Annotated in this window: 45 protein-coding genes (1 of these 45 cut by a window edge); 16 read left to right on the top strand and 29 right to left on the bottom strand. The window is 55.7% G+C overall.

Annotation, left to right across the window (positions count from 1 at the left end):
• Window positions 1-600: 600 nt before the first annotated feature.
• Genes eno through INT33_RS00870 form a run of 3 tightly spaced genes read right to left on the bottom strand, consistent with a single transcriptional unit; the run spans window position 601 to window position 4478 of the window.
• Window positions 601-1890, bottom strand: a complete 1290-nt coding sequence (gene eno / locus INT33_RS00880) for a phosphopyruvate hydratase (RefSeq protein ID WP_192537401.1) — start codon at window positions 1888-1890, stop codon at window positions 601-603.
• A gap of 56 nt (window positions 1891-1946) precedes the next feature.
• Window positions 1947-2810 (bottom strand): 3-deoxy-8-phosphooctulonate synthase, encoded by an 864-nt coding sequence (gene kdsA, locus INT33_RS00875; RefSeq protein ID WP_192537402.1) that lies wholly within the window; start codon window positions 2808-2810, stop codon window positions 1947-1949.
• Window positions 2811-2822: 12 nt separating this feature from the next.
• A complete protein-coding gene (locus tag INT33_RS00870; RefSeq protein ID WP_192537403.1) occupies window positions 2823-4478 on the bottom strand; it encodes a CTP synthase in 1656 nt (551 codons plus the stop codon).
• Window positions 4479-4797: 319 nt separating this feature from the next.
• On the opposite strand from INT33_RS00870, the gene INT33_RS00865 reads away from it, so the two are divergent.
• From INT33_RS00865 to INT33_RS00855, 3 genes are read left to right on the top strand one after another with little or no spacing between them, the layout of a single operon-like run.
• A complete protein-coding gene (locus tag INT33_RS00865; protein WP_225736081.1) occupies window positions 4798-6822 on the top strand; it encodes a TonB-dependent receptor in 2025 nt (674 codons plus the stop codon).
• 17 nt (window positions 6823-6839) lie between these two features.
• Window positions 6840-8372 carry an MFS transporter gene (locus INT33_RS00860; protein ID WP_087107930.1) on the top strand — a complete coding sequence of 511 codons (1533 nt, stop codon included), beginning with the start codon at window positions 6840-6842 and terminating at the stop codon, window positions 8370-8372.
• Window positions 8373-8395: 23 nt separating this feature from the next.
• Window positions 8396-9415 carry an HlyD family secretion protein gene (locus INT33_RS00855; RefSeq protein ID WP_225736082.1) on the top strand — a complete coding sequence of 340 codons (1020 nt, stop codon included), beginning with the start codon at window positions 8396-8398 and terminating at the stop codon, window positions 9413-9415.
• Between the two features lie 72 nt (window positions 9416-9487).
• Here INT33_RS00855 and INT33_RS00850 read toward each other — a convergent pair whose 3' ends face one another.
• The 3 genes from INT33_RS00850 to INT33_RS00840 form a co-directional block, all read right to left on the bottom strand.
• Window positions 9488-10729, bottom strand: a complete 1242-nt coding sequence (locus tag INT33_RS00850; protein ID WP_087107926.1) for an MFS transporter — start codon at window positions 10727-10729, stop codon at window positions 9488-9490.
• A gap of 68 nt (window positions 10730-10797) precedes the next feature.
• On the bottom strand, window positions 10798-12543 hold the full coding sequence (locus INT33_RS00845) for an ABC transporter ATP-binding protein (RefSeq protein ID WP_192537404.1): 1746 nt from the start codon (window positions 12541-12543) through the stop codon (window positions 10798-10800).
• Entirely contained in the window at window positions 12540-14288 is a 1749-nt protein-coding gene (locus tag INT33_RS00840; protein WP_192537405.1) for an ABC transporter ATP-binding protein, read from the bottom strand. Before INT33_RS00840 ends, INT33_RS00845 begins: the two co-directional genes overlap by 4 nt.
• A gap of 405 nt (window positions 14289-14693) precedes the next feature.
• Here INT33_RS00840 and INT33_RS00835 point away from each other — a divergent pair, with 405 nt between their 5' ends.
• The gene (locus INT33_RS00835; protein ID WP_192537406.1) at window positions 14694-15629 is read left to right on the top strand and encodes a helix-turn-helix transcriptional regulator; all 936 of its coding nucleotides are present in this window, start codon (window positions 14694-14696) and stop codon (window positions 15627-15629) included.
• Window positions 15630-15727: 98 nt separating this feature from the next.
• On the opposite strand, the gene INT33_RS00830 is transcribed toward INT33_RS00835, so the two are convergent.
• The 9 genes from INT33_RS00830 to pilM form a co-directional block, all read right to left on the bottom strand.
• A complete protein-coding gene (locus INT33_RS00830) occupies window positions 15728-17146 on the bottom strand; it encodes an FAD-dependent oxidoreductase (protein WP_192537407.1) in 1419 nt (472 codons plus the stop codon).
• 33 nt (window positions 17147-17179) lie between these two features.
• Entirely contained in the window at window positions 17180-21622 is a 4443-nt protein-coding gene (gene gltB / locus INT33_RS00825; protein WP_192537408.1) for a glutamate synthase large subunit, read from the bottom strand.
• 455 nt (window positions 21623-22077) lie between these two features.
• Window positions 22078-23184 carry a 3-dehydroquinate synthase gene (gene aroB / locus INT33_RS00820; RefSeq protein ID WP_192537409.1) on the bottom strand — a complete coding sequence of 369 codons (1107 nt, stop codon included), beginning with the start codon at window positions 23182-23184 and terminating at the stop codon, window positions 22078-22080.
• The gene (aroK, locus tag INT33_RS00815; protein ID WP_192537410.1) at window positions 23181-23747 is read right to left on the bottom strand and encodes a shikimate kinase AroK; all 567 of its coding nucleotides are present in this window, start codon (window positions 23745-23747) and stop codon (window positions 23181-23183) included. Before aroK ends, aroB begins: the two co-directional genes overlap by 4 nt.
• Window positions 23747-25432: a type IV pilus secretin PilQ gene (locus tag INT33_RS00810; protein ID WP_193090936.1), complete on the bottom strand. Its 1686-nt coding sequence runs from the start codon at window positions 25430-25432 to the stop codon at window positions 23747-23749. The genes aroK and INT33_RS00810 overlap by 1 nt, the downstream gene beginning before the upstream one ends.
• Window positions 25433-25451: 19 nt before the next feature.
• Window positions 25452-25967, bottom strand: coding sequence for a pilus assembly protein PilP (locus INT33_RS00805; protein WP_193090935.1), 516 nt, complete (start codon window positions 25965-25967; stop codon window positions 25452-25454).
• The gene (locus tag INT33_RS00800; RefSeq protein ID WP_193090934.1) at window positions 25964-26644 is read right to left on the bottom strand and encodes a type IV pilus inner membrane component PilO; all 681 of its coding nucleotides are present in this window, start codon (window positions 26642-26644) and stop codon (window positions 25964-25966) included. Before INT33_RS00800 ends, INT33_RS00805 begins: the two co-directional genes overlap by 4 nt.
• Entirely contained in the window at window positions 26641-27210 is a 570-nt protein-coding gene (locus INT33_RS00795) for a PilN domain-containing protein (protein WP_193090933.1), read from the bottom strand. Before INT33_RS00795 ends, INT33_RS00800 begins: the two co-directional genes overlap by 4 nt.
• Window positions 27207-28190 carry a type IV pilus assembly protein PilM gene (pilM, locus tag INT33_RS00790; RefSeq protein ID WP_193090932.1) on the bottom strand — a complete coding sequence of 328 codons (984 nt, stop codon included), beginning with the start codon at window positions 28188-28190 and terminating at the stop codon, window positions 27207-27209. The genes INT33_RS00795 and pilM overlap by 4 nt, the downstream gene beginning before the upstream one ends.
• Window positions 28191-28383: 193 nt before the next feature.
• Here pilM and INT33_RS00785 point away from each other — a divergent pair, with 193 nt between their 5' ends.
• A complete protein-coding gene (locus INT33_RS00785; protein ID WP_192537416.1) occupies window positions 28384-30912 on the top strand; it encodes a penicillin-binding protein 1A in 2529 nt (842 codons plus the stop codon).
• 110 nt (window positions 30913-31022) lie between these two features.
• Here the strand turns inward: INT33_RS00785 and INT33_RS00780 are convergent, their stop codons facing one another.
• From INT33_RS00780 to lhgO, 4 genes are all read right to left on the bottom strand, one after another.
• On the bottom strand, window positions 31023-33035 hold the full coding sequence (locus INT33_RS00780; RefSeq protein WP_193090931.1) for a TRAP transporter permease: 2013 nt from the start codon (window positions 33033-33035) through the stop codon (window positions 31023-31025).
• 140 nt (window positions 33036-33175) lie between these two features.
• Entirely contained in the window at window positions 33176-33700 is a 525-nt protein-coding gene (locus INT33_RS00775; protein ID WP_193090930.1) for a DUF1850 domain-containing protein, read from the bottom strand.
• Window positions 33701-33768: 68 nt separating this feature from the next.
• Window positions 33769-34728 carry a TAXI family TRAP transporter solute-binding subunit gene (locus tag INT33_RS00770; protein WP_193090929.1) on the bottom strand — a complete coding sequence of 320 codons (960 nt, stop codon included), beginning with the start codon at window positions 34726-34728 and terminating at the stop codon, window positions 33769-33771.
• Window positions 34729-34848: 120 nt separating this feature from the next.
• Window positions 34849-36045, bottom strand: a complete 1197-nt coding sequence (gene lhgO, locus INT33_RS00765) for an L-2-hydroxyglutarate oxidase (protein WP_192537420.1) — start codon at window positions 36043-36045, stop codon at window positions 34849-34851.
• 150 nt (window positions 36046-36195) lie between these two features.
• Here lhgO and csiR point away from each other — a divergent pair, with 150 nt between their 5' ends.
• The 6 genes from csiR to gabT all read left to right on the top strand — a co-directional run bounded on the left by csiR (window position 36196) and on the right by gabT (window position 42797).
• Entirely contained in the window at window positions 36196-36885 is a 690-nt protein-coding gene (gene csiR, locus INT33_RS00760) for a DNA-binding transcriptional regulator CsiR (RefSeq protein WP_192537432.1), read from the top strand.
• A 193-nt stretch (window positions 36886-37078) separates the two neighbouring features.
• The gene (locus INT33_RS00755) at window positions 37079-38257 is read left to right on the top strand and encodes an acyl-CoA dehydrogenase (RefSeq protein ID WP_193090928.1); all 1179 of its coding nucleotides are present in this window, start codon (window positions 37079-37081) and stop codon (window positions 38255-38257) included.
• 32 nt (window positions 38258-38289) lie between these two features.
• The gene (locus tag INT33_RS00750) at window positions 38290-39504 is read left to right on the top strand and encodes a CaiB/BaiF CoA transferase family protein (protein ID WP_193090927.1); all 1215 of its coding nucleotides are present in this window, start codon (window positions 38290-38292) and stop codon (window positions 39502-39504) included.
• A gap of 214 nt (window positions 39505-39718) precedes the next feature.
• A complete protein-coding gene (locus tag INT33_RS00745) occupies window positions 39719-40528 on the top strand; it encodes an EAL domain-containing protein (protein ID WP_193090926.1) in 810 nt (269 codons plus the stop codon).
• Window positions 40521-41447 (top strand): sensor domain-containing diguanylate cyclase, encoded by a 927-nt coding sequence (locus INT33_RS00740; protein WP_193090925.1) that lies wholly within the window; start codon window positions 40521-40523, stop codon window positions 41445-41447. Before INT33_RS00745 ends, INT33_RS00740 begins: the two co-directional genes overlap by 8 nt.
• A 75-nt stretch (window positions 41448-41522) precedes the next feature.
• Window positions 41523-42797: a 4-aminobutyrate--2-oxoglutarate transaminase gene (gene gabT / locus INT33_RS00735; RefSeq protein ID WP_193090924.1), complete on the top strand. Its 1275-nt coding sequence runs from the start codon at window positions 41523-41525 to the stop codon at window positions 42795-42797.
• A gap of 77 nt (window positions 42798-42874) precedes the next feature.
• On the opposite strand, the gene INT33_RS00730 is transcribed toward gabT, so the two are convergent.
• The 7 genes from INT33_RS00730 to INT33_RS00700 all read right to left on the bottom strand — a co-directional run bounded on the left by INT33_RS00730 (window position 42875) and on the right by INT33_RS00700 (window position 49880).
• Window positions 42875-44179 carry a TRAP transporter large permease gene (locus tag INT33_RS00730; protein WP_193090923.1) on the bottom strand — a complete coding sequence of 435 codons (1305 nt, stop codon included), beginning with the start codon at window positions 44177-44179 and terminating at the stop codon, window positions 42875-42877.
• A 22-nt stretch (window positions 44180-44201) separates the two neighbouring features.
• Complete coding sequence (locus tag INT33_RS00725) at window positions 44202-44714, bottom strand: TRAP transporter small permease (protein WP_193090922.1); 513 nt, start codon at window positions 44712-44714, stop codon at window positions 44202-44204.
• A complete protein-coding gene (locus tag INT33_RS00720) occupies window positions 44711-45727 on the bottom strand; it encodes a TRAP transporter substrate-binding protein (protein ID WP_192537428.1) in 1017 nt (338 codons plus the stop codon). The genes INT33_RS00725 and INT33_RS00720 overlap by 4 nt, the downstream gene beginning before the upstream one ends.
• A 294-nt stretch (window positions 45728-46021) precedes the next feature.
• Window positions 46022-46270, bottom strand: coding sequence for a YkoF family thiamine/hydroxymethylpyrimidine-binding protein (locus INT33_RS00715; RefSeq protein ID WP_192539586.1), 249 nt, complete (start codon window positions 46268-46270; stop codon window positions 46022-46024).
• Window positions 46271-46279: 9 nt separating this feature from the next.
• A complete protein-coding gene (locus INT33_RS00710) occupies window positions 46280-47110 on the bottom strand; it encodes an alpha/beta fold hydrolase (protein ID WP_193090921.1) in 831 nt (276 codons plus the stop codon).
• A gap of 172 nt (window positions 47111-47282) precedes the next feature.
• Complete coding sequence (gene dinB, locus INT33_RS00705; RefSeq protein ID WP_193090920.1) at window positions 47283-48329, bottom strand: DNA polymerase IV; 1047 nt, start codon at window positions 48327-48329, stop codon at window positions 47283-47285.
• An 87-nt stretch (window positions 48330-48416) separates the two neighbouring features.
• Window positions 48417-49880, bottom strand: coding sequence for a protein adenylyltransferase SelO (locus tag INT33_RS00700; RefSeq protein ID WP_193090919.1), 1464 nt, complete (start codon window positions 49878-49880; stop codon window positions 48417-48419).
• 70 nt (window positions 49881-49950) lie between these two features.
• Between INT33_RS00700 and INT33_RS00695 the strand changes: the two genes are divergently transcribed.
• The gene (locus INT33_RS00695; RefSeq protein WP_193090918.1) at window positions 49951-50562 is read left to right on the top strand and encodes a DNA-3-methyladenine glycosylase; all 612 of its coding nucleotides are present in this window, start codon (window positions 49951-49953) and stop codon (window positions 50560-50562) included.
• Here the strand turns inward: INT33_RS00695 and INT33_RS00690 are convergent.
• The gene (locus INT33_RS00690; protein ID WP_193090917.1) at window positions 50484-51398 is read right to left on the bottom strand and encodes an NAD-dependent protein deacetylase; all 915 of its coding nucleotides are present in this window, start codon (window positions 51396-51398) and stop codon (window positions 50484-50486) included. The two genes, INT33_RS00695 and INT33_RS00690, sit on opposite strands and share 79 nt — an antisense overlap.
• A gap of 135 nt (window positions 51399-51533) precedes the next feature.
• On the opposite strand from INT33_RS00690, the gene INT33_RS00685 reads away from it, so the two are divergent.
• Window positions 51534-52706 carry a UbiH/UbiF/VisC/COQ6 family ubiquinone biosynthesis hydroxylase gene (locus tag INT33_RS00685; protein ID WP_193090916.1) on the top strand — a complete coding sequence of 391 codons (1173 nt, stop codon included), beginning with the start codon at window positions 51534-51536 and terminating at the stop codon, window positions 52704-52706.
• A gap of 72 nt (window positions 52707-52778) precedes the next feature.
• Here the strand turns inward: INT33_RS00685 and INT33_RS00680 are convergent, their stop codons facing one another.
• Complete coding sequence (locus INT33_RS00680) at window positions 52779-53726, bottom strand: alpha/beta fold hydrolase (RefSeq protein WP_226940020.1); 948 nt, start codon at window positions 53724-53726, stop codon at window positions 52779-52781.
• Window positions 53727-53818: 92 nt separating this feature from the next.
• Here INT33_RS00680 and INT33_RS00675 point away from each other — a divergent pair, with 92 nt between their 5' ends.
• Window positions 53819-54391, top strand: a complete 573-nt coding sequence (locus tag INT33_RS00675) for a CGNR zinc finger domain-containing protein (RefSeq protein WP_193090915.1) — start codon at window positions 53819-53821, stop codon at window positions 54389-54391.
• A 127-nt stretch (window positions 54392-54518) separates the two neighbouring features.
• The gene (locus INT33_RS00670) at window positions 54519-54953 is read left to right on the top strand and encodes a hypothetical protein (protein WP_193090914.1); all 435 of its coding nucleotides are present in this window, start codon (window positions 54519-54521) and stop codon (window positions 54951-54953) included.
• Window positions 54954-55033: 80 nt separating this feature from the next.
• Here the strand turns inward: INT33_RS00670 and INT33_RS00665 are convergent, their stop codons facing one another.
• Window positions 55034-55996 carry a ribonuclease Z gene (locus INT33_RS00665; protein ID WP_193090913.1) on the bottom strand — a complete coding sequence of 321 codons (963 nt, stop codon included), beginning with the start codon at window positions 55994-55996 and terminating at the stop codon, window positions 55034-55036.
• A gap of 340 nt (window positions 55997-56336) precedes the next feature.
• Between INT33_RS00665 and INT33_RS00660 the strand changes: the two genes are divergently transcribed.
• Window positions 56337-57671 carry the 5' portion of a methyl-accepting chemotaxis protein gene (locus INT33_RS00660; RefSeq protein ID WP_193090912.1) on the top strand. Its footprint extends 615 nt past the window's final position, so the window shows 1335 of its 1950 coding nt (coding positions 1-1335); its start codon is at window positions 56337-56339; its stop codon lies beyond the right edge, outside the window.

Raw genomic sequence — 57671 nt, 5'->3', positions numbered from 1 at the left:
ACGATGTGCCGTAAGATAAGTAAAACAGAAATATAGCCTGCTAACTCTTGCGCGCCATAGTAATTAATAGCGGCACACAATAAAAATGTATTTTACTTATAACCTTGGAAGCATTTTCATCACTGGGTCGTCGGCAGAATGTCTTATTGAGAAAAGACCCATTGAAGCAAGGACCATTGAGATACTTTTTTCAGACAAAAAAAAGGCGGCCCATAGGCCGCCCGCTCCAAGCACTTCCTCTGACCACTCCCTGTGTCAAACTCCTCAGGTAACTTCCTTGCTAGGCCTCACATCAATGTGGCACCGCGCGTACCTGTTTACATCTCTTACATTGCATTCTGTCTAAAGCATCCTTGCCTCCCCTGTCCTGAATGCATTGTGGCAGATAACGAATGCTTCTCAAGACGGGCAAAATAGAAGAGGGCAAGCCTTATCGGCTCACCCTTTTTTTCAAACCAATTTAAAATCAATCACATGAATTTTAATTAAGGCAAAATTACGGATTTTCTTACCCTAAAACGAGCGATTTTCGTCGGCATTTGTAAGAGATCTCTTACAAAATCTTGAGACATATCTTACAAACCAACCCCTTAAAAAGCCTTACTGACCTTTAATAGCGCTGATGCCTGGGTAGTTAACATCACCTAGCTCAGCCTCAATCACCAGTAAGCGGTTATATTTAGCTACCCGGTCAGAACGGCATAGCGAACCGGTTTTAATCTGGCCAGCACAGGTACCCACCGCCAAATCAGCAATGGTGGTATCTTCGGTTTCGCCGGAGCGGTGCGAGATAACCGCGGTAAAGCCTGCATCCTGCGCCATCTTGATGGCGTCCAGCGTTTCAGACAGCGAGCCGATCTGGTTGAACTTGATCAGAATCGAGTTACCGATCTGCTCATCGATACCGCGCTTGAGGATTTTGGTGTTGGTCACGAACAGGTCATCGCCTACCAGCTGCACCTTGTCACCCAGCTTATCGGTCAGCGCTTTCCAGCCGTCCCAATCCGACTCATCCATACCGTCTTCGATGGAAACGATCGGGTAGTCGGCGCAAAGGCCCGCCAGATAGTCGGTAAAGCCTTGCGCATCGTAGCTTTTACCTTCGCCGGAAAGGTTGTACTGGCCGTCCTTGTAGAACTCAGACGAAGCACAATCGAGCGCGAGCGTAACGTCTTTACCCAGGGTATAGCCCGCATCTGCAACGGCCTGCTTGATAACCGCCAGGGCATCGGCATTAGAGGCCAAGTCAGGCGCAAAACCACCCTCGTCGCCAACCGACGTGGAAAGGCCTTTCGCCAGAAGTACTTTCTTCAACGCATGGAAAATTTCTGCGCCCATGCGTAGCCCTTCGCGAAAATTAGGCGCGCCCACCGGCTGCACCATAAATTCCTGGATATCGACGTTGTTATCCGCATGCTCGCCGCCATTGATGATGTTCATCATCGGTACCGGCATGCTGTATTGACCCGGCTGGCCGTAAAGCTCGGCAATGTGCGCATAAAGCGGCACGCCCTTGGCATTGGCCGCCGCTTTGGCAGCAGCCAGCGATACCGCCAGAATCGCATTCGCGCCCAGGGTCGCTTTATTGTCAGTGCCATCCAGCGCCAGCATGGCATCGTCCAGACCGCGCTGATCGCGCGCATCCATTCCCAGCAACGCATCACGGATTTTGCCATTGACCGCATCGACAGCTTTCAGTACACCTTTGCCGAGATAGCGCGCTTTATCACCGTCGCGCAGTTCAAGCGCTTCACGCGAACCGGTGGAAGCACCGCTGGGCGCGCAGGCTTCGCCTACCGCGCCACTCTCAAGACGCACGCGCGCCTGTACTGTCGGATTACCGCGTGAATCAAGTACTTCCAGTGCACTGATATCTACAATTTTGGTCATGACAGTGTCCTTGGTTGTGGGTCTAATAAAGGATTACGTACCGCGTTGGCTACCGCTTAGCGAATGGTCAACGGCGCAAAGTTTTTGACTAGTGAATCCAATTGCGAAAGCTGGGTTAAAAATGGCTCAAGCTGATCAAGCGGCAAGGCACAGGGGCCATCACACTTGGCATTATCAGGGTCTGGATGCGCCTCCAAAAATAGCCCGGCAAGCCCTACCGCAACGCCGGAACGGGCAAGCTCGGCTACCTGGGCACGCCGCCCATCGGCACTGTCGGCGCGTCCACCCGGGCGCTGAAGCGCATGGGTGACATCAAAAAACACCGGATAGCCGGTCTGTTTCATGTCCCCGAACCCAAGCATATCGACAATCAGGTTGTTGTAACCAAAGCTTGAGCCGCGCTCGCAGAGCATCAGGCGATCATTACCGGCTTCCTGAAACTTGCTGAGAATATGGCGCATCTCATGAGGTGCTAAAAACTGGGGCTTTTTGATATTGATCGCGGCACCGGTTTTGGCCATCGCCACCACCAGATCCGTCTGGCGCGCCAGGAAAGCGGGCAACTGGATGATATCCGCGACGTCTGCCGCCTGGGCCGCCTGCCAGGGCTCGTGAACATCGGTGATGATCGGCACGCCATAACGCGACTTGATATCAGCGAGAATCTGCAAGCCTTTTTCAATACCCGGACCACGGTACGAGTGAATCGAGCTGCGGTTGGCCTTGTCAAAGCTCGCCTTGAATACATACGGCATACCGAGCTTTTGCGTCACGCTGACGTAGGCTTGGGCTACCTCGTCGGCAAGCTCTGCCGACTCTAGCACGTTCATGCCGCCAAGCAGCATTAAGGGCAAAGAATTGCCGGCGGTTAGGCCGGCAATGTTGATGTGACGCTCTTGAAAAGGTGCTTGAGAAGACATTGGCTTCCCCCCTTATTCCTGAGGTGTCGCGTGAGATCGGGTACGCGCCGTTTTGTGCTCCAGCGCTGCATTCACAAAGCCCGAGAACAGCGGGTGCCCGTCACGCGGTGTGGAGGTAAATTCCGGGTGGAACTGACACGCCACGTACCAAGGGTGATCGGCCAACTCGATCATTTCAACCAGCGACTGATCAACGCTTTTACCTGAAATTACCAGGCCGGCTTTTTCCAGCTCGTCAATAAACTGGTTATTAACTTCGAAGCGGTGGCGGTGACGTTCAACGATTTCATCAGAGCCGTAAGCTTCACGCGCTTTGCTGCCGGAGGTCAGATGACATATCTGGCCGCCCAGACGCATGGTGCCGCCTAAATCAGACGCCGCATCGCGCAGCTCAATTTTACCTTCCGCATTCAGCCATTCGGTAATCAGGCCGACCACCGGGTGCTGAGTGTCATGGGTAAACTCAGTGGAGTTGGCATCTTTCCAGCCCGCCACGTTACGCGCAAATTCAATAACCGCTACCTGCATCCCTAAGCAGATCCCCAGGTAAGGCACGTTATTTTCGCGGGCAAACTGGGCGGTCATAATTTTGCCTTCCACGCCTCGCTCACCAAAGCCGCCGGGCACCAGAATAGCGTCTTTACCCGCTAGGCGCTCGGTGCCGTGACGTTCGATGTCCTCAGCGTCGATATAGTCGACATTGACTTTGATGCGCCCTTGAATGCCTGCATGAATCAAGGCTTCATTAAGCGACTTGTACGCGTCCAGCAGTTCCATGTACTTACCGACCATGGCGATACTTACGGACTTGAGCGGATTAAGCTTGGAGTCCAGCACTTTCACCCACTCGGAAAGATCGGCGGGCTCGGCATCAAGGCGCAGCTTATCGCAGACGATATCGTCCAGGCCGTGTTCATGAAGCATCAGCGGGATACGGTAGATGGTATCTGCGTCCTGAAGCGGTACGACCGCACGCTCTTCAACGTTGGTAAACAACGCGATTTTGCGGCGTTCGCTCTCTTCAAGCTCGACTTCGCTGCGGCAAATCAGAATATCCGGCTGAATACCAATCGAGCGCAGCTCTTTAACGCTGTGCTGGGTAGGCTTGGTTTTCGTCTCGCCCGCCGTCTTGATATACGGCACCAGCGTCAGGTGCATAAACAGCGCGCGATTAGCACCCTGCTCGCTACGAATCTGGCGAATAGACTCCAAAAACGGCAGCGATTCGATATCACCTACCGTGCCACCGATTTCTACCAGCGCCACGTCGAAACCTTCACCGCCGGCATAAACGCGCTGCTTGATTTCATCGGTGATGTGCGGGATGACCTGTACCGTGCCACCCAGGTAATCGCCACGGCGCTCTTTGCGCAGCACGTGCTCGTAAACACGGCCTGTGGTGAAGTTGTTGCGCTGGGTCATCTTGGTACGAATAAAGCGTTCGTAGTGGCCCAGGTCCAGATCGGTCTCGGCGCCATCCTCGGTGACGAACACCTCGCCGTGCTGGAAAGGGCTCATGGTGCCCGGGTCCACGTTGATGTACGGGTCGAGCTTGAGCATGGTGACCTTAAGGCCGCGGGCCTCTAAAATCGCCGCCAGCGAGGCCGACGCGATGCCCTTGCCAAGAGAGGACACAACGCCGCCGGTCACGAAGATATATCGTGTCATGGAAAACCTGTCGAAACGTGATCAAAAGGCGTAACAGAAAGCCACACCAGGATGGGACGACAGAATAGCAGACTACGCCCCAAGGCTCAATTTGAACTGAGCAGTCAAAATCAGCTCGGCCGAACCAGAATGGGCAGCTGCCCCAGCCCTGCGCTTGCATACATTCATAGGTAAACCGCCAACCACCATACTTAATAGCAATGATTGCTATTTGCCTTAAGAGTATCCTTGTTCTCAGCGTATTCCCCGTACCGATGAGATTGTAGCGGGGAAATTAGCACGTAATGAAATAACATAAGGGAATAAGGGGAAACGAAAGATGCAGCACAAGCGACGTCGAATTTTCCATTTGGCAGCCATGATGAGTTGCCTGCAAGCCGTCCCCGGGTGGGCGAATACGACAAACTCAGCAATAACGACAGAGGGTGAAGCCCCCGCCACCCTCACACCGATAACGGTGACCGCGGAAAAAACCGAGCAGCCACTGGAAAATGTGGCTGCCAGTGTCGCGGTGATTGATGGTTCTGAAATTGAAGCAGCGGGCCTGACCAGCCTCGAACAGTTAGAGGGACGGGTTCCTGGGTTATCGTTTCAGCCATTCGGACAGGCCGGCATGAATTCTCCCGTAATGAGGGGACTAACGGCTAACTTCAACACCTTTTCCACCTCAACGTTGCTTCTGGTGGATGGTGTACCAACACTGTCTGCTCAGGGATTCGAGAGCAGCCTACTTAACGTCGACCGAATCGAGATACTACGCGGCCCTCAGTCCACACTCTATGGCAGTAATGCCGAAGCTGGCGTCATTGCTATCCACACCCAGCCGATGGACAACCAACCTCGCGCCACTGTTAGCGGTGAAGCCGGCAACCATGGCCATCGAGCCGTTCGCTTCGCCGTCAGTCACCCCATCGTTCAGGACAATCTCTATGCCAGTATTGCGGGTAGCACGTCGAGTGAGGATGGTTTTATCGACAACATCCACACCGGCAGTAATGAAGATGACCGCAATCGGCACGATCTCAACCTAGGGCTGCGCTGGACGCCTGGTGATGCGACTGATTTGGCACTGCGCTATACGCGCCAAGAGTATGATGATGGTGCATCCCGCTGGGGGGCACCTAGCGCGCATCGTGCCACTGTTGCCTCAGGCACCCCAAGTTGGAACCGATCCTGGGGGCAAACCCTAGCACTAACCGCGGAACATGAATTCGCCTCGGACTTGAGTCTCCATTCCGTCACTGCCTGGAATGATTTCCGGGATCATATACAGCAGGATACCGATTTCAGGGCCGAGGATATCTTGCACGTAGGTCGTGACAACCGGCTACGCACGCTATCCCAGGAGCTTCGCTTAGAGGGTGCTCTTGGCGAGACAGAGTGGTTGCTCGGCGTCTACGGCGATAGCAGTGATAACCGGCTGCATAGTATCAGCAAAAATATGATGGGCTCTGTGGATCTTCATGCCAATCAGGAAAGCCAAACGACAGCCCTGTTTACCCATTGGAACCTACCCTTGGCACAACACTGGCGCCTTTCTACCGGTGGGCGCATTGAGCACAATCAGGTGGAACTACACCCACGTGGTGCGGCAAGCCGGTCGGAATCATGGTCGCACTTTTCGCCCAAGATCGCGTTGCAATATGAAATCAGCCCACGCAATCAGTGGTACGCCAGTATCTCGCGAGGCGTGCGTAGCGGTGGGTTCAATATATTATCCCCCGCAACGAACTATCAGTCCTTCGGTCCAGAGAAAACTTGGTCCTACGAGACCGGCGCTAAGGGTTGGCTAGCCGAAGGGCGCCTGCGTTACTCTCTCGCCGCCTATCTGATGGACATCGACAACATGCAAGTCATGCAAATGCCCACCGCCGGCATGATGTACATCACCAATGCTGCCACAGCCACCTCTAAAGGGGTAGAACTCGACCTTGACTATCTGCTTGGCGATGGGTGGCAAATTAAAGGGGGGTTAGCCTGGAACCATACCCGATTTGATCAATTCCAAGATGGCTCAGCCGACTACGCTGGTAATCACAATCCTTTCGCTCCCGATTTTACCGGTTATTTGAGCCTACGCTACGACGATCCAGAAGGCTGGTACACCCAGGGCAGCCTGGTCGGTAGCAGCAAAGTCTACCTAGACGCCGCCAACCAATACGAGCGTAACGACTATGCACTGCTCAACTTGGTCGCTGGCTATCAGTTAGGTGATTGGGAGCTCGCCGCCTACGCCGACAACATCGGCGATAAGCGCTATGACGCCGTGGGCTACCAGAACGGCTTCGTCACCATCTACAGCCCGCCCCGGGAGGTAGGAATGCGCTTCACTTGGCGATTGTGATCGCCGGAGCGCTCTCCATGCCTAATACCCGCACCGCCACCCCAGCCCAGCCTGTTTTTGGCCCTCGGCTTATCGCCGGGCTGACCGGCGTATTCATCGCAGCCATCATGGCAGGATTTAACAACCGGGTTCCTGCCTTATCATTGCCAGATATTCGCGGCGCCCATGGTTTGGGTGCCGACGCTGCCTCCTGGCTGGATACCGTCTATCTCGTTGGCGAAATCACGGTACAACCGTTTGCCGCCTGGTTCGCCATCACCCTATCACTGCGCCGTTATCAACTGGTGTTAATCTCCGCTGCCACGCTGCTCGGATTACTACTGCCCTTTGCCCAGTCGCTACCGTCCATGCTCCTACTGCGCGGTCTGCAAGGTGCCGTCGCTGGCGGTCTGATCCCGACACTGATGATGGCAGCGCTGCGTTTTCTGCCGTTTCATATTCGCCTGCACGGTTTGGCGCTATTCGCCATGACTGCCACCCTAGCACCCAATCTGGCGGTGTGGCTGGCTGGCGTGTGGACAGATCAGTTGTTCGACTGGCGGTGGGTCTACTGGCAAATCGTTCCGCTGGGTATGTTCAGCTTAGCGCTATGTGCATGGGGCCTCCCTCAGGATCCACCACGCCATGAGCGCTTCGGTCAGGGCAACTGGATCGGCCATATTTGTCTGGTTACCGGATTAGCGCTGCTTGCGATAGTTCTCAGTCAGGGTGTACGTCTTGGCTGGTTTCATTCAACACTGATCTGCAGTGCACTTGCTGGCGGCCTAATCGCCACCTTCGCCGGTCTGCTCAGCGAGTGGCATCATCCCAGCCCTTTTATCCGCCTTCAACTGCTTTCCCGGCGCAACCTTGGGCTGGGCTTCACCCTGTTTGTTGGGCTGTTGGTTGTGCTGATGTCCGGCGCTCTACTGCCGCTTAATTTTCTCGCCCAAGTGCAAGGTTATAGACCACTGCAATCCAGTGCCGTTGGGCTCACCATCGGGCTACCACAGTTGGTGCTCGGCTCCCTGGTGGCTCTGCTTCTATACCAGCCTTGGATGGATGCACGCAAGGTATTTGCCACTGGCCTGCTGATTGTGGCGATAGCCTGCTGGCTAGGCGCCCAAATCACCAGTGAATGGATGTGGCACCAGTTCGTCGCTGTACAAGCACTGCAAGCGATCGGCCAGCCAATGGCGGTGGTCTCACTGCTATTTCTGGCTACCAGTGTGGTACAGCCAATGGAAGGCCCCTTCGTATCCGGGCTGGTGAATATGCTGCGCGCCTTCGGCACCGCCCTGGGCAGCGCGCTGGTCACTCAGTTGATACTGATTCAAAGCCATTTTCACAGCGACATGTTGCTGGACAGCATGGCTCGAGCTGGCGCCGCCCTAGGAATGCATGAAGACCAACTGATGACGTTGTCCGACGCCGTCACTACCCAAGCCGTCACGCTGGCCACCGCCGACGCTTACCGGGCACTTAGCGTGCTTGCCCTGATGCTGATTCCGCTGACGCTCTGTCTCACGCCCGTAACGCCACCGTCACCTCCCTCTCGTTCACCGGAATAATAGCCATGACCTCATTACGTCGCTTGCGAACTCCTTTCATTCTGATACTCCTGGCCCTGGCAATTACGGGTGTCTATGCGCTGAACCGCCCGGAAAGCGCCGCCAGATATCAATCCACCAACGATGCTTATATACAGGCAGATCTAACACGGGTGGCGTCGCAGGTTGCCGGTCGTGTACAGCGGGTACTGGTGGAAGAAAACCAGACGGTGAGCGTCGGCGACCTGCTAGTAGAGATCGATGACAGCGATACACGAGCTAAGGTGGAAGAAGCAAGTGCTGGACTGGCCCAGGCAGCTGCGGAAATCGTCAGTCTACAAGCGCAAATCGTGCGTCAGGAAAGTCGCATTCATCAAGCACAGGCAAAACTTGACGTCGATCAGGCCGCAGTGACACTGGCTCGACAGGAGCGAGAACGCTACCTCAACCTGCGCGCCCGCGGTGCCGGTACCGTTCAGTCGCTGCAAAGGGCAGAGGCAGAGTTAGCTGCATCAAGGGCCACCCTGATCGGCGACCAGGCCGCCTATACCGCTACCCAACAGGCGTTGGAAGTGTTGCAGGCCGACCTAGAGAAAGCCCAAGCGGCGCAAAACATCGCTCAGGCCAAACTGGACGCAGCGGAATTGGCATTATCCTACACCCACATTACAGCACCGGTGAAAGGTATCGTCGCTCAGAAAGTGGTGCGCCTCGGCGGCTATATGAAAATCGGTGAAACGCTGCTGACCTTAGTTCCTCTGGACAATCTCTATATCACCGCCAATTTCCGTGAAACACAAATCGCCCGTATGCGGCCCAGCCAACCGGTAAGTTTCACCATCGATGCTCTCCCCAACATCACCCTAACCGGCAGAGTGGATAGCCTAGGCCCAGCCAGCTCGGTGAGCTTTTCAGCCATTCAACCCCACAACGCCACAGGTAATTTCACCAAGATCGTCCAACGTCTACCGGTGCGCATCGCCATCGATCCAGGTCAACCTCAAGCCCAACAGTTAAAAGTCGGCATGTCAGTGGTGCCGGAAGTCGACACCGGACACGGCTAACATCACGATGTTCTCAGCACAACCGACCTAGCTCCGCAGTACCCCACTATAGTGACCACAACGGTTCGGGAATCAGGCGACACGCCCCATCTTTGGTGGCATCTCGCCCATGCCCCGCACAAATCGCAGGCTCCAGTAACCTATTCCCAGCATGCCAGCCATCAGAGCGCTTAACATGCCCAGATACCCGAAATGGTCAAGCAGCAGCCCTGCGAGCATGGGCACAACCGTACGCGTGAGCACGAATAGACTCGATTGCAGACCATAGTCCACAGCCGTCAAACCTTCACGGGTGTAGTACATCATCATGCCAAACACTAATCCAGCCGAGGCGCCCATGGCCAGCGCCAGAAGCACGGTGCAGGCAGTTAGCAACGGCAAGCTCGCATGGCTGGCCAACGCCGCCGATAATGCAGCCAAGGCAACGAGGGCGAGCATTGCAAAGCCAGGCAGGGCATAGTGCAAACCACGACGGTAAGTGACATAACCGCCTAGCAGACTGCCCAAAGCACCGACCACGCCACCCAGCAAACCAGCTACCACGGCCACCTGACCGGACGGCAGTCCTTGATCGAGCAGTAACGGTTTAAGGTATACCCAGGCAGTGCCAATAAAGGGGAAATAGAGCATCAACACGACCACCCAACGGCGACGCTGAGCAGAAGCGAAATAGCCAACCCATTGGCGCACCCCCACCTCTGAGCGTTTGGGTGTCGCTATCGTATCAAGATGCACTGGGCGTATGAGATAAAGTCCGACAAGGGCCAACAACAGTCCAACCCCCAGCACAAAGAACGGCCAAGACCAGCCAACACGATCATGCAAAATGAGCATCGCACCACCCCCGAACACTGCCCCCAATGAACTGGCGGCTGAACGGATAGTGCCTGCGCGCATACGTTCAGTCTCGGGTAAACAGCGAATAGCCAAGGCATTGACCGGCGCGTCGGCCCAAGTGCCGAATAAGCTAGCCAGCATCGCCAGGGCGAATAACGTCGTGAAGCCCGTTTTTCCTATGTCGAGCCCCGCCAGCGCTACAAGGCTTGCGGCATAACCGACCAACAGTACTAAGCTCCAGCGCCGATAACCGGCGGTATCTCGCGCCCAGCGATCTACCGGAGCAGCCAATACGAACTTGAGCACGGCCGGCAACCCTGCCAATTGGAAGAGGCCGATGGCGGTGCCGGACCACCCCTGCTGGCGCATCACCAGCGGTAACCCTAGGTAGAGATAGATCATTGGTGCGGTCATAGCGAAGTTGATCCAGCCGAGCAGCAACTGCAACGACCAGTACGAAATGGCGGGGGCTTTCATGTCGGTATTCCCAGGTTTTAAGTTTCTGGAGCTAAACGCTTAAGGTACTCGTTGCTAAGCATGTGTTTTTAAGCGCTGGCTGGCTGCGCGAGCAACTGGACATATTGCTCGCAACGGTGCAGCAACTGCTCATGAGAGCCCTGATCGAGAATGCAGCCATCCTGCAGGAGTACGACCCTGTCAGCCTGAGCAATGGTGCTTGGACGATGTGCTACCACCAGTAGCGTGTACTGCCCACGAAGCGCCAACAAGGCCTGCTGCAGGGCATGTTCACTGTCAGCATCGAGGCTGGATGAAGCTTCATCCATTACCAGCACGGGCGCTTGAGACAGCAGTGCCCGGGCGATGGCGATACGCTGACGCTGACCACCTGAAAGCCGCGCACCATTCGCGCCGCAACGCGTTTGGTAGCCCTCAGGTAGGGCCTGAATGAAATCGTGGGCCTGGGCCTGATGCGCAGCGATTTCGATTTCCTGCTGCGTCGCCTCTGGTTTGCCCAAGCGCAAGTTGCCCTCGATACTGTCGTCAAACAAGTAGGCCTCCTGACCAACCCAGGCGATCCAGTGGCGCAGCTCGGATAGGGGAATATCACGCAGATCTTCGCTGCCCAGCTTCACTGTGCCGCTCTGCACCTCATAGAAGCGCATTAGTAAGTTGGCGCAGGTGGTCTTGCCAGATCCAGAGGGGCCAACCAGTGCGACCATCTCACCCGTTTCTACCCGGAAGTTGACACCCTGCAGCACAGGGCGCTCGGAATGGGCGAACACCACTTGGTTGAATTCGATGCTGGCATCCTTAGGCAATCGCTGGCCATTGTCCTGAATCGGCGAACGCTGATGCAGCAACGCCAACACCCGTGCCGCACTGGCGCGCACTGCACCCAGTTGGCTGGCACTGCGCGCTACCTCTGCCAAAGGTAGCAGTGCCGCGCCTACCAGCACGACCGATAGCGGAACTTGAGCCAACGCTAGGGCTTGATATTCAAGCAACACTGCGCTGGCCACCAGCGCGGTGATCAATGCTAAGGACTGGATCAGCTCTATACCGCCTTGCTCCGCGCCTGTTCGCAAGGCGTAACGACGCTGCTCGCTCTTCAGCCGCGCCAGATACTGCCCCAGCCGAGCGCGCCAAGCCGCCTCCTGATTGAACAAGAGGATCTCTCGACGCGCCTCAATGCCCTCAATCACTTCAGCGTTTAGTCCCGCTAGCGCGGCATTCATCTCGCGCCCCTGGCGAAAAGCACGCTCCCCCAGCCAGAATGGCACGCTGGTCAGAGTCGGCAGAAATGGCAGTAACACTAAAGTAAGCCAAGGCTGTATCCAGGCCAGCGCCAGCAGTGCCAACAGCGGTACCACAACTGCAGCGATGGTATCGGCCAGGGTGTGGGCAAAAAAGTGTTCCAGCGCCTGAGCATCGTTCAGCGCCACGTTGGCCTGCTCGCCGCTGCGGGTGTCGGACAAACCACCTGGGGCGGCACGCTCTAGACCGTCGTAAATGCCCACCTGCAGCGTTTCGATCAGAGCAAAAGCAAAGGCATGGGAGATATGTGCCTGCCACCAGCGACCACCGGCCCCAGCAACGGCGCTGACAAGCATGCCCCAAAGCACGGGTTGCCAGAGGCTCTCCGGTGCACCCGTCAGCGCCAAACCTGCTAGCCAGGCACCCAACGCAAGGCTTGTCACCATGCCAGCCTGGGCAATGAGCGTAGCAGCGATAGTGAGTGCTAGCAGGCGCGGCTGGCCAGCGGAAAGGCGTAACAGGTCACCCCATGTGCTACGCGGCCCCTGGGGAATTTCGTGGGCATTGACTTTCATATTAGTTCTTCCTCGGTTTGGGGCGACGCTTCGTGGGCGTGCTGCCGGTTCCAGAGGCGCGCATAGAGGCCATTTCGGGTCAGTAGGTTGTGGTGATCACCGATCTCAACTAAACGACCACGATCAAGCACCAGAATGCGGTCGGCATTCCGAACGTTGGCTAGACGATGTGCAATCACCAGTAGCGAACGCTGACCGCGAAGCCGCTCGATGGCCTCTCCAATGTGGGTTTCGCTGGCAACGTCCACGTTCGCGGTCGCCTCGTCCAACACCATGACCGGTGTATTTTTTAGCCAAGCACGTGCGATAGCTATGCGCTGTCGCTGACCGCCAGAAAGTCGCGCGCCGCCTTCTCCCACGGCAGTGGCAACGCCTTTTTCAAGACTTGAAATCCACGATTCCAGTGACGCTACCCGGCATGCCTCAGCCAGATCCTCATCACTGGCTTGAGGAGCCCCCATCCTCAAGTTCTCTTCGATGCTGCCATGCAGCAGCACACTATGTTGGAACACGCCACTGACGTTTTCGTATACGTCATTGACGCGCAAATCGCGAAGATCAACGCCGCCCAGGCTGACGCGGCCGCAGTCAGGTGCAACAAAGCGCATCAATAGAGCTGCCAGGGTCGATTTTCCTGCGCCAGAGGGCCCTACCACAGCCACGAACTCACCAGGCTCAAGCGTAAAATTCACATTGTGCAACGCAGGTTCGCAGCCACCCGGCCAGGTATAACTAACGCTATCAAAGGCCACTCCATGATGGGTCGGTAAAGCCCGGGCCTCAATCGGCTCTGGCACCCCAGGTATAGCGTCAAGTAAACGAATGACGGGGGCCGCCGCCGCATTACCCGACCATGCAATGTGGAAGGTCTTATCAAGCTTTTCCAGCGTACCGAAGGCCTCGCGGGCCAGCAGCACAACGGCCAACAACGCAAACGGCGATAGCTCACCGGCAACGGCGCGCTGAGCGCTAAGCGCAGTCACCAACGCTAAACCACCCAAGCTAAGCAGCCCTGTTGCGCCGTTACGCATGAGAATGGCGTAAAGCACACCCATGGCCTGCTCACGCAGATCCCGTGCCTGTTGACTGAGTACCTGACGGCGCCGGGTCTGAGCATTGAAGGCCTTGAGCGTGGTGACGCCGCGCAAGCTGTCGAGCAAATACGCGGAAAAACGCCCCATACTCGCGAACAACCCACCTGCAGAAGCGCGCCGCCAACGCAACCAGAGGCGATCAGTAAAGGGTAGCGCCAGCGCAGCAAGAGCAGCCACAAGGGCAGAACGGCTATCGAAATACGCCATTAGCAGTAGCACACCCCCGCCACCAAACACCGCACCCAGCACTGCAGGCACATAACGGCTGTAATAGGCTTGCAAGGCTTCCACCGACTGCACCAAGGTGGTACTCAGTTCCCCGCTATCTCGGTCGCTGGCCGGATCAGCCGCCACACGTAATACCTGACCAATCAGGCGCTGACGCAAGTAGTGCCGGGCAAGCCCTGCCACACGCATAGCGAGTGCTTCAGACAACCCCATCAGCACGATGCGTAGCCAAGTAAAAACAAAAAAAACCGACAGCGGCCACCATAGTTCGGACAATGGCTGGTCAGCGAATAGCCCGGCCAAAGCACTGGCTAAGCATAGCGCCTGACCAACATGACAGGCGGTGACAACCACTTGGCCGAACGCAGCCAGTAAAATCGAAGGACGCAAAGGCCGCGACAAGCGCCAGAGAACCGGGTTCATGAATTCTCCTTCGCGTTAGTCAGCGCAGAGACTAATGATGGGTATTTGCCTGTCAGCGATGATATTACAAGGATCGAAATCATCAGTTCCTCCTCTTTTGACCACATACACTGAAACGGATATGCCCTAAAAACACACTCCCCGCTCAACACCAACTCAGACGGTGTGTAAGCGGCAACTTCCACTTGGCTGAGCAGTCAACGAATGATACTTTCAAAATAAATACACATCATTCTCATTTAATATTGCATCCAGCGTTATTCATATCCTATTCCGACTAGGCTGTTTTTATGCCTATGGGGCTTGTGCTCTTATGAGCTCAATCACAAGGCGACTGGTTCTGCAATGATTGGATGCTCTGCAATAGAGAGCACTCAGTAGGATGGAAATAAGGAAGGCTTTGCTGTGAATAATTTGTCACGCCCAACGTTGACCACTGCTCAACATCTAACTGAATGGGTTTCCCATAAGTGCGATTTACCCCATCGCCATACCCTGATTGAGCGGCTGGATTGCGAAGCAGGCTTTTCCGTTGTTCGTTCCAAAATCTCGTCTGGACGTGTATTACGTGAAGTCTGTCAACACGAAGGCAATGAGCGCACCCTGGTGATTACTTTCGGCTTATCTGGTCAATCAGAGTTTCTTGACCGTACAGGCAATCGTCTGCACTTCTCGGCTAACCAAACGACAGTGTCTGTATTTCAGGAAGGGGGTGGTGAGCGCCGCTACGCCGCCGACAAGCAGACTCAGCAGTTACGATTAGTGGTATCGGAATCGGCATTAAGGCGTTATATCGGACCACAGCGCTGTGACCAACTGCTCGGTAAGCCCTTGCGTCACAATGAAAGCTTTCGCCAACTATCTCACGTTAACAGCCGCGCCAGTCAACATCTAAGCTTTTACAAGCACCCGTGGGTAGGTGAGCAGGACGGATTACGCCAGCGTATCCATGCCCTCAGCTTACTCGGCGAACAACTCAACCTGCTAACCCCTGCGGAGGGGCAGAAAGAACGAATTATCGGGCGAGACGTGGACTTGCTTGAAAGAATCGAAGCCTATATGCGTGCGCACTTGGATCAGCCTCTAAACAATGCCTACTTGTGCGCCAAACTTGGTATCAGTGAATACAAACTCAAGGGGTGCTTTCGCCAAGCCTATGACACAAGCCCTGCCCAACACCTGCTAGCAATGCGCATGCAGCGAGCGCAAGAATTACTGGCCGCAGGATATCGGGTATCGGAATCGGCCTATCAGGTCGGCTACCAGCACCCAAATAATTTCACTGCCGCCTTCACAAAGTTTTTCGGCTGTACGCCGAAATCGGTGCGAGGAGCACACTAGCAGTATGTCGAATCAAAGGCTGGGGAGTCTCGCGTTTGCCTGATGCCGGGGTAGTCGCGGAGCCAATTAAGGCCCCGGACAGCTGGAGTAAAGGTGAATTACACGCCCAGGTAGTTCATGATGCCTTCTGCGGCCTGGCGGCCTTCATAAATAGCCGTGACCACCAGGTCAGAGCCGCGCACCATATCGCCGCCGGCAAAGATTTTTTCATTGCTGGTCTGAAAGGCGAACTGGCCGTGCTCTGGGGCTTTTACCAGGTCACGCTCGTTCAGATCAATGCGCGAGCCCTCAAACCAGGGCGCAGGGCTTGCCTGGAAACCAAACGCTACGACCACGGCATCGGCGGCAATAATCTCTTCAGAACCTGGTACCACCTCAGGGCGGCGGCGACCGTTTTCGTCAGGCTCGCCGAGTCGAGTGCGCACAACCTTCACGCCTTCAACCTTCTCTTCGCCCACCACCGCCACCGGCTGGCGGTTGAACAGGAACTCGACGCCCTCTTCGCGCGCGTTGGTTACTTCACGGCGAGAGCCGGGCATGTTCTCTTCGTCACGGCGATAAGCACAGGTAACGCTCGCAGCACCCTGGCGGATCGAGGTGCGGTTACAGTCCATGGCGGTATCGCCACCGCCGAGAACAACGACGCGCTTGCCTTCCATCGAGATGTAATCGTTGGGATCTTTTTCGAATCCCAGGCAGCGGTTGACGTTAGCGATCAGGAAATCGAGCGCCTTGTACACGCCGGGCAGGTCTTCACCGGGGAAGCCGCCTTCCATGTATTTATACGTCCCCATGCCCAGGAAAACCGCGTCGTACTCCTGGAGCAGCGTATCGAACTCGATATCCGTACCGATTTCGGTATTCAGGCGAAACTCGATACCCATTTCCTCGAATACCGCCCGACGACGCTCCATCACGTTCTTTTCAAGCTTGAACTCAGGAATGCCGAAGGTTAACAGGCCACCGATTTCCGGGTACTTATCAAATACCACGGGCTTGACGCCGTTGCGCGCCAGAATATCGGCACAGCCAAGCCCGGCAGGCCCGGCGCCGACAATCGCGACTTTTTTATCCGTCCACACGACCTTGGACATGTCCGGGCGCCAGCCCATGGCAAACGCAGTATCGGTAATGTACTTCTCGACAGAACCGATGGTGACCGCGCCAAAGCCGTCATTGAGCGTGCAGTCGCCTTCACACAGCCGATCTTGCGGGCATACGCGGCCACATACTTCGGGCAGCGAGTTGGTTTTATGCGAAAGCTCAGCGGCTTCGATGATGTTGCCTTCCACGACCAGCTGTAGCCAGTTGGGAATGTAATTGTGAACCGGGCATTTCCACTCACAGTAAGGGTTGCCGCAATGCAGGCAGCGATGCGCCTGGCTTGCCGCATCAGTGGGTTTGAACGGTTCGTAAATCTCAGCGAATTCTTTGGCACGCGTATGGGCGGCTTTTTTCTGTGGGTCTTGACGACCCACATCAACAAACTGGAAATCGTTGTTTAAACGGTTAGCCATGATTTCTCTCCTCGAAGCGTAGACACAGGCGGTTTATTGCGGCTGACGCCGAGATTGATCCAGCAGACTGCCCAGGCTTGCCGCTTTTGGCTTCACCAGCCAGAAATGACGCAGGTAGTCGCTAAAGTCTTCTAAAATCGCGGCCCCACGGCTGGAACCCGTCTCTTCGACATAGGTGGTAATCAGCTCGCGAAGATGGCGGCGATACGCCTCCATGGCTTCCGTACTAATGCGATGAATTTCGACCAGCTCGTGGTTGTACTTGTCCACGAAGGTACGGTCTTCATCCAGCACGTAGGCAAATCCACCGGTCATACCTGCACCAAAGTTAACGCCCGTTTCACCCAGCACGCATACCAGACCACCGGTCATGTATTCGCAGCAGTGGTCGCCAGCGCCTTCAATCACCGCCGTGGCGCCTGAGTTACGCACCGCAAAACGCTCGCCTGCGGTGCCCGCGGCCATCAACGTGCCGCCGGTTGCGCCATACAGGCAGGTGTTACCGATAATCGCGGTTTTATGGCTTTCGAACTGGCTAACCTTAGGTGGCACGATCACGATCTTGCCGCCGTTCATGCCCTTGCCCACGTAGTCGTTGGCATCGCCTTCCAGGTACAGATTCAGGCCGCGGGCATTCCAGACGCCGAAGCTCTGCCCTGCCACCCCGGTAAAGCGTGCGGTAACGGGCGCGTTTTCCAGGCCTTCTTCCCCATAACGCTTGGCGATAGCGCCTGAGCTAAGCGCACCCACACTGCGATCACAGTTAGTGATGTTGAAGCTGAACTCACCGCCCGACTGGCTCTCGATAGCCTCTTTAAGCGCTGCCAATACTTCCTGGTTTTTAGCACCCGGGTCGTGAGGTACGTTGCGGCCCACCTTGCAGAACTGCGGCGCATCAGCAGGTACAAAATCGTTCGTCAGCAGCGGCATTAAATCGAGCTTGCGCTGGCTTGCCGTATTGCCTTCCAACACTTCCAGCAGGTCGGTACGCCCGATCAGGTCGGTCAACTGGCGCACGCCTAGCATGGCCATCAGCTCACGCACTTCTTCAGCGATAAAGCGGAAGTAGTTTTTGACCATATCCACCGTGCCGCGGAAATGCTCGCCGCGCAGGAAGTCGTCCTGGGTGGCAACCCCAGTAGCGCAGTTGTTCAGGTGGCAGATACGCAGGAACTTGCAGCCCAGCGCTACCATTGGCGCGGTACCAAAACCAAAGCTCTCCGCCCCCAGGATGGCCGCCTTGACCACGTCTAAGCCGGTTTTAAGGCCACCATCGGTCTGCAGACGAATCTTGTCGCGCAGGCCATTGATACGCAGCGCCTGATGCACCTCAGGCAAGCCCAGCTCCCAGGGGGAACCAGCATGCTTGATCGAGGTGAGCGGGCTTGCAGCGGTGCCGCCATCGTATCCAGATACTGTGATGAGGTCGGCGTAAGCCTTGGCAACGCCCGTGGCGATAGTGCCAATACCCGGCTCGGATACCAGCTTCACCGATACCTGCGCCTCTGGATTAACCTGCTTGAGGTCAAAAATCAGCTGTGCCAGGTCTTCGATTGAATAGATATCGTGGTGCGGCGGCGGTGAAATCAGCGTGACGCCGGGCACCGCATGGCGCAGGCGAGCGATAAGCGCGTTGACCTTGCCACCCGGCAACTGACCGCCCTCGCCCGGCTTGGCGCCTTGGGCCACCTTGATCTGCAGCACTTCGGCATTGACCAGATAAGCCGGCGTGACCCCAAAGCGGCCCGAGGCAATCTGCTTGATCTTGGAGCTGCGAATGGTGCCGTAACGTGCGGGGTCTTCGCCGCCTTCGCCGGAGTTGGAGCGTCCGCCGGCTTCGTTCATGGCCTGGGCCAGGGCTTCGTGGGCTTCTGGTGAGAGTGCGCCCAGGGACATGCCCGCGCTATCAAAACGTGGCAGCAGCGCATCAACCGGCTCAACGTCATCCAGCGGAATTGGCGTTTCAGCGGCTTTAAGCGTGAGCAGATCACGAATGGTCGCGACAGGACGCTCGTTCACCAGCTGCGCGAATTTTTTCCACTTGGCGTAACTGCCTTCCTGAACGGCTGCCTGCAGCGACTTTACTACATCAGGGTTGTACGCATGGTACTCATGACCATGCACATACTTGAACATACCGCCCTGGGAGATACCTTTACGGGTAATCCAGGCGTCCTTGGCCAACAGCTCTTGCTGCATCTGTAGTTCAGCGAAGCCTGCGCCCTGTATACGCGAGGCCATACCCACAAAGCAGGTGTTCATCACTTCATCTGAAAGCCCGACGGCTTCAAACAGCATGGAGCCACGGTATGAAGCCAGCGTCGAGATACCCATTTTGGAGAGTATCTTGAACAGCCCTTTCTGCAGGCCTTTGCGATAGTTCTCCCGGCCGTCGGCCGGATTACCGGAAAGCTCGCCGGTGCGGTGCATATCGGCCATAACCTGATAGGCAAGCCATGGGTACACGGCGGTGGCACCAATCCCAAACAGCACGGCCATTTGGTGCGCATCACGGGCGTAGCCGGTTTCAACGATAATATTGGCATTAGGACGCAACGCCAGACGACCCAGATGCGTGTGCACCGCGCCAACAGCCAGCGGTGCCTGAATGGGAATCAGCCCCTTGGGCAGGTCCGCATCGGTAAGCACCAGCAGTACTTTACCCGCTTTTACCTGGGCTTCGGCTTCCTGGCAAAGCGCATTGACCGCCTGCTGCAAGCTTTGCTGCTCGGGATCGTAACCCATGGACAGCGTATAGCTTGCAAACGCCGGGTCGTCCTGGTCGATCAGCGCGGTAAATTTACGCGGTGAAAGCACCGGCGTAGTAAGAATCAGGCGATGGGCGTGCTCGGGCGTTGCCTTAAAGACATTGAGCTCCGCGCCACAGCAGGTTTCCAGCGACATCACGATCGCTTCGCGCAGCGGGTCAATCGGCGGATTGGTTACCTGAGCAAACTTCTGACGGAAGAAGTCGGTCAAAAGGCGCGGGCGGCTTGAAAGTACCGCCATGGGCGTATCGTCACCCATCGACCCTACGGCTTCCTGGCCGCTTTCCGCCAGCGGGCGCAGCACCTGGTCGCGCTCTTCAAAGCTGACCTGGAACATTTTCTGCTGCACATTCAGCGCATCGGCTTCCATGGACTGGAAACTTGCAAGTTCGGTGAGTGCCGACTCAAGGTAGTTGGCTTCCTGCTTGAGCCAACGCTTGTAGGGGTAGGCCGATTTCAGGCGGTCATCGATATCCTGGGTATGCAGCACTTCGCCGGTCTGGGTATCGACAGCGAGCATTTGCCCCGGACCCACGCGCCCTTTAGCGACGACGTCTTCAGGCTTGTAGCCATAGGTGCCGACTTCCGACGCCAGGGTGATATAGCCGTTTTTAGTGATTACCCAGCGCGCCGGGCGCAGGCCGTTGCGGTCCAGCATGCACACCGCCTGGCGGCCATCGGTCATTACCACGCCTGCAGGGCCATCCCACGGCTCCATATGCATGGAGTTGTATTCGTAAAAGGCGCGCAGCTCCGCGTCCATGGTTTCAACGTTTTGCCAGGCCGGCGGCACCATCATACGCACGGCACGATGCAGCTCCATACCGCCGGTCAGCAGCACTTCGAGCATGTTATCCATGCTGGAGGAGTCGGAACCGGTGGTATTGACGACTTCATCGAGCTTATCGATATCGGGCAAATACTCGCTCACGAAGTTAGCCTTGCGCGAGTTAGCCCACCCGCGGTTAGCCTCAATGGTATTGATTTCACCATTGTGAGCCAATAAGCGGAACGGCTGCGCCAGCGGCCAGCGCGGTGCGGTATTGGTCGAGAAGCGCTGGTGGAACACGCAGATAGCAGTTTCCAGACGCGGGTCGTTCAAGTCCTTATAGAATGCCGGCAGATCTTCCGGCATTACCAGTCCCTTATAAGACACCACTTCCGCCGAGAGCGACGCCACATAGAAATCTTCATCGCCGCGCAACGCCTGCTCGGCGTAACGACGGGCCATGAAGAGGTCCACGGTGAACTGCTCGCTCTTGCCTGGCTCGACAAAAACCTGCTCAATACGCGGTAGGCAGTCCAGCGCCATCGGGCCGCATACGCTTGAATCGGTAGGCACCACACGCCAGCCCGCCACCTGAAGGCCACGTGCGCTCAGCTCGCGCTCGACAGTGTCACGCGCTTCAGTTGCCTGAGCATCATCGCTAGGCAGAAATACAACGCCTACCGCGAACTGCTCATTAAGCGCCACGCCCAAGGCTTCTTGGGCGGCTTCACGCATAAACTGGGTCGGCATTTTGAGCAATAGACCACAGCCGTCGCCGGTTTTACCGTCAGCAGCGATACCGCCCCGGTGTGTCATGCACGTGAGCGATTCGATCGCCGTTTTCAGCAAGTCGTGACTGGCCTGCCCTTCCATATGCGCAATAAGGCCAAAGCCGCAGTTATCGCGAAACTCGCCAGGCTGGTGGAGACCTCTATTCATGGGCGTGCCTCTAGTCAAGGTATTTTATTAGCAGCGTTCTTATGGTTTAATGGCAGGTTTTTCTTTTTTTATGAAGATTTTTAACCGCCTAGAACAGGGCGCCCGCCCGATCCGCTGCTGCAAGAAAATGGTCGCTCAGCATAGCGATTCGCCCCCTTCCTGCGCAATCACTGCAAAACGACAATTAACAGAAAGTCTTTTCAAATCCTACAGTTGCAACCCAGTTAACAGGAAAAAAGATATACACTTCAAGCACTTGCAAAGCCATATAACGTTATTTCAACGAAAAACCACAAGAATTAAACTTTAGTCTAACGAGCACTAAAAACACCATGCCGATAGCGCATAAGCCATGCGAATTGCATTATACATGTGTGCATTGCAGTATCGTTGAGCCATAAAAAAACCCACCGTGAAGGTGGGCTTATTGAACACACAACGCTTTTACAGTCGAGTTACAGACGCGGGTAGCTATCCAGCAAAGCGCGCAAGACCTCCTCCGAGGTCGTGTCATCAATACACGCATTGCCGATAGCATGTAACAGTACCAGCCGCAGCTTGGCGTCCACGTTTTTCTTATCCAGACGCATGCGGGTTAAAAAGTCATCGCTTTGCATATCAGTTGGCGCCGCCAGCGGCAGCCCGGCACTCTCAATCACCGCCTGGGCACGCGTTAAATCAGCGCCACTGATAAAGCCCAGCTGCTGGGAGAGCGTGGCAGCCAACGCCATGCCTGCCCCAACCGCCTCGCCGTGCAGCCAGTTGCCGTAACCTTGATGGGCCTCAATCGCATGGCCAAACGTATGCCCAAGGTTAAGATGCGCCCGAACGCCCTGCTCGGTTTCGTCATCCGCCACGATGTCGGCTTTTATCTGACAGCTGCGCGCAATGGCTTCGATGATCGCCTCTGGGCTGATGTGGCGTAGCGCGGCCATATTGTCTTCAAGCCAGCTGAGAAACGGCTCATCACGAATCAGCCCATACTTAATGACTTCGGCAAGCCCAGCAGAAAGCTCACGCGCAGGCAGGCTCGCAAGCGTTGCGATATCAATCAGCACTGCTTTAGGCTGCCAGAAAGCGCCAATCATGTTCTTGCCGAGCGGATGATTAACGCCGGTTTTGCCGCCTACCGAAGAGTCCACCTGGGAAAGCAGCGTGGTAGGCACCTGGATAAAGGCAACGCCGCGCTGATAAGACGCCGCGGCATAGCCCACCATATCGCCAATCACCCCGCCACCCAACGCGACCAGCGTGCAGCGACGATTGAAGCCGGCTTCAAGAAGCGCATCCCAAATGCGGCTAACCTGCTCAATGGTCTTGTACTGTTCGCCGTCAGGCAGGATGACCGTGCGCACGTCCACATCGCTGGGTAGATGTGCGCAGAGCGCTTCCAGGTAAAGCGGTGCAACCGTTTCATTGGTTACCACCATTACCTGCTTGCCCGCCAGATAAGGCGTTAGCGCCTGGGGATCATCTAATAAGCCAGAACCAATATGGATCGGATAGCTGCGATCACCCAACGCAACATTTAACGTACGCTGGGCAGTGGCGGGCTGAGTCATGGGGATACCTTTGAGTTAAGCGTGACGGCGTGCTCTAGCGGGTCGGTCAAACGGTGTACCCGGCGCAGGATTTCATTGACCACGGCACGCGGGCTGCGCCGATCAGTGCGCACGGTAATATCCGAGGTAGCACGGTAAAGAGGGTCGCGGGTGGCAAACATATCGTTGAGCACCTGCTCTCGGTTAGCGCACTGGAGAAGCGGGCGATTGCGATCTTTCGCGGTGCGTTTAAGCTGCTGGTCGACCGTGGTCATCAGGTAAACCACCGTACCCCGCTCACGCAGTACGCGCCGATTATCTTCGCGAAGCACGGCGCCGCCTCCGGTGGCCACCACTACGCTAGAAAGCTGGGTCAGCTCATCGATCATCTGCATTTCACGCAGCCGAAAGCCTGGCTCACCCTCCACATCAAAAATCCATGGGATATCGGCACCGCAGCGATCTTGTATGGCGTGGTCGCTATCATAGAAGGTGCGCGATAGCTCTGCCGCCAACAGGCGACCTATCGTGCTTTTACCAGCCCCCATGGGGCCGATCAGAAAAAGGTTGGGTAAATCCTGCATCAGCGAACCGCCAAGCCATCGTCAAGTAATCGTGGAGTAATAAAGACTAACAACTCTACCTTCTCATTGCTCTCTGCGGTATAGCGAAACAGCCGTCCGAGCCAAGGAATATCTCCTAAAAGCGGAGTTTTTGCCATTTGGCTCAGCTGTTCAGTGGTTAGAATCCCACCCAACACCACCGTTTGGCCATTATCCACCAGTACCTGGGTTTCAATCTGATTGGTATCAATAGGCGGTTCACCGCCAAAACCCGACTCCCTGAAACTATCATTTTTTATCACCAGATCCATGATAATACGATTATCCGGGGTAATTTGCGGCGTTACCTCAAGCGACAGTTCCGCCTCTTTAAACTGGGTATCCGGATTGCCCTGCACATCCACACTCTGAAACGCCCGCTCTTCACCCTGGCGAATAATCGCCGTACGCTGGTTCGCGGTGATTACCCGGGGCTGCGAAATAGTCTGGCTTTTACCTTCGCTTTCCAGCGCGCGAAGCTCCAGGTCGAGTAGAATATCGCCGGACAAGTAGCCAAAGCTAAACCCGGTCCCGGCCCCTGACGGCGCACCTAAATCGACCGCCAAACCACCGCGTGCCCGGTTCAAGCCGCGCGGGTTGATATTGCGCGGCCCTTGAGTACCGTCGGGCAGATCCTTAAAACCGCGCGTACTGGAGGCTCCCCAGTTAACCCCCAGCTCGCGGGAGGCGGTGTCCCGGGCTATCACAATGCGCGCCTCAATCTGTACCTGACGTACCGGCACATCAAAACGCGCCAGTGTGCGCCTAATGCTGCGCACTTGTTCGGCCGTATCCCGCACTATCAGCGCATTGGTTCGGGAATCAACGCTCACCCGCCCTCGTTCACTCAAAACCCCCAGGCCATCGTCTCCGCGCAACAATTGGGCCAGGTCTTCAGCGCGGGCATACTTTATTTCAATAAACTCGTTCACGATCGGCGACAACGTTTCGTGATGGCTACGCGCCGCTATTTCCTGGCTTTCAAGTTCGGCAAGCTCGCCCATTGGGGCGATCAGTATCACATTGCCATGCTCACGACTTGAAAGCCCCCGGCTGTGTAAAATCGACGCCAGCGCTTGATCCCAGGGCACCTGATTCAGGCTCAGCGTGATACGCCCGGTCACGCTCTCACTAGCGATAAGATTAAGCCCGCTGAACTCAGCAAGCGTTGTCAGTACGGCGCGAATATCCATGTCCTGAACATTTAAACTCAGCCGCTCGCCTGTAAAATGCTCTTGCTGAGCCTCACTAAAAGACGGACTTTCTTGAGCAACGAAGGCACGAGTAGCCGCAGGTTCCACCGGAGAAACTCTCAGCCGATCCCTCATCACCTGCGAAGTCTGAATCATCGGCTGGGTTAAACCGACTACCAGCCGGGTACGGCCGTTACCCTCGGCTACATTAATGTGCTCAATCCCCGGCTGATTTACCTCGATATGACGGCGCCCCAGTCCATTTTGCGTAGCGATTAGGTCTAGCGTCAGACGCGGGGGGTTATCCAGACGGTAACTCTGCAATTCAGCCACTCCACCGCTGAAATGCAGATCCATCTCCAGCGCGCCGTGCTCTCCCTGATGCACATCTATATCCGTCAACTCCGATGCCAGAACCTGACAAGGCATGAAAGCGAGCAGTATTAGCAGCGTGCGGCGAATAACAATGGCCATGGCGTACTCCGGCAAGAGGTTAAGGCGATGTCTTCAGGGCAAGTGAGGTCTGATGCTCCTGCCATCCCTGCGGCGTTGCGATACGTTCGGTAATACGAATGTCTTGCTCGGTAATATGGGTAATACGCCCATACTCTTCGCCTATAAAAGCCCCCACTTGGGCACTGATGACGGTTTCTCCAGGGGTTTCAATCAGAGCAGTTCGCCGCCCTTGCATGGTAAGCGTGCCTACCAGGCGCAGCGCAGAAAGCGGATAGTATTCAAGAGGCTCTAATGGGCGCTGCGGGTCTGGCGCCGGCGTACCGCTTTGAACAAGCGCTTGTTCGGGGACACGGGCAGATGCTTGGAAGGGACTACGACGCTCAGCGAAGTGATAACCCGGCACTGAAGGCACGCTGAATGGCTCATGACTTTCAACAGATTGGGGATTAGGGGACAGACGCAGCGCCTCAAGCGTTGCGTCTAGCTGATCAAGCTCAGGCCCATGACACCCTGTAAGCCACAGGGCGGCGAGCAGGCTGGCCAGCCACTTCATGGGGCTGTTACTCCGCTATTCAGCTCTTCTTCACGCGAATCTTCGCTCGCAGCGCTGCTGTACGCCTTGGCGACCAGACTCAAGGTTAATCCATCACTAGGGCCTTCAGCTGGCGCCAGAGTGATAGTGTGCTGTGTGACAAGACGAGGCAATGAACTGATATCATTAATAAACTGCGCCAACTGGTGGTAGCTGCCCAGCACCCTGATATCGAGTGGATGCTCGCTATAAAAGTGATGGATGACGGTGGGCCGTAAATGGATAGCTTCAATGGTCAGCTGGTTCTGTTCAGCGGCGCTACTAATACTGTCCAGCAGCGACGGGATCTCGGCGCGGGTGGTCCACATGCCGTGGATGCTCACCATCTGCGCGGCCAGATCCGTCAGTTGGCTACGCACGTTGTTGAGCAACCCGGCAGCATGAACGCTGCTGCGGTAGTTATTTAATAGCCTTACTTCCTGACGCTGCGCACTGATCAATGCCGAGCGGTAATCGCTAACCCACCACACGCTGCTGACTGCCAGCGCCGCTACCAACACCAGTACGCCACACAGCACTTTCACAAGCCACGGCCAGGTTCCCGCATCGCGCAGATCAAGCGCTTGCCAGTCAAGCGCACGCAGCCGCTGCCACTCACCTTGCCATTCACTCGGCCACCGCTGGCGACTAAACTTCATGGCGAGCCACCTCCATCAACCGATGCTGAGCGTTGGCCGGTTTGCGTCACTTCAAAGTGAAAAACACTTCCGCCATCCTGACCACTGCTTACTTCAGATAGTAGAGGAACACCCAGGCCCGGCATCTCAGCAAGGCGGCGCAGCTGCTCCGACACCTGACGCTCATTGTCCGCCACCGCCGACACGCTTATCTGATGCGCTTGCCGTTCAAGGCGCCGATAAGTCACGCCCTCGGTAAGGCTTGAAGCAAGCGCATTAAATAGCTGGGGCGTTTGGACGCGTTCATCAAACAGGCGCTGAAACTGGGTTAACTGCTGGCTTAACTGCTCTACCTTCTCAACGTAACGCTCCGCCTCGGCAATTTCATGGTCAAAGCGTTCTATATGGGCCGCAATATGTGCATTGCGCTGCTCCTGAATAGCAAGCGCTCGCTGATAGACATGGGCGATCACACCACCCAGAGCAATACCGATGATGAGCAACAACAGCATAACGGCGTAAAAACGGCGCGTGTGTTTTTCGCGGCGCGCTTCGCGCCACGCCAGCAGGTTGATATCGATAGTCACGCCCTCACCCGCATGGCAAGACCACTAGCGGTAAGCAGCGCCGGCAAATCTCGGGCTAGCGCCTGGCGATCCAGACGTTTGTTGATCTGCATATGCTGAAGCGGATTGGCCAGCGTCACCGTCATGTCGGTGGCCTTCGCCAGATAGGCGGCCAGCCCCGGAATAGCGCTGAAGCGTCCGGTTAATACCAGGTGCGTCACCTTCGACTGCCAGTCGCTTACATAATAAAGCTGCAGGGCGCGAGCGATGTGCCGGGCCAGCGTATCTCCAAAAGAGCTGAGTATCGCTTTTGGAACGTCATCAGGCAGGTCATCGTGCGCGTTAGTTTGAGTGCGCGAGTAGACGATGCGGCCCTCGTGAATAACATGTAGCGCGCTTTTATGCGTGCCTATATCCACAAGACCGATGCCTGCGGCAATGTCCACAGGTAACGAGGCGCGCATGGCGGCAAATCCACGCTCAATGGCAAAGGTGTCGACATCAACCGCCACCGGCTCAAGGCCTGCACGCTCGAGCGTTTCGGTCATCTGCCAAATATCCTGCTGGCGGCAGGCTACGAGCAGGACCTGCTGTAAATGTGGGGCCAACGGTACAGCGCCCAAGCAGGTGAAATCAAAAGCCACCTCATTGAACGGAAAAGGGATATGCTGGTCTGAGTCGACCACAATACGCTCTTCAATCTCTTGCTCGTTCAAAGTCCGAGGAAAGGTGAGCATTTTGGTGATAGCAGCGCTGGCGGGTACTGCCACAACGGCTTTGCGAGTGGTGGGCTTAGCCTGATGAACTGCGCGGTTTAAGCTATTCGAGACATCGTTTATATTATTAATACGCTGTTCGTCCACCGCGCCCTCCGGCAGCAGGTGAATCGCAAAGCTTTCTACCTGGTAGGTATCAGGCCTCTTTTTAAGTTCCAGCAGCTTGACGGATCTTGAAGTAATATCGATACCGATCAACTCTTTACTGGCTTTCAATAAGCGCATTGTCGGTTTAGCCCTGCCTTGTGATATGCCTGCTGTGCGGCGATAAAACACATTAGTTAAATAGTCCGCAGTTAAATTTACGGCATATCAACACTGGTGGCGGCTGCCTCGCCTTCCTATAATGGCAGCCAATTGCGTGATACGGCCGTTTAGATGCCGATCCTATTCTCCTTTTCATGGGTGCCCTCTGTTCATGACGTTTTTGCGAACCCTCATTCTGTCGCTGTTCTTTCTTATCGTGTCGTTAGTAGGGGCCACCGCGCTCGCCGTGGTGGGCGCTGCTATCTATTTCTCTCCCGGCCTGCCTGATGTGCGCCAGCTACAAAACTTTGAGCTGCATTCACCGCTACGCATTTTCACCAATGACGGCAAGCTAATTGGTGAATTTGGTGAGGAGCGCCGGGTCGTTGTGGATTTTGATGAAATTCCCCAGGACATGGTGAACGCCTTGATAGCCGCCGAGGACACCAACTACTTTGATCACGCGGGTGTTGACCCCCGCGGGCTTGCCAGAGCGGCGGTAGAGCTTGCCCAGAGCGGCGGTGCCATACAGTCAGGCGGCTCGACCATCACCATGCAGGTGGCGCGTAACTACATGCTTACGCTGGACCAGACGTTTACCCGTAAAATCCGCGAGATCCTGCTTGCCTTGCAGATGGAAAAAGTGTTGAGCAAGCAGGAAATCTTCGAACTTTACGTTAACAAAATTTTCTTAGGAAATCGAGCATACGGCATTGCAGCAGCCGCCGACACTTATTACGACAAACCGCTTTCCGAGCTTACCCTGGCTGAAACCGCGATGATTGCGGGTCTGCCCAAAGCGCCTTCCGCATTTAATCCGCTGGCCAACTCCGAGCGTTCGCTGATTCGCCGCAACTGGATTCTGTTCCGCATGCGCGAACTGGGCTATATCGATGACACCACCTATCAGTCAGCGGTACAGGACCCCGTCACCGCACGTCGTCACTTTACCCAGACCGAAGTAGACGCCTCTTACGTGGCTGAAATGGCACGCCAGTACGCGGTTGAGCGCTTTGGTGATACGGCCTACACCGGCGGTTACCGCATCTATACGACGCTGGATAGCAAGCTACAGCCGTTTGCGCGTGACGCCCTGGCCAATGGCCTGCGTGAGTATGATTTGCGTCACGGCTGGCGCGGTGCCGAGCAACGCGATATCGCCCCGAGCCTGGTCGAAGCGCAAGAACGCACCGCGACACAGGGCCTTGAGGAGGAGCTTTCCGAGTCGCCCGAAATTCGTCAAACCGCCCGCCAAGCCGCCGAACGTAGTCAAACGGAAATCACTGGCGTTGAAGGCGACGTTAGTAACTGGCTGCAAGTATTGGAGCGTACACCTAACTATGGTCTGCTGAAGCCAGCGATTGTGGTCAAAAGCAGTGGCCGTGAAATGCAGGTATTGGCTCGCGGCGGTGAGCTGCATACCATTAACTGGGAGGGTTTAAGCTGGGCACGCGCCTATCAAAGCCCGCGTAGCCGCGGCGCTGAGCCTAGCTCTGCCGACCAAATTGCCGTACGTGGTGACCTGGTGCGTATTTTAGAAACCCAGGACGGCACGGTACGCCTTTCACAGCGGCCAGATGCAGAAGGCTCAATCGTTGCCCAAGACCCGCGTACCGGCGCTATTCTGGCCTTGCAGGGCGGGTTTGATTTCAATGCCAGCAAGTTCAACCGTGCGGTTCAGGCTCAGCGCCAGTCAGGCTCCATCTTCAAGCCGTTTATTTATCTGGCGGCGCTGCAAGATGGTGAAATGAACGCAGCAAGCGTGGTCAACGACGCACCGGTCGTGCTCGATGATGGCAGCAACTCACTATGGCGCCCGGTCAACTCCAGCCGTGATTTCCAAGGACCGATGCGTTTACGCCCGGCACTGGCTCGCTCGCGCAATCTAGTCACCATTCGCGTTTTACAAACCATGGGGCTGGATCATACGATCGAATTCCTGAAAGGCTTTGGCTTCTCTCAGGATCGCCTACCGCACGGCCTTTCTCTGGCCCTGGGCAGCGCAAGCCTGACGCCTATGGAAATGACCAACGCCTACTCCGTGCTTGCCAACGGTGGCTTCCAGGTAGCTCCCTGGTTTATCGAACGCGTTACTCGCAATGACGATCACGAGCTTATTGATGAAGCCACCCCCCAGGTTGCCTGCCCCAGCTGTGCAGAAGGCCAGGAAACCGTCGAGATCGATGGGCGTGAATATCCGGTTGCCAAGCGCGTTGCCGATGCGGCGGCCACCTATATTCTGCGCGATATGCTGCGTGATGTTATTACCTCGGGCACCGGTCGCGGCGCGTTAAGCCTCAACCGTGACGATATCGTGGGTAAGACGGGTACCACCAATAGCCAGCGTGATGCCTGGTTTGCCGGTTTTAACAGCAATTTGGTGACCACCGTGTGGGTGGGTAAAGACAGCAACGAAACCATTGCGGAATATGGGGCAAATGCAGCGCTACCTATCTGGAAGGACTTTATGGGAAAAGCGCTGGAAGGCACACCGTCGGCGATACCGGAACGCCCGTCTACTGTTGTAACTGCTCGGATAGATCCCAACTCTGGTCGTCGTTTACATGAAGGCCAGCCGGGAGGTATTAGCGAGTTCTTCCACCAAGATCACTTGCCCGACTACCAGCCACGTGGCATCAGCCGTGAGCTAGAGGAAGCCAGCGGCTCACAAGGCTCTGGCACCGCGGAATCGATCTTCTAAGTAACAACTAGCGCTAGCAGCTAGCTCAAGAAACGCAAAAGCCCGGAAACCTAATGGTCTCCGGGCTTTTTTATACGCCTGTCTTACTGACAGATGCCTATTTGCAAGCTTTAAGCTGCAGCTATAGGCGCTTCATGCTTGCTGGCTCTCCAATTAAGGCCTATGGCGATCACCATGACCACAGCACCGGCCACCTCGGTCAGCAGGCTTGGGTAGAACACGCCAAAGATCGCGGCGCTGATCGCCAGGCGCGGCAGCCATGACATGCGGGTAAACAGATACCCTTCCAGCGCCGCCGCAAAGGCGCATAGCGCCAGAATGGCAATCACCGCGTTCCACACCACGACCAATACTGGCCCGCCGATAATAATTTCAGGGTTAAACACCATAAACAGCGGAATCAGATAAAGCCCTTTAGCGAATTTCCAGGCCTGAAAACCGGTCTCCATGGGTTTACTGCCCGCGATGGCCGCCCCAGCAAACCCTGCCAGGGCAATGGGCGGCGTCACGTTAGAGTCCTGGGAGTACCAGAACACCACCAGGTGTGCAATCAGTAGCGGCACGCCAAACTCAGAGGTAAGCGCGGGTCCAACTAGCACAATCAGCACGATATAGCTGGCGGTTACCGGAAGTCCCATCCCCAGTATCAGGCTCGCCAACAGCACCATGACCAGCGCCAGCACCAGGTTACCGCCCGAGAACGCCAGCATCATAGAGGAGAATTTGAGCCCCAGGCCCGTCAAACCCACAACGCCGACGATAATACCCGCCACTGCGCAGGCCATGGAAACCGCCACGGCATTACGGGCGCCCAGTTCAAGCCCTTCCACCAGTTTGGTTAACCCGGCCCAGATAACGCCCTTGGTCCGGCTAAGCGTCACAGGCTGGCCCTGCCCTGGGGCTACGAAAAAGTACCATAGCGCATAGCGTATGACGGCCACGGCTACCATGGTAATGACCGCGTAATAACCTACCCGCATGGGCGACAGGTTCATCACCAGAAGCCACACCAATACCGCCAGCGGTAGGAGGAAATGCCAGCCCTCTTTCATCACCTGGCGCATTTGCGGCAGCTCGCTTTTGGGCATGCCCTGCATACCCTGTTTAAGGGCAATAATGTGTACAAACAGGTAAACCGTCGCGAAGTACATAATCGCTGGCAGGATACTGATCTTGACGATATCCAGGTACGGCGTATTAGTATATTCGGCAATCAAAAAGGCGCCTGCGCCCATCAACGGCGGCATGATTTGCCCACCGGTTGAGGCGGCTGCCTCGATACCGCCCGCCTGCTTGGGCTTATAGCCCAGTTTTTTCATCAGCGGGATAGTAAAGGCGCCGGTCGTTACCACGTTGGCAATCGCGCTGCCTGAGATAGACCCCATACCCGCCGAGGCAAGTACAGCGGCTTTGGCCGGCCCACCACGCTGACGGCCCGTCGCGGCGTAGGCCATATCGATAAAGAACTTGCCCGCCCCAGTACTTTCCAGAAAGGCGCCAAACAACACAAAGATAAAGATGTAGGTAGCCGCCACGCCCAGCGGCAGGCCGAAGATACCTTCCTGCCCCAGATAGAGCTGCCCGGCGACCCGGTCGAGCGTATAGCCACGGTGATTCAAGATGCCAGGCAGCCACTCGCCAAGCCAAGGCAGCTCACCGCGCGGACCGGCAAACGCATACACGATGGCTAACACACCGATAATCGTCATGCCAAAGCCCACCGCGCGACGGCTGGCTTCCAGTACCGTGACCGTAGCGATACAGGCGACCAGAATATCGGTCTCGCTCCAGAAACCAGCGCGATTAATAATCTCGTCTAAAAAGAACACCAAATAGCCGCCGGTAATCAACGCACCAGCAAAAAATATGAGATCAATTCCCCAGCCAATCACACCGCGTTTACGCTTGGGCCCAAACGCTGGGAACATTAAAAACGCCAGCAGCATGATTAGCGCAAGGTGAATACCGCGTTGATAAAACAGTCCCAACGGCTGAATGCCGGCGGAGTAGAGTTGGAACAGGGAAAGTCCTACCGCCACGATGGTGATAAGCCACAGCACCACGCGCGGTTGAATCGCATTACCGCCTGGCATTAATACCGGCGGTGGATTGGATTCGCTCATGAAGTCCTCGGAAAATGTTGTCTAGCTTGTTTGTACTGACCAGTGTTTTGGTTGCTTAAGCTCTAGCGGCTTAGTGTGTAGTGCTGCAGTTTTTATTATCTGCGGGTTTATTTACAGCATATTTATTAAGCTTTGCGTATTTAGCGCGGCGAACTGTTAGCCCGTGGCGCATTGCTTGTGAGCTGGATCGTTACCCGCTGGCCGGCTGCCTGCTCGCTTAAACTAATGGCTGGGTGTTCGCCGTCAGGCCACACCACCTGATGATTGACCGCTTTCGAGCCGACCCGGAGAACGTAGCGGTTATTGGCAACCGGCTCATCAATCGCGTTGATCCAATATCCACCGTGACCATCGGACACCTGTTCACCACGTCCAAATATATGTCCTAGCCCTGCGGCAAAATCTGGCTGGTGGGAGCGTTCTAACTGCATCACGCCTGCCACATTACGGTAGCAATCCAGCACCGTGAACTTCTCAACGGAATGATTCCATTGAATACACCAGCGTGCCCCGGCGGGCGCCACTTCGTCCACTAACGCTTTACCCCGCTCAGTCACCACTGCTAACCGCGTAGACGCAGTCGCCGGAGCGGGGGAAGCCCCTGCTCCGGCGAACGGTAAGCATATGAACAAGAGCGCCATCAGTCGTCGTTGTTGCCACTGCATGGCGAAATGCCCTTTATTAGCTATTTGCAAAACAGCCGCTTAATAAAAGCAGCTGTATAGGCCATCCGTTAAGGACGAAGACGGTCCGGAATTTCGACATCCATTTCCTCAAAATAACGAATAGCGCCCGGGTGCAGCGGTACTGGCGTTGATTTCATAGTGAATTCAACCGTGGTGTCATTAGCGGCCGGGTGTACCGCAATCAGCTCATCGGTGTTTTCAAACAACAGCTGGGTCAATTGGTACGCAAGCTCCTCATCCATATCGGCGTTAACCACCAATACGTTGGGGATACCAATAGTCTGAACCGCTTCATCCATGCCGTCGTACATACCGGCGGCCAGTTCGTAAGGTGCGAAAACCGCTTCTTCTTCCTGAGCATTGGCGATTTCTTCATCCGACAAACCAATCAGGCGGATATCGCGCGTGGCTGCCAGGTTAAGAATCGAGCTAGTCGGCGGGCCAACGCTCCAGAAACCGGCATCGATATCGCCGTCGCGAATAGCATCGGCGGTTTCGTTGAAGTTAAGGCGCTGGGGGGTAAAGTCTTCGTAGCTAATACCGTTGGCTTCAAGCACTGCGCGGGCATTAAGTTCCGTACCGCTTCCCGGTGCACCAACAGATACACGTTTACCGGCGAGATCGGCAATCGACTCAATATCCGATTCGGCAAGGGTTACCAGCTGGACAGCATTGGGATATACCGAGGCCAGCGCACGGGTATTTTCAATCTGGCGGCCTTCAAAATCACCGGTACCGGTATACGCCTGATACACGGTGTCGGCCAGGGCCAAGGCAAGGTCGGCGTCGCCACGCATGATCAAACCCATATTTTCAACCGAGGCGCCGGTAACTTCAGCGGTCGCCTGGGCACCTTCGATACGGTTATTAATCATTTCCGCAAGGCCGCCACCGATGGGGTAATAAACGCCACCCGTACCGCCCGTTGCAATTGAAAGTTGTTGAGCACTGGCCGGTAAAGCGACGGCTAACATGGATGCTGCGGCTGCATATTTTAATGTTTTCATGCGTATTGCCTCCGTCCTGCTTGGACTTATAGGTATGGTTTGACGATAGGGAGGTATGAAGCTCCGCCCCTGTTCCATCAGAAGCGATAGAGTGACGTTAGCACGGCTCGTGCGTTGATGTTAATGGGACAATAGTGCGACGACCTGCTGAGTAATATGCGCACCAATGGGTAGCGCCGAGGTGGCCGCCGGTGAGGGTGCGTTGCCGACGTTCACCGTTCGGCGTGTATTCACGAATACAAAGTCATCCACAAGTTTTCCCGCTTTAGAAACCGCCTGTGCGCGAACGCCCGCCGGATAAGGCTTGAGATCCTCAATCGTTAATTGCGGGCAGTATTTGCGTACAAGCTCCAGGTAACCACGTTTGTAAAACGAGTTTTTCATTTCTCCAAGCCCTGGTTTCAGGTGTCTGCCCAACACTTTTAAAATTCCCGGGTGGGTGAACATCTGCCCCATATCGCGCAGCGACATATCCTGCTTGCGGTAACCTTCGCGCTTAAGTGCCAGCACGGCATTGGGGCCCACCGTTACGCTGCCATCGATCATACGGGTCAGGTGTACACCCAGAAAGGGCATGGCCGGGTCAGGAATGGGGTAAATCAGATGGTTGACGATGTGATTATGCTTCTCGGGCAACAGGTAGTATTCGCCTCGGAACGGGCAGATGGTAAAGCCAGGGTCCTGGCCCAGCATGCGAATCACTCGGTCGGCCATTAACCCGGCACAGGTCACCAGATAACGGCTTGAGAAGGTATCGTTAGTGGTGGTCACCACCACCTCAGTACGCCGCTCTTCCAGCCCCTTAACCTCAACGCCATACTGGATTTTACCCCCCAGGCGCTCGAACTCCGCCGCCATGGCACGGGTAACCTGGGCGTAGTTGACGATGCCGCTTGAAGGCACAAAAATCCCCGCCTCCCCGCGGATATTCGGCTCGCGCTCTTTGAGTGCTTCAGCGCTTAGCCACTCGCGCTCAAGCCCATTGGCCGCCGTGCGCTCCCAAAGCGCCTGCATACGCTGGGTTTCTAGCGCGTTGGTGGCCACCAAAAGCTTGCCACAGATGGAGTAATCCACTCCGTGCTGATCACAAAACTCGCGGGTAGCGCGGTTTCCTTCAAGACAGAACTTGGCCTTTAAGCTTCCCGGCGTGTAATACACCCCGGCATGAATGACGCCGCTGTTATGGCCGGTTTGATGCTGCGCGGGGCCACTCTCTTTTTCCAGCACAAGCAGGCGCTTGTCGGGGTACGTCTGCTGCAGCTGCATGGCGGTCGACATGCCCAGAATTCCCCCGCCAATAATGATGAAATCCCACATTAATAACGCTTCCTGTGCCAAATTGTTAAAATTTATTGATAATAGCCGTTATTCTTCTACTTTCACTTATTTGCTACAAGATCACCAGGGAGTCGCGTCGTTATGGAAACTGTTATGGCGATTGCCATGGTGATTGATAGGGAGGTTGCCATGGAGCCAGATGCGCCGCGTCAGAACTTAGCGATTAGCGCTTATAGCACGCTCAAGCACGATATTATCCGTGGCCGCTACGCGCCTAAAGAAAAGCTATTAATGAGCCGTCTGAAAGAGTGCTACGGAGTTAGCACAGGGCCGCTGCGCGAAGCCCTTTCCCAACTGGTCGCCGACCGGCTGGTGGTGGCGATTAGCCAGCGCGGTTACCGCGTAGCTCCGATGTCGCTTGCCGAACTCAACGATATTTACGACGCCCGCGCCCAGCTGGAAGGCCTGATTCTACGCCTTGCCATTGAGCGGGGTGACGACGACTGGGAAGCGTCGGTGCTGGCCACAGCCCACCGGCTTGCCAAAGTGACCGATATAAGCTCCCCCGATGAGCTGCTGGATGGCTGGGACCTGCGCCATAAAGCTTTTCATACCGCCATCGCGAGCGGCTGCAACTCCCCTCACCTGCTGCAGATGCGCAATACGCTGTTTGATCAAGTTGAGCGCTATCGCCACTTGTGGCTCCAGGAAACCGTCATGTCGCCGGCCGCGCTTGAGCAAAAGCGCCAGGAGCACGCCGCGCTGGTCGACGTAATTCTAGCGCGCGATGCCGAAAAGGCCGCGATTTTGATGCGCGACCACCTGATGACGCCTGTTCCCATTATCACCCGAGTACTTCAGAACCGGGGAATCAGCTAAATTCTGCATTTTAAAAAAATGTAGATATTTTTAAATAACGGCGATACATTGAGTTTAATTACACCGTTTTTAACTACGTAGTAGATCAATTTTTAACTACGTTAGATCAATAGATCGCCGTGGGCGCCTGGGTGTGTCTACGCGAAATGCTTTCCTCAAGAATTCTTCTTAAGAACTAGCCAGGAGCTTCGTAATGACACATTTCAACTGGGATGACCCGCTACTGTTGGAGCACCAGCTCACTGACGAAGAGCGCCAGATTCGCGACGCGGCCCATGACTACTGCCAGGAAAACCTTCAGCCCCGCGTATTGAGTGCCTTTCGTGAGGAGCGCTTTGATCGCGAGATCATGTCTGAGATGGGCGAGCTTGGCCTTTTGGGCGCTACCGTGGCGGAAGAGTACGGCGGTGCGGGCGTCAACCACGTGGCTTACGGCCTGATCGCCCGCGAAGTAGAGCGCGTTGATTCCGGCTACCGCTCGGCCATGAGCGTTCAGTCGTCGCTGGTTATGTACCCCATCGAGACGTACGGCTCTGAAGAACAGAAACAAAAGTACCTGCCCAAACTTGCCAGCGGCGAAATGGTCGGCTGCTTTGGCCTGACCGAGCCAGACCACGGCTCCGACCCCGGCAACATGATTACCCGCGCTGAAAAAGTCGACGGCGGCTACCGACTAACCGGCGCCAAGATGTGGATTACCAATAGCCCGATTGCCGATATCGCCGTGGTATGGGCCAAGTCTGCTGCCCACGACAACCAGATCAAAGGCTTTATCGTAGAGCGCGGCACAGAAGGTTTCTCCACCCCGAAAATTGAAGGCAAGGTGTCGCTACGCGCCTCGATTACCGGTGAAATCGTGCTGGATAGCGCGTTTGTGCCCGAAGAGAACCTGCTGCCTAATGTCAGCGGCTTGAAAGGCCCGTTTGGCTGCCTGAACAAAGCGCGCTACGGCATCGCTTGGGGCGTTATGGGCACGGCTGAATTCTGCTGGCACGCCGCCCGCCAGTACACGCTGGACCGCAAGCAGTTTGGCCGCCCGCTGGCCGCCAACCAGCTGATTCAGAAAAAGCTCGCCGATATGCAAACCGAGATCACCCTGGGCCTTCAGGCCGCCCTGCAGGTAGGCCGGTTGATGGATAGTGGCAACTGGACGCCGGAAATGGTCTCGCTGATCAAGCGCAACAACTGTGGCAAGGCGCTGGATATTGCGCGCATGTCGCGGGATATGCACGGCGGTAACGGCGTGTCCGATGAGTACGGCGTAATTCGACATATGGTGAACCTGGAGTCGGTGAATACCTACGAAGGTACCCACGATGTACACGCGCTGATCTTGGGCCGTGCACAGACCGGCATTCAGTCGTTCTACTAAGCCGTTTTATTTTATAGGCCAAAGGAATCACCATGAGCACTCCTTCCAAACCGCTGGCTGACATCAAGGTACTCGATATATCACGCGTGCTGGCTGGCCCGTGGTGTGGCCAGATGCTCGCCGACATGGGCGCCGATGTGATCAAGGTCGAGCGCCCTGTCGCCGGTGATGATACGCGTCACTGGGGCCCACCCTGGCTTAACGGCACGGCGGAGTCGGCCTATTATCTGTGCGCCAACCGCGGTAAGCGTTCGGTCACCATTGATATGGCCAAGCCGGAAGGTCAGGTGCTTATCAGGCAGTTGGTAAGTCAGTCAGATGTGCTGCTTGAGAACTTTAAAGTCGGTGGGCTGAAGAAGTACGGACTGGATTACGCCAGTCTGAAAGAGCTGAACCCCAAGCTTGTCTACTGCTCAATCACCGGCTTTGGTCAGGAGAGCCCCTACGCCCACCGCGCTGGTTACGACTTCATGATTCAGGCCATGGGTGGCATCATGAGCCTGACCGGCAAGCCCGATAGCGAGCCCGGCGGTGGCCCGGTAAAAAGCGGCGTGGCGTTTACCGATATTTTCACCGGCCTGTATGCCACCAACGCCGTTTTGTCAGCGCTTTATCAGCGCCGTGACAGCGGTGTGGGTTGCCATATTGATATGGCGTTGATGGATGTTCAGGTAGGCGTGCTGGCCAACCAGGCGCTTAACTACCTAACCTCCGGCAACGTGCCGCAGCGCCTGGGCAATGCCCACCCCAACATTGTGCCCTACCAGGCGTTTGCCACTCGGGATGGCCACATCATTGTCGCGGTGGGTAATGACGAACAGTTCAGACGCTTTTGCGAAGTGCTTGCGTTAGGACAGTTGGCCGCTGATGAGCGGTTTGCCACCAACGGGGCGCGCGTCCATCACCGTGAAAGCCTGGTACCTATGCTTGAGGCAGCACTGGCTCAGCGCACTATCGATGAGTGGCTCGCGGCCTTTGAAGTGGTGGGTGTGCCTTGCGGCCCCATCAATACGCTTGACCGCGTGTTCGATGATCCGCATGTCAAAGCGCGCGGCTTGAAGCAGTCGCTACCGCACACTCAGGCAGGCCAGGTAGACCTTGTCGCCAACCCCATTCGCATTAACGGGCATTCGCTAAGCGCTACCACCGCGCCGCCGAGTTTGGGTGAGCATACCGAGCACGTATTAAACGATATAGGCATTACGCCAGCCCAACAGCAGGCACTGCGCGAGGCAGGCATTATTTGATCGAGCACTGACTATTACTAGATTTAACGTTTGAAGCGCTCTTAACGGGGCGCTTTTTATTGCCACCTAATCTTTATCCCATCAATAAAGCTAGGAAGTCCATCAGAAGCCACGCTTATCCGCTACACTATTCACTGTTTTACAACCATGTGTCCGTTTGTAAGCAATGGTTTGCAACAAAGGATTGGGCGGACACAGTAAGCTAGGAGGCTTTATGGGGAACTGTGCACGCATTAACGGCAGCTGCAAACGCTGTGAAGGTGAATTGCCCTTTGCGTTCACCATGGCATTTCAACCTATTGTTAATCTCTCGACTGCCCGAGTAGATGCCTATGAAGCCTTGGTACGCGGGCCCAATGGTGAATCCGCCTGTAGCATTATTTCCCAGGTAACGGACGATCTGCTCTACCAGTTTGATCAAGCCTGCCGCGTCAAAGCCATTGAAATGGCAAGCCACCTTGGCATGCAGACCAATCTGTCGATTAATTTTCTTCCCAACGCGGTTTACGAGCCAACCGCCTGCATTCAGGCAACGCTGGATATCTCGCGACAGGTAGGCTGGCCATCCAAGCGACTTATCTTTGAGATTACTGAAACCGAGCGCGTTATCGATCGTCAGCATTTGCGCAATATCATCGACGCCTATCGCTCAATGGGTTTCAAAACCGCGCTGGATGATTTTGGCAGTGGTTATGCCAACCTGGATATCTTGACCGACCTTACCCCCGATAAGTTAAAAATTGATCGCCAACTAGTCATGAACTGCGATCAAGACCTGCGTCGCCAAGCCATTTTGCAAGCAATTATTACCCTGGCCCAACAGTTGGGCATTGTCGTCATCGCTGAAGGTGTAGAAACCCACGCCGAGGCGCTTTGGCTGGCAAGCAACGGCATCATGCGCCAGCAGGGCTTTTATTATGCCAAACCAGTCGTTAACTCACTGGGGGATGACCTCTCCGTGCGTTTGAGTGCACTACGCGAAGAGGTGCGATTAGGCCGGGAACAAGGGGGTCTACATGCTTGATATAAATCTTGAGCAAGTCTATCAGCTGTTCACCCGCTCAAAACGCAATACTGAGAATATTATCCAAACCGCCCCGCTAGGCATTTGCGTTACCAGCCCTGATGGCTATTTTGAGATGGTTAACAGCGCTTATTGCCAATTTTATGGCTACACGGAAAGCGAGCTTATAGGCAAGCACTTCACCCAAATGGTCTCCCCTACCTATCGTGATAGATTAGCAGCACTACACGACGAATTTATCCAAGGCGACAGCAACCAGGAATTACGCCAGGAGTGGGAAGTGCTGAACAAAAAAGGTGAGGCACGCACCATCATCGCTGAAGCGGCGCGCATCGAAGGCGATGACGGCCTACCGCGCAAGGTAACCTTTATTGTCGATATTACGGAGCGCAAGCAGCTCGAAGAGCGTTTAAAGCTGGCCAACGAGCGTTTGGATCAACTCGCGCATCGCGATGAATTAACCGGCCTGTTCAACCGCCGTGCCGGGCTTAAGCGCCTGGAAGAAGAGCTTCAGCGCTGCCAGCGTTATGAAAGCACGTTGAGCATTGCTATTTTCGATCTGGATCGCTTTAAAACGATCAATGATACCTACGGCCACGGCATTGGTGACGACGTACTCAAGGAAGTCACCGCGCTGGTCAGTCAAACCCTGCGCACAACCGATATTCAGGTACGCCTGGGCGGTGAAGAATTTCTGGTGATCATGCCGCAGGTCGATATTAGAGCAGCGCAGCGGGCGATTGAACGGGTGTGTAATGCCGTTGCCAGCACGCCTTTTACTAAGCAGCAATTAATCGTCACTGTATCCGCCGGTATTGCGTGCTACGTTGATACCTCCAACCGCTGCCTATTGGATCGTGCAGATAACGCCATGTATCAAGCCAAGGAGGCCGGTGGAAACGGTGCCGTCACTGCCTAGTAAATCATCATACCTGGTGAATCAACATCGGCGCCCGCGATGCTAAATCGACTCTCCAGCCTGAGGAGTAACGTTATGAGCAATGCTGAGCTAAACAAACTGAAGCAAAAATACGTTGCCAACGGCGCAGCGAGCCCTGCCACAGCGTTTGCCGACCATGCCGAAAATGCCGAAGTGTGGGATGCCGACGGCAACCGGTTTATCGACTTTGCCGGCGGCATCGGTGTGCTGAATATCGGCCATCGCCATCCAAAAGTGGTTGCGGCGGTGAAAGCACAGCTCGATAAGGTAATGCATACCTGCCAAACGGTAATGCCCTATGAAGGCTACGTCAGGGTTGCAGAACGTCTTAGCCACCTAGTGCCCGTTCGCGGCCATGCCAAGGTCATGCTCGCTAACTCCGGCGCCGAAGCGTTGGAGAACGCGGTCAAGATAGCTCGCGCCGCCACCGGGCGCTCCAACGTTATCTGCTTTGATGGCGGCTACCACGGCCGCACCTTCTTCACCATGGCGATGAACGGCAAGGTCGCGCCGTATCAGACCGACTTTGGCCCCATGCCCGGCACCGTGTTTCGTGCGCCCTACCCGGTGGACTACCACGGCGTCAGTGAAGACGAGGCGATTCGCGGCCTGATGATGACGCTGAAAACCGACGCTGGCCCCGCAAATACGGCGGCTATCATTTTAGAGCCTGTGCTCGGTGAAGGCGGCTTTTATCCCGCACCGGCATCGTTTCTGGAAAAGATCCGCATCATCTGCGATGAACTCGGCATCCTGATGATTATCGACGAAGTACAGTCAGGGTTTGGGCGCACCGGCAAGATGTTCGCCATCGAGCACAGCGGCGTTGAGCCTGACATCATGACCATGGCAAAAAGCATGGCCGACGGCATGCCGATTTCAGCCGTAGTGGGCACTGACAAGATCATGGATGCCTCTGGCCCGAACTCGCTGGGCGGCACCTACACAGGCAGCCCTACCGCCTGTGCCGCAGCGCTTGCCGTCATGGATGTTTTTGAGGAAGAAAATATCCTGGAGAGAAGCCAGGCCCTGGGCGAGAAGCTCGCCAAGCGTTTCCACCAGTGGCAGGCACGTTACGACGCGGTGGATAACGTACGCCATATGGGCGCCATGGCCGCCTTTGAGCTGGTATCTGATAAACACGCCAAGACACCTAACGCCGAGCTTGCCGGTGCCTTATGTAAAAAAGCCCGCGAAGAGGGCTTAATCCTGCTTTCCTGCGGTATGTACGGCAATACCATTCGGTTCTTAATGCCCATCACCATCGACGATAGCGTACTCAACGAAGGACTCGATATCATCGAATCCTGCCTGGAGTCGCTGATTTAACACGCCCTGAATGCAGCCTGCATACAAGAACGCCGCCCGATGGGGCGGCGTTCTTGTATTTACCCGGCACTAACGGTTCAGCCGTTCATGTAGCGCGGCAGCCAAAGCACCAAGTCAGGCCATACGCTGATGATGATAGCCGCCAGGCACATCAGCAAAAAGAACGGCAGCGCCGCCCAAGCCACACGTCCGATGCTCTCTCCGGTCAGGCTCTGCAGCACGAAGAGGTTGAAGCCCACTGGCGGGGTAATCTGGCCAAGCTCGATCATGATGATCAGGAAAATGCCGAACCAGATCGGATCGAACCCTGCCAGCAGCACGATCGGTAGCGTAATGGGCAAGCTCATTACAGTGATCGAGATACCGTCCAGAAAGAGCCCCAGCACGATGTAGAACACCGCCAGTGCCAGCAGCAGCATGGTCGGGCTGAAGTTCTGCTCGGCGATCCAGCTGGCAAGCTCGCGCGGCAAGTGCAGATAGCCCATCGCCGTCGACAGCAGGGTTGCCGTAATCAACAGGCTACATACCATGATCGAGGTAATCAGCGTGCCCCGAAACGCCTCGGTCAGCATGGCCAAAGTGATTTGCCGCTCGATGCCCAACAGCACCAGCGTGGCTGCCACGCCCACCGCCGCCGCCTCGGAGGGCGTGGCGATACCGCTGTAGATCGAACCGATCACGATCGCGATCAATATGAGGATCGGCAACAGCAACAGAATCGACTGGCCGATGGATTGCCCGTGCGCTATCTGTTTAGGCGCAAGCGCCGGTGAAAGCGTGGCGCGTATGCCAATATAGCCGCTGTACAGCAGCGCAATTACAAGCCCCGGCACCACACCCGCCATGAACAGCCGGCTGATCGATACTTCCGCCTGAACCCCGTATACGATCATGACGATCGACGGTGGAATCAGCAGGCCCAGACTACCAGCACCGGCTAGCGAGCCAATCGACAGGTGCCGGTCGTAGCCGCGTTGCTTGAGCTCTTGCGTGGTTATCTTGCCAATAGTGGCGGTGGTGGCAGCACTTGAGCCGCTTACCGCAGCAAACAGCGTACAGCCCAGCACATTGGTATGCAGAATGCCGCCCGGCAGACGGCTGGTAATGGGCACCAGCCCCTTGAACAAGCGCTCCGAAAGATTCGAGCGAAAAATCAGCTCGCCCATCAAGATGAACAACGGGATCGCCGAAAGCTCCCAGCTGTTGCTGGCACGATACAAAATACGCGAGAAGATCAAACCGATACGGTCAGCGCTGAAGTCCCCGAAAATCCAGAGTGAGCCGATGGAAATTGCCAGCATCGAGGCAAATATCCACGTACCCATGGACAGGAAAAACACCAGCAGCAGCGCCACACCAACGGCCGTCCAGAAAATATCCATAGTCCGTTCCTGTTAGCCAGGCCTAGGCCGTGTTGGGTGAATACCGCGAGCGCAGTAAGATGATTTTTATTGATCTCACCAGCAGCGTGAAGGAAATTAGCCACATGCCGATAAGGATAGCGCCTTCGGGAAGCCAGATAGGCGTTTCGGCCAGCGTCTCACTCACCACGCCGCGCTGGTAGCTGCGCTGGACGTTTTGTAGCCAGAACGTGGAGAGCCATAAAAAGCAGCCGGCAGTGACCAGGCTGCTAAACAGCTCCAGCGGCCACCGCCTGGATGCGGGAATGCGCTCCATGAGCAGCGACACCCGAATCAAGCCGCCCTTTTCGAGCACGTAGGGAAGCCCCATAAACGCCATGGTGGCCACGGCGTAGCCGATATACTCATCCAAAATAAAGGTCGAGCGGCCAAACAACCGCATCACGATTTCGAGGATGATATGGCCAAACATGTAAATGATGAGCGCCACGGCAATCAAGGCGCCCACCCGATTAAGCAATTTCGAGGCTTTTTCTATGGGTTCGAAAAACCTCATTGCTGGCTCCGAAACTCATCCATGATCGTCTTGCCGGTGTCGCCAGTGCTTTCAAGCCAGTTATCGATCACGCTTTCCGAGGCATCAGAAAGCGCGTCGGTTAGGTCTTGGGCTACCGGGTCGCTCACTTCAACGTTGTTCTCCGCAAGCGTCTGGTAGTTCTCTGCGGTGCGCGTTTCAACAGCGGCCCAGTTGTGCTGGTCGGTCAGGCGAGCGGCTTCCAGTACTGCCTGCTGCTGCTCTTCGCTGAATGAATCGAACACGGCCTTGTTCATGTGCACCATGTTGAGCGGGATGGCATATTGAACGGCAGAGAAGTGGTTTTGATGCTCCCAGAAGCTGCCGTTGGCGCCGGCTTCGGCGGAGGTCAGCACGGCGCTAATACCGCCGGTGGCCAATTGCGGCACTACATCACCCCAAGAGAGACTCACCGGCGAGGCGCCGACGTTTCTAAAGGTTTCAGTGCCACTGCGGTCAAAAGTGCGAATCTTGAGATTTTTCAGATCATCGGCGCTGTCGATCGCGTCTTTCGACCAGATACCGCTGGGCGGCCAGGGCGAGGCGTAAAGCAGTACCTGATCACTATCTTCAAACACCGCTTCGTAATAAGGCTTGGCGATATCGTAAAGCTGGCGCGCATCCTCGATATCGTTGACCAAAAACGGCAAGGAGGAGAGCAAAAAGAGGGAGTCTACGCCACTCATGGTGCCTGAAAGCGTATCCGCGATATCGACAGCGCCATCCGCCACAGCGTAGAAGTGATCGCCGGAGTTAAACCCTAGCGCGCCACCGGTATGCAGGGTAATGCTGATGTCACCGTTGGTCAGTTCCTCTACCTTGTCGATAAAGTAGGCGTCGCCCTGAGCGTGGATTGAGCTTGCGTTGTATTCATTTGAAAAATCCAGGCTGAACGACTGGGCATGCGATTGGCCGCTAACAATCGCGAGCCCCAGCGCGGCGATGAGACTTTTACCGGCGATGAATCGATGATTTTGGAATTTTAGCGTTGTCATGACGTAGGTTCCCTGCCGATTTTTATTAAATGTAGCTTTCAATGTACCTTTATCGGCAAGCTATTTATTTTTACAAACGACTTAGGCGCTTCTGAACGCGACATCTAAATAGTCAAAAACTAAAGTATTATTTACTTTATACGGTAATTAAACACTATAGCGTCAGGGTCGAAACAACGATTTCCCGCATGAAAAAGAGCAGCGTAAGCATCAAATATGGCCATAACCACGTGGCATAAAAAAGCGCCGCTATTGGAGCGGCGCTTTAGATAAAACGATCATCCTCTGGCTGTGCTAGCGCGGTCGACGGTCTCCCTCAAGAAAGTTCGCCGTAAATACCGCTTTACCGTAAGTCTCAAAGGACCACTTCATTACCTCGCTCAGCGCATTCATCACGGCATCGAATTCGCCAAATATCTGGGTACTCATTCGGTTGGGATAAACCTCCAGGCCTGACGCCTCGAAGCGCTTTACCACATCCTTCACCAATGGCTTGAAATCGTGGGCCAGTGGGTAGTAGCTAAGCTGCACGGAAAGATACATAACGCCTCCTTACGCTGTGTGTGATGGCCTGCCGGATACGCTCGACAAGCGCTGCCAGGCGGCCAGAATGGCGGCGCGGGTTTCATCCGGATGCTCCATGGGGAACATATGCGTACCAGGCACCTCCTCGACCTTCAGGCCCTTGCGCCTTAAACGCTTGATGCGCGAAGCGGTCATCAGATGCGACTCCTGCCCCGCCACCAGCTCAAGCGGCACGCCTACCCGGCTTGGCAGCCGAGATAGGTGATCTGGCAAATGGCGGAAAATCTCCACCTCAACACGTGGGTCGAAGGTCAGCTCGGCGCTGCCATCCTCTAAAAGCCGGGTACCTGCTTCAATGTAGTCGTTAAGCGCGGCGGGGGTAAAGCGGCGAAAAAGCCCGCGCTGACTTAGCGATTTGGCCATGATCTCACGGCTTGGCCATACGCTGCGCCGCCCCTGCGTTTTACCTGCAGGCGTTATGCGGTCAATAAAACCAAAGCGCTTGGCGGCCTTCATGGCCCAGGCGTCTGGCCCCAGCATAAGCGGCGGGTCAAGCATGATCACCCCGCAAAAACGCTCAGGCTGTTTGTCGGCGGCCATAGCCATCAGCGTGCCGCCCAGCGAGTGGCCCACGCCCAAAAGCGGCGCCTCGGTCTTCGGCAGGTAACTTAATAGCTCATCCACCAGATTGGCCCAGTTGTGGTTTACCGGGTAGTCCGGATGATGGCCCAGCCGATCAAGGGGGTACACCTCAAAGGTATCCGCCAGGGGCGCCAGCAGGCTTTTATAGCTCAGGCCTGGAAACCCATTGGCATGGGCAAATACCAACTGAGGGAGTGAAGCGGTCGTTGTTGTCATAGTGCAGCTCTTGGGCCTGTGTTCTTTGAGCTTGGCTTTTTAACCTTCGCTTTTGGTCTTTGAACCGGCCCTTGCGAATGCCGGTAGCACTTTATCTATCATACGTCTGTTTTAACGCGCCCTTGAAAAGCCGTCAATCGACATAAGGTTTAACAGGCTAACGAATTGCACATCAAAACAACGAAAGCTGTTCAGCAGGTGCGGCCTCAGCCAAGCGGTAGCCGACACCCAGCAACCGCACCGGGCGCTCGCCGCGTGCCCAGCCGACGTTCAGCAGCGTTTCGAACTGCTCAAGATTGGGTGCCGGGTCTGCGTGTTCTACGGTGGTTTGGGTAAAATCGTTAAACTTCACTTTAACCATTAACCCTCTGACCCCAGGCGGTGGGTCAAGGCGCGCATAGCGACGTTCCAGATCCTCTAAAAGCAGAGGGAGCTCCTGGCGGCAGGCAGCAAGCGACGGCAAGTCCTTGGCGTAGGTCTGTTCGGTACTTACCGATTTACGCTCACGGTGGGTTTTTACCGGCCGTTCGTCGTAGCCAAAGCTTAGCTCATGCAGGCGTTTTCCAAAGCGGCCAAAGTGCTCCACCAGCTCGGTCAGCGGGCGGGTACGCAAATCGGCGCAGGTATGAATATCCAGCCGGGCCATTTTTTCGGCCGTGCGCGGGCCAACGCCATGAATCTTTTTGACCGGAAGCGCCTGTACAAAGCGCTCTACTTCGTCGGGGGTAATCACACACAGGCCATCGGGCTTGTTCCAGTCGCTGGCGATTTTGGCCAGAAACTTGTTGGGGGCAACGCCTGCCGACACCGTAATGCCCACTTCCTGGCTGACGCGTTCGCGAATCGCCTGAGCCATGCGCGTAGCGCTCCCCTGATGCAGAGTCACGTCCGACACATCTAGAAAGGCTTCATCCAGCGACAGCGGCTCGATTAAATCGGTGATCTCGCGATAAATCGCAAACACCTGACGCGCCACGACCTTGTACTTGGCCATATCGCCACGAATAAGGGTTAGATGCGGGCAGCGCTTAAGCGCCTGGGCCATGGGCATGGCGGAGTGAATGCCGTATTCGCGGGCAGGATAATTGCAGGTAGCGACCACCCCGCGCTGCTCGACGCTACCGCCAATGGCGATAGGGATGTCCTTGAGCGCAGGGTTATCGCGCATTTCAACCGCCGCATAAAAGCAGTCACAGTCGCAGTGGATAATTTTGCGCACTGGCCACCCTTCTCACCTGTAAAAAACCACAGTTTATCACAGGAGTTACTTATTCTTTCAGGTGACACTCATTAAGGTGGCGCTCACTCAGGTGCCGCAAAAAGTGCGCAATACCTGCTCGCTATCACTTGCTGGCGCCGCCAGGCGGCGAGCTTCGGTTGATTCGTCATAAGGCTTCGTTACCACCGAAAGCAGAGCATGGAACGGCGCGAAATCGCCCTTGTAAGCGGCATCAATCACTTCTTGTACGCGGTGGTTGCGCGGAATAATGATTGGGTTTGCCCGGCGCATGGCATCAAGCCTTGCGGTATCCGTTGCAGCCACCGCTTCCGCCTGCCATGTATCCAACCACTCGGCCAAGACCTCGGGCTGGCTCGTCAGCGCCAGCAATGCTTCGCGGCTTGCGTCACTTGGCGAGGCCGCGCAGTGGGTTAACGCATCAAACGTCGCGGTCATATCCATACGGCCCTGATACATATGGCTTTGCAGGGCTTCCATTAAGGCATCGGCTTGGGCGCTTTCCATCGCAAGGCCCAGCTTATCGGCACGCAAACGGCGCTGTTCGGCGCTAAACAGAGGCTCAAAGTGGCGGATAGCATCGGTCGCTTGTTCTACCAAAGCGTCGCCCTCTTCACGCATCAACGGCAGCAGGGTTTCGGCAAAGCGGGCCAGATTCCACTGGGCAATTGCCGGCTGGTTGGCAAACGCATAGCGGCGCCCCTGATCGATGGAGCTATACACTTTCTGCGGGTCAAACTGCTCCATAAACGCACACGGGCCGTAGTCGATGGTTTCACCCGCGATGCTGCAGTTATCCGTATTCATCACGCCGTGAATAAAACCCACGCTCATCCAGCGCGCAATCAGCACGGCCTGGCGGGCCACCACCGCTTCAAGCAGCGCCAGATAAGGATCTTCCGCGTTGGCAGCTTCTGGATAGTGGCGCGCAATCACATGGTCCGCCAATGCTTTTAGCGCTACCTCATCCTGGCGCGCGGCGGCAAACTGAAACGTCCCCACGCGCACATGGCTACTCGCAACCCGGGTAAATACGGCGCCGGGCTCGGACATCTGGCGCACCACCCGCTCGCCGCTGGCAACCGCCGCCAAAGCGCGGGTCGTCGGGATGCACACGGCGGCCATAAACTCGCTGACCAGGTATTCACGCAGCACAGGGCCTAGCGGAGAACGGCCGTCACCGCCGCGCGAGAAAGGCGTTCGCCCGCTGCCTTTAAGCTGGATATCCCGGCGCTTGCCCTGCTGATCAATCACCTCACCAAGCAACAGCGCACGGCCATCACCCAGCTGCGGCACGAAGTTGCCAAACTGATGGCCTGCGTAGCCCAACGCTTTGGGTTCGGCGCCGGGCATGGGCGTATTGCCGCTCAGCCACTGGGCCAGGGTGGCATCATCAGGCACGTCGCTAGCCCCCAGCTCTTTTGCAAGCGGGCGGTTAAACGCGATAAGGGAAGGCTCAGCCACGGGAGTCGGCTCGCTGGCGATCCAAAGTGGCGCGGGTAGCGTTGCGTAATGGTGTTCAAAGGGCAGCATGTTCGCCTCCACTTTCATTGAGTGTGATCTCCTAATACCCTAGCAGCTCCCTCAAGTAGACGGCGAGATAATGTCATCACTACCTGAATCTTCCCTGCTTCCTCTTACGCGTGATTTTTATCAGCGCGACACCGTGGCGGTGGCCACTGATTTACTCGGCTGCTGGCTGGTGCGTGAGGTGGACGGCGCCTTGATGGGCGCACGGATTGTTGAAACCGAAGCGTACTGCGGCGCGCACGACTCGGCATGCCACGCCCACCGTGGATTGACGACAAGAACCGCCGCCATGTTTGGCGCGCCCGGCCACGCGTATATCTATTTGGTGTACGGCATGCACTGGCTATTCAATATCGTGACAGAGCCCGAAGGCTCGCCCTGCGCCTTGTTGGTGCGCGCCGTTGAGCCAGTATTAAACGAGCAGGCCATGCGTGAACGGCGCCTCACCCCAGGCAAACAGTTGAGCAATGGGCCCGGCAAGCTAACGCGGGCGCTTGATGTGGATAAAGCGCTCTACGGGCACGATTTGACTCGCGCCGAGCGGCTCTGGATCTGTGCAGGCAGCCACGACATTCCGATTGCCAGCGGCCCTCGCGTGGGTATCGACTATGCCGAACCGCATGACCGCGATGCGCCCTGGCGGTTTTGGCTTGAGGGCAACCCCTGGGTATCCAAAGCACGTTGAGTAGAGGCTAGCTGCTCGACCGCATGGGTGAGTACGGGCGTTAATGGCGCACGCCATTGATGGGTAAGCAGCGCGTCCGCCCGGGTGACGCCCAGCGACAGCGAGGCAATCGGCAAGCCCATGGCATGCGCTTCACGACAGAAACGGTAGCCTGAAAACACCATTAACGAAGTGCCTACCGCAAGCACTGCCTGGGCATTTTTCAGGCCCGCCTCGGCCGCCAGCCGACGCTCTGGCGGTACGACATCGCCATAATAGACCACGTCAGGTTTAAGAATGCCGCCGCAGCGTGGGCAGTCCAATACCTGAAACGTGCTGAAATCGGTTTCAAGATCCGCATCGCCGTCCGGCGCATGTGTGGCATCAAGCGCGGCAAAAGCCGGGTTCATGCGCGCCATTTCGCTATGCATGGCGTGGCGCATCATCTGGTAATGACAGGTCATACATTTCACAAGATCTGCCCGGCCATGCAGATCAACCACCCGCCGGGAGCCTGCACGCTGATGAAGACGATCCACGTTCTGCGTCACTAGCAGCTCGATAAACCCCATCGCCTCAAGCGCCGCCAGCGCTTGGTGGGCACCACTTACCTGGGCTTCGCGTAGGGCTTTAAACCCGACCAGCGCGCGCGCCCAGTAGCGCTGACGTACGCTGGGCGATGCCATAAAATCACCGTGCTGAACAGGCGGTGGCCGTTTCCACTGCCCCGCTTCATCACGGTAATCGGGAATGCCGCTGTCGGTACTCACACCCGCACCGGTAATGACCCACAATTTTGGGTGCTGCTCGATAAAACGGGCCAGTTCATCACCCAGTTGGGCCACACTTTTTTGCATTTCCACGGCCTGCGTCAATGGTTCACTCTAGGCAAGTTTCTACTATCTCGACGATACTGTAGGACATTCAGGGCACATGCAACGGCTAATGCCATGCACGAAAGCGGTGCCCAACCAGCATTCAAGGAGCGCCTCATGCAGAGGGATCACGATATTATTATTGTTGGCGGCGGCATGGTAGGAGCGGCACTAGCTGCCCGGCTGGGTAATGCGGGCTACTCCATCGGGCTGATCGAGCGTGGCGACGCGCTTAAAGCACCCAGCGGTGACTATGACCTGCGCATCTCATCACTGAATGCGCGCTCGCTTGCACTTATCAAGCTCAGCGGCACCGAACTGCCTGAGGATCGCTGCTGCCCGTTTCGGCACATCGATGTCTCCAATCAGGACGGCACCGGCCATAGCGTGTTTTCCGCCGCCGATAGCGATATGGACGACTTCGGCCTGTTTATCGAAAACCGCACGCTGCAATACGCGCTTTGGGAGCGCCTGAAAGAACTCCCCAGCGTTACCTGCTATACCCACAGCGCCCCGGTTAATACACTGGCTTCAGGGGAGACGCGCAGCATAGAGCTCGAAAACGGCAAACTATTGAGTGCGCGGCTTGTAGTCGGCGCAGACGGTGCCCACTCGACCCTGCGCAAGCTGGCCGATATCGACGTTACCCAGCACGATTATCATCAGCGGGCCATGATCATCAACGTGGAAACCGAGCTTCCCCAGCAGGATGTGAGCTGGCAGGTGTTTACGCCCACTGGCCCGATTGCCATGCTGCCGCTGCCCGGCCATAGGGCATCACTGGTGTGGTATGACACGACCCACAACACCCAGGCCCGCGAACAGCTCGACGATGAGGCGCTCAAGGCAGCGATTGAGGCGGCTTTTCCGAAACGCCTGGGCAACCTTATCCGGGTCGTGGCACACGCAAGCTTTCCCATCAAGCGCCAGCACGCCCGGCGCTACATCGGTAAGCGGCTTGCCCTGATGGGCGACGCTGCGCACGTGGTGCACCCGCTGGCCGGCCAAGGCCTAAACATCGGCCTACACGACGCCGACACCTTGGCGGAAATCATCACTAAGGGTCGCGACCCGGGTGACTACCTCAACCTGCTCCGCTTCGAGTGCCAGCGCCGAGCAGCCAACCAGGCGATGATCGCCGCGACCGACAGCTTCCACCACCTGTTCACCGGCGCCAAACCGCTGCGCCAACTGGGCGATTTAAGCCTGCACTTGGCCGAGCGCTTCCCGTTTGCCAAACGCATGATGATGCAGCAGGCCAATGGGTTAAATCCGTTCAAGATGCGCTAGTAGCTGGTACAACCAGGTGTTTTAGCCGCGAATAAGCCAAGCCGCTGAGCTTGGCTTTGTTAAAACCGCTAGTTACCCCTTGATGCGCTCATTCAAGAACTCATGTATCACCGGGATCATCACATCGCCATGGGTTTCCAGTGCAAAGTGCCCCGTGTCGTAAAAGCGAATATCTGCCTCAGGAATATCCCGCTTCCAGGCTTCAGCCCCCGGCGGAAGAAAGAACGGATCGTGCTTGCCCCACACGGCGAGTAACGGCGGTTGATGCTCACGAAAATAGGCCTGAAATTCGGGATACTTCTCAACGTTGGTTGCATAGTCCAGCAACAGGTCGAGCTGAATATCGGCCATCCCCGGTTGAGAGATCTGCGCGCCTTCCAACGTATAGGCGTCGGGTGCCACAGCACTGGTATCGCTGACTCCTTCCAGGTACTGCCATTTGATAGACGCCGGCGTCGGAAAGTCGTTAAGGGCATCACGGTTCGCCTTTGAAGGATTTTCCCAATACGTTTTGATCGGCTCCCACCCTGTTGAAAGCCCCTCCTCATAAGCATTGCCGTTTTGCGAAATGATCGCAGTGATTTTTGCCGGATGAGCCACCGCCAAACGCCAGCCAACAGGCGCACCATAGTCGTGAACGGCAATGGCGTAGCGATCAAGCTTCAACTGATCAGTAAATTGATCAATCGTCTTCGTCAGGTTGGCAAAGGTGTATTCATACTGGCCGCGCGGCGGTGATCGAGTAAAGCCGAACGCTGGCAAATCCGGCGCCACGACGTGATATTCATCGGCAAGCGCCGCAATCACATCGCGCCACATATACGATGAGGCAGCAAACCCATGAAGCAGCAATACCGTCGGCGCCGCCGGATCCCCCGCTTCGCGATAAAAGACATCGACATCGCCCACTTTCTCGAAACGATAATGAACCTGCTGAGTTGTCGAGCCAGCGCCCTGCGCGGCATTGGCGCTCATTGCTTCCTGAGTATTGGCAGAGGACGTTTTGTTTTGCGTTGTCATGGATGACTCCTTAGTAACCGTTAATAATTAATTTTGAAGGTTAGTTAAAATAATAGTAACCTGTCAAATTACATTTTAAAGGTTACCCAAATATGCCATCACACATTACCTCTCCGTTAATCGCAGGCAATCTCGCCATCGATTTCATCAATACACAGTTTGGCGTAGGGGAAGAGCATCAGGAGTGTCTGACCGACAGCAGCAGTGTCATCACCTGGCTTCAACAGGCGGGCGTGCTGTCGGAATACCGTGAAAGCCCGCCGCCTGGGCTAGCCCACCTTGCACGTGAATTGCGTGACAACATGCGAGAGCTGCTTATCTCGGCCCAGCAAGGAAGGAGTGCGGATCCCGCAGTGATAAATCACGTGCTGGAACGGGGCTGCCCCCTGGAAAAAATTGAATGGCAGCCAGCGGAAGCGGCATTTCAGAAAAAAACCTATCGGCGCAACCTAGAAAGCGAGAGCCTGTTGCAGCCTGTCGCGTGGGCGTTAGTTCAGCTGCTTACCGAAGAAGATGTGCAACTTGTTAAAGAGTGCGAAGCCTCGGATTGCATTCTCCTGTTTCACGATCAAACAAAATCTCACCGGCGCCGCTGGTGTAGCATGGCGTCTTGCGGAAATAGAATGAAGGCGGCCGCGCACCGGGCTCGAAAAAAGACCGGATAACCGCCCCTTAAAGTAATCAGCAAAACTTGCGCCTTATTCGCTTGTCCTATTTATGACAGAAAACGCCTCAAGCGCTTGATCAAGACTGATTTCCCTTCAACTTTTTCCACCGCCGGTGACACTAGCCATGATGAAAACAGCGTTAGCCCTATCGTTAACCCTATGCACCACGATGCTGATCAGCGGGTGTAATCAAGACACCAATGCCACCGCCTCAAACACAGCGGATGCAGATACGGTAGCCGAGCAAAGCCAGCCCCCTCATGAGGTGACCGATCAATGGGTCGGCCGCTGGGTCGGCGTGGAAGGGTTAGTCCTGGACGTCAGCCAGGACGATTCCGCAGGCCCCGGCCATTATCTGCTTGAGATGCAGTACGGCCTGGATGCCAACCAAAGCGGAACATTCGAAGGGCAAGCCACAGACGAAGGCATAAGCTTCAGCCGCGATGACGGCCCACAGCTGCTTCGCGCCAGTGATGGCGAAGCCACCGGCTTGAAATGGCTAGCGGACAAAGAAGACTGCCTGGTAGTGCAGGCGGGCGAAGGCTACTGCCGCGACTGATCTTCCCGGCAATCGCTAGTCGCGGCTACCCGCTTTCGGGTAGCCGCATGACTGCAAGAATGATTGAAACACGAAAAAATCTATTCGCTCGCCATTTCAGAAAAGTGGCCTGATTTATCCAGGGTAAATTCGAGAAAATCCCGCGCCAGATACAGCGCGCCCGAATAGGCGCTCTGGGCCTCTTTACGGATATCCTCGATGGAAGGCGACGACTGGGGGTTGAACTGGTAACGCGGGCTAAAGTGCGTCAGCACCAGGTTAGGCAGCGCTACCGATTCGGCAAAATCAGCAACAAGCTTAGCGTAGCTATGCCCCACTTCTACAGCCTTCTGGGCCATCTCTTGGGTATAGGTGGCTTCATGCACCAGCACTTGAGCACCCGCGCATGCGTCAATCAACAACTCAGGCCGGTCATTGTCTCCCGCGATCACCACTTTCCTGGGCTTGTTCTTGAAGATTAAGTAGTCAGCGCTTTTTAATAGCTCACCCGCAAACTCAACATCAAACCCTTGCTTCAATTGCCCCCACAACGGCCCTCTCGGGATGCCCTTTTGGGTTAGCTTTTCGATATCTAAGGCAGCGTCGACGTTTTTCTCCGTCAACGAATAGGCGTAGCACGCCACCCGATGGGAAAGCCTGAACGTGGCAACCGCCATGTTCGCAAATTCAACGCTTGGCAGGTCGTCCGAGGCGATAAACTCCAGGGCGAAAGGCAAGCCTAGCTGTGTGGTTTCACAGGTCGCCTCCAACCACGCCTTGATGCCTGCGGGCGCCACAATGGTAAGCGGCGCTTTACGGCCATTCATCCCCGCACTCGCCAATATGCCCGGCAGCCCATAGCAGTGGTCGCCGTGTACATGGGTAATCAAAATGGCTTTTAGTGAATTAAACGACAGCTTCGTGCGCAAGACCTGATGCTGAGTACCCTCCCCGCAATCGATCAGGTACCAGCCTTTACCCTTGCTCTCGCGCAAAGCGATGCCGGTGACGTTGCGGGTCTTCGTGGGTACGCCAGCGGAGGTGCCTAGGAATAATAGATTCATATTTTATTTATGCTCTCTTGCGCTTGCTCTGTAAAGGCTCCGGGCTACCGCATAGTAAGCTCCGCTTCTCAGGTTTTTTCACGGCTGAGTGGTCAGCAAGCATGCCCTTTCCTTTAAAAAGAAATAACCGATAACTGGCAATATCCGTGCGACGAGCAGTACCGCCACCCCCATAAATTTGATTTAGATCAACTTTATCGCAGACATCTTTTATGAAGACTTTAGTATCAATCCTTGGCGCCGATAAAAGAGAAAGGATCCTTTAGCGCTCAACCGCATACTGACTACAGGCCCCGCCCCGCAAGCTTCATGAATTAACCTTTCCATGTGAGAAAACATAATGCTGCAGGCACTACACCGTGTTTCCTTGGGCCGTAAATTTGTACTAGTTCTCGCCTTACCATTGGTGACCATGACGTGGTTAGCCATGTCGGGGATTTTGGAACGAAAAGAGCTTGTCTCTGAAATGGGACATCTTCAGGAAATGACGGTGCTGAGCCAATATGCTGGGGTTCTGGTTCATGAACTTCAGCGCGAGCGAGGAATGACAGCCGCATTTTTAGGCAGCAATGGTCAAAATTTCCGTACGGAACTACCTAGCCAGCGTCGAAAAACTGATGAGCGTCTCAACGAGTTCAACACATATACAAATAGCCTAACTTATTCTGGCAACGATGCCGCGGTACAGGCACAAGTGAGCCAGGCTAATAACCTGTTGAGTGCTTTAGCCGGCCATCGCCAGCGCGTTGACCGACAGGAAATAGCAGGTGAGCAGTCAAACGCCTACTACACAGATATTAATAACTTTTTAATTAGCATTGTTAGCCAATTGACGTTTAGTGTTGAGCAAGGCGAAGTTATCAGACAGCTCAACGCTTATTATAACCTTTTAAACGTCAAAGAATTAGCGGGCATAGAGCGCGCCATGCTAACCACGGCTTTTAGTACCAACACGCTGTCTCCAACGATGTACACCAGCCTGCTCTCGTTAACAGGTCGCTCCAGCGTCTATATCAGCAGCTTCAATAGCTTTTCGGATGAAAGTATTCAAAGCGAACTTGCAGCGGTATTGGCAAGTGATCTTGCCCGCAACCTGGCGGATATGCGGCGCGTCGCGATAACACAAGGCGTTGCGGGCAATTTTAATATCGACCATCAACAATGGTTTGAGCAGCAGACCCTGCTGATTGATCGCTTAGCAGAAGTAAGTCAGAAGGCGGCCGAAGCCTTGCTTGATACTACCCAGAGCTTGCGTGATAAAGCGGTCAGTGAACTGACTTATTACCTGATTTTTTCGTTAGCCGCTGCAATTCTAGCCATACTGCTAGCAGTACTTATTGTCCGCAGTATTGCGCGCCCGTTACAAGTAGCGCTGGAAAACATCCAAACACGCGGTGGTGATCTCACTCAGCGCCTAGCCGTTCCAGGAAGCGATGAGCTTTCTATGCTGTATCACGCATTCAATGAATCGACGCTTAAAACAGAAGAGTTAGTTGCCAGCATTAAACAGGGTGCTCAGTCTGTTGAGTTAGCCAGTAAGGAAATTGCGAAAGGTAACGCAGATCTAGCACAGCGCACTGAAGAACAATCCGCTTCGTTAGTTGAAACGGCTTCCAGCATGGAGCAGATAACAGCGACCGTAAAACAGAGCGCAGATACCGCTCAACAAGCACGG

This window comes from Halomonas colorata (assembly GCF_014897985.1).
Lineage (GTDB): Bacteria > Pseudomonadota > Gammaproteobacteria > Pseudomonadales > Halomonadaceae > Vreelandella > Vreelandella colorata.
This window is presented reverse-complemented; position numbering and strand designations above follow the sequence as displayed.

Excerpts from the sequence above, each read along its gene's own strand:
- eno (WP_192537401.1), bottom strand. The coding sequence starts at position 1,890 with ATGACCAAAATTGTAGATATCAGTGCACTGGAAGTACTTGATTCACGC.
- kdsA (WP_192537402.1), bottom strand. The coding sequence starts at position 2,810 with ATGTCTTCTCAAGCACCTTTTCAAGAGCGTCACATCAACATTGCCGGC.
- INT33_RS00870 (WP_192537403.1), bottom strand. The coding sequence starts at position 4,478 with ATGACACGATATATCTTCGTGACCGGCGGCGTTGTGTCCTCTCTTGGC.
- INT33_RS00865 (WP_225736081.1), top strand. The coding sequence starts at position 4,798 with ATGCAGCACAAGCGACGTCGAATTTTCCATTTGGCAGCCATGATGAGT.
- INT33_RS00860 (WP_087107930.1), top strand. The coding sequence starts at position 6,840 with ATGCCTAATACCCGCACCGCCACCCCAGCCCAGCCTGTTTTTGGCCCT.
- INT33_RS00850 (WP_087107926.1), bottom strand. The coding sequence starts at position 10,729 with ATGAAAGCCCCCGCCATTTCGTACTGGTCGTTGCAGTTGCTGCTCGGC.
- INT33_RS00845 (WP_192537404.1), bottom strand. The coding sequence starts at position 12,543 with ATGAAAGTCAATGCCCACGAAATTCCCCAGGGGCCGCGTAGCACATGG.
- INT33_RS00840 (WP_192537405.1), bottom strand. The coding sequence starts at position 14,288 with ATGAACCCGGTTCTCTGGCGCTTGTCGCGGCCTTTGCGTCCTTCGATT.
- INT33_RS00830 (WP_192537407.1), bottom strand. The coding sequence starts at position 17,146 with ATGGCTAACCGTTTAAACAACGATTTCCAGTTTGTTGATGTGGGTCGT.
- gltB (WP_192537408.1), bottom strand. The coding sequence starts at position 21,622 with ATGAATAGAGGTCTCCACCAGCCTGGCGAGTTTCGCGATAACTGCGGC.
- aroB (WP_192537409.1), bottom strand. The coding sequence starts at position 23,184 with ATGACTCAGCCCGCCACTGCCCAGCGTACGTTAAATGTTGCGTTGGGT.
- aroK (WP_192537410.1), bottom strand. The coding sequence starts at position 23,747 with ATGCAGGATTTACCCAACCTTTTTCTGATCGGCCCCATGGGGGCTGGT.
- INT33_RS00810 (WP_193090936.1), bottom strand. The coding sequence starts at position 25,432 with ATGGCCATTGTTATTCGCCGCACGCTGCTAATACTGCTCGCTTTCATG.
- INT33_RS00805 (WP_193090935.1), bottom strand. The coding sequence starts at position 25,967 with ATGAAGTGGCTGGCCAGCCTGCTCGCCGCCCTGTGGCTTACAGGGTGT.
- INT33_RS00800 (WP_193090934.1), bottom strand. The coding sequence starts at position 26,644 with ATGAAGTTTAGTCGCCAGCGGTGGCCGAGTGAATGGCAAGGTGAGTGG.
- pilM (WP_193090932.1), bottom strand. The coding sequence starts at position 28,190 with ATGCGCTTATTGAAAGCCAGTAAAGAGTTGATCGGTATCGATATTACT.
- INT33_RS00785 (WP_192537416.1), top strand. The coding sequence starts at position 28,384 with ATGACGTTTTTGCGAACCCTCATTCTGTCGCTGTTCTTTCTTATCGTG.
- INT33_RS00780 (WP_193090931.1), bottom strand. The coding sequence starts at position 33,035 with ATGAGCGAATCCAATCCACCGCCGGTATTAATGCCAGGCGGTAATGCG.
- INT33_RS00775 (WP_193090930.1), bottom strand. The coding sequence starts at position 33,700 with ATGCAGTGGCAACAACGACGACTGATGGCGCTCTTGTTCATATGCTTA.
- INT33_RS00770 (WP_193090929.1), bottom strand. The coding sequence starts at position 34,728 with ATGAAAACATTAAAATATGCAGCCGCAGCATCCATGTTAGCCGTCGCT.
- lhgO (WP_192537420.1), bottom strand. The coding sequence starts at position 36,045 with ATGTGGGATTTCATCATTATTGGCGGGGGAATTCTGGGCATGTCGACC.
- csiR (WP_192537432.1), top strand. The coding sequence starts at position 36,196 with ATGGAGCCAGATGCGCCGCGTCAGAACTTAGCGATTAGCGCTTATAGC.
- INT33_RS00755 (WP_193090928.1), top strand. The coding sequence starts at position 37,079 with ATGACACATTTCAACTGGGATGACCCGCTACTGTTGGAGCACCAGCTC.
- INT33_RS00750 (WP_193090927.1), top strand. The coding sequence starts at position 38,290 with ATGAGCACTCCTTCCAAACCGCTGGCTGACATCAAGGTACTCGATATA.
- INT33_RS00745 (WP_193090926.1), top strand. The coding sequence starts at position 39,719 with ATGGGGAACTGTGCACGCATTAACGGCAGCTGCAAACGCTGTGAAGGT.
- INT33_RS00740 (WP_193090925.1), top strand. The coding sequence starts at position 40,521 with ATGCTTGATATAAATCTTGAGCAAGTCTATCAGCTGTTCACCCGCTCA.
- gabT (WP_193090924.1), top strand. The coding sequence starts at position 41,523 with ATGAGCAATGCTGAGCTAAACAAACTGAAGCAAAAATACGTTGCCAAC.
- INT33_RS00730 (WP_193090923.1), bottom strand. The coding sequence starts at position 44,179 with ATGGATATTTTCTGGACGGCCGTTGGTGTGGCGCTGCTGCTGGTGTTT.
- INT33_RS00725 (WP_193090922.1), bottom strand. The coding sequence starts at position 44,714 with ATGAGGTTTTTCGAACCCATAGAAAAAGCCTCGAAATTGCTTAATCGG.
- INT33_RS00720 (WP_192537428.1), bottom strand. The coding sequence starts at position 45,727 with ATGACAACGCTAAAATTCCAAAATCATCGATTCATCGCCGGTAAAAGT.
- INT33_RS00715 (WP_192539586.1), bottom strand. The coding sequence starts at position 46,270 with ATGTATCTTTCCGTGCAGCTTAGCTACTACCCACTGGCCCACGATTTC.
- INT33_RS00710 (WP_193090921.1), bottom strand. The coding sequence starts at position 47,110 with ATGACAACAACGACCGCTTCACTCCCTCAGTTGGTATTTGCCCATGCC.
- INT33_RS00700 (WP_193090919.1), bottom strand. The coding sequence starts at position 49,880 with ATGCTGCCCTTTGAACACCATTACGCAACGCTACCCGCGCCACTTTGG.
- INT33_RS00695 (WP_193090918.1), top strand. The coding sequence starts at position 49,951 with ATGTCATCACTACCTGAATCTTCCCTGCTTCCTCTTACGCGTGATTTT.
- INT33_RS00690 (WP_193090917.1), bottom strand. The coding sequence starts at position 51,398 with ATGCAAAAAAGTGTGGCCCAACTGGGTGATGAACTGGCCCGTTTTATC.
- INT33_RS00685 (WP_193090916.1), top strand. The coding sequence starts at position 51,534 with ATGCAGAGGGATCACGATATTATTATTGTTGGCGGCGGCATGGTAGGA.
- INT33_RS00680 (WP_226940020.1), bottom strand. The coding sequence starts at position 53,726 with ATGACAACGCAAAACAAAACGTCCTCTGCCAATACTCAGGAAGCAATG.
- INT33_RS00675 (WP_193090915.1), top strand. The coding sequence starts at position 53,819 with ATGCCATCACACATTACCTCTCCGTTAATCGCAGGCAATCTCGCCATC.
- INT33_RS00670 (WP_193090914.1), top strand. The coding sequence starts at position 54,519 with ATGATGAAAACAGCGTTAGCCCTATCGTTAACCCTATGCACCACGATG.
- INT33_RS00665 (WP_193090913.1), bottom strand. The coding sequence starts at position 55,996 with ATGAATCTATTATTCCTAGGCACCTCCGCTGGCGTACCCACGAAGACC.